The organism is Streptomyces sp. NPDC048415, from assembly GCF_040651675.1.
Taxonomy (GTDB): Bacteria; Actinomycetota; Actinomycetes; order Streptomycetales; family Streptomycetaceae; genus Streptomyces.
This window is the reverse complement of the sequence record NZ_JBEZKJ010000016.1, coordinates 57672-114720: the sequence shown is the minus strand read 5'-3', so window position 1 is coordinate 114720 and position 57049 is coordinate 57672. Positions and strand designations below refer to the sequence as shown.

56 protein-coding genes and 2 pseudogenes (2 of these 58 only partly in view) are annotated in these 57049 nt (G+C 68.2%); 34 read left to right on the top strand and 24 right to left on the bottom strand.

Annotated features, from left to right (window positions below):
• Positions 1-114, top strand: a pseudogene (locus AB0D27_RS14190) (serine/threonine-protein kinase); its annotated part reaches 543 nt to the left of the window's first position; the annotation flags it as partial.
• Here AB0D27_RS14190 and AB0D27_RS14185 read toward each other — a convergent pair.
• Entirely contained in the window at positions 51-260 is a 210-nt protein-coding gene (locus AB0D27_RS14185; protein ID WP_362507013.1) for a hypothetical protein, read from the bottom strand. The pseudogene AB0D27_RS14190 and the gene AB0D27_RS14185 sit on opposite strands and share 64 nt — an antisense overlap.
• A gap of 275 nt (positions 261-535) precedes the next feature.
• Here AB0D27_RS14185 and AB0D27_RS14180 point away from each other — a divergent pair, with 275 nt between their 5' ends.
• On the top strand, positions 536-1228 hold the full coding sequence (locus tag AB0D27_RS14180; protein ID WP_362507010.1) for a PQQ-binding-like beta-propeller repeat protein: 693 nt from the start codon (positions 536-538) through the stop codon (positions 1226-1228).
• Between the two features lie 77 nt (positions 1229-1305).
• Here the strand turns inward: AB0D27_RS14180 and AB0D27_RS14175 are convergent, their stop codons facing one another.
• The gene (locus AB0D27_RS14175; protein WP_362507007.1) at positions 1306-5868 is read right to left on the bottom strand and encodes an FtsK/SpoIIIE domain-containing protein; all 4563 of its coding nucleotides are present in this window, start codon (positions 5866-5868) and stop codon (positions 1306-1308) included.
• A gap of 365 nt (positions 5869-6233) precedes the next feature.
• Here AB0D27_RS14175 and AB0D27_RS14170 point away from each other — a divergent pair, with 365 nt between their 5' ends.
• Positions 6234-6545 (top strand): WXG100 family type VII secretion target, encoded by a 312-nt coding sequence (locus tag AB0D27_RS14170; protein ID WP_362507004.1) that lies wholly within the window; start codon positions 6234-6236, stop codon positions 6543-6545.
• Between the two features lie 65 nt (positions 6546-6610).
• Here AB0D27_RS14170 and AB0D27_RS14165 read toward each other — a convergent pair whose 3' ends face one another.
• Entirely contained in the window at positions 6611-7303 is a 693-nt protein-coding gene (locus AB0D27_RS14165) for a hypothetical protein (protein WP_362507001.1), read from the bottom strand.
• 76 nt (positions 7304-7379) lie between these two features.
• On the opposite strand from AB0D27_RS14165, the gene AB0D27_RS14160 reads away from it, so the two are divergent.
• From AB0D27_RS14160 to AB0D27_RS14140, 5 genes are all read left to right on the top strand, one after another.
• On the top strand, positions 7380-7685 hold the full coding sequence (locus tag AB0D27_RS14160) for a hypothetical protein (protein WP_362506999.1): 306 nt from the start codon (positions 7380-7382) through the stop codon (positions 7683-7685).
• Complete coding sequence (locus AB0D27_RS14155; RefSeq protein WP_362506996.1) at positions 7682-8959, top strand: putative T7SS-secreted protein; 1278 nt, start codon at positions 7682-7684, stop codon at positions 8957-8959. Before AB0D27_RS14160 ends, AB0D27_RS14155 begins: the two co-directional genes overlap by 4 nt.
• 51 nt (positions 8960-9010) lie before the next feature.
• Positions 9011-9589 (top strand): hypothetical protein, encoded by a 579-nt coding sequence (locus AB0D27_RS14150; protein ID WP_362506993.1) that lies wholly within the window; start codon positions 9011-9013, stop codon positions 9587-9589.
• 95 nt (positions 9590-9684) lie between these two features.
• On the top strand, positions 9685-10254 hold the full coding sequence (locus tag AB0D27_RS14145; RefSeq protein WP_362506990.1) for a hypothetical protein: 570 nt from the start codon (positions 9685-9687) through the stop codon (positions 10252-10254).
• Positions 10251-10817, top strand: coding sequence for a hypothetical protein (locus AB0D27_RS14140; protein ID WP_362506987.1), 567 nt, complete (start codon positions 10251-10253; stop codon positions 10815-10817). The genes AB0D27_RS14145 and AB0D27_RS14140 overlap by 4 nt, the downstream gene beginning before the upstream one ends.
• A 101-nt stretch (positions 10818-10918) precedes the next feature.
• Here the strand turns inward: AB0D27_RS14140 and AB0D27_RS14135 are convergent, their stop codons facing one another.
• From AB0D27_RS14135 to AB0D27_RS14120, 4 genes are all read right to left on the bottom strand, one after another.
• Positions 10919-11596 (bottom strand): hypothetical protein, encoded by a 678-nt coding sequence (locus AB0D27_RS14135; RefSeq protein ID WP_362506985.1) that lies wholly within the window; start codon positions 11594-11596, stop codon positions 10919-10921.
• A 98-nt stretch (positions 11597-11694) separates the two neighbouring features.
• Positions 11695-11937 (bottom strand): hypothetical protein, encoded by a 243-nt coding sequence (locus tag AB0D27_RS14130; RefSeq protein WP_362506982.1) that lies wholly within the window; start codon positions 11935-11937, stop codon positions 11695-11697.
• A 110-nt stretch (positions 11938-12047) separates the two neighbouring features.
• A complete protein-coding gene (locus tag AB0D27_RS14125; protein ID WP_362506979.1) occupies positions 12048-13064 on the bottom strand; it encodes a hypothetical protein in 1017 nt (338 codons plus the stop codon).
• Between the two features lie 29 nt (positions 13065-13093).
• The gene (locus AB0D27_RS14120) at positions 13094-13768 is read right to left on the bottom strand and encodes a hypothetical protein (protein ID WP_362506976.1); all 675 of its coding nucleotides are present in this window, start codon (positions 13766-13768) and stop codon (positions 13094-13096) included.
• Between the two features lie 456 nt (positions 13769-14224).
• Between AB0D27_RS14120 and AB0D27_RS14115 the strand changes: the two genes are divergently transcribed.
• The 14 genes from AB0D27_RS14115 to AB0D27_RS14050 all read left to right on the top strand — a co-directional run bounded on the left by AB0D27_RS14115 (position 14225) and on the right by AB0D27_RS14050 (position 28916).
• Positions 14225-14827, top strand: a complete 603-nt coding sequence (locus tag AB0D27_RS14115) for a hypothetical protein (RefSeq protein WP_362506973.1) — start codon at positions 14225-14227, stop codon at positions 14825-14827.
• Between the two features lie 471 nt (positions 14828-15298).
• Entirely contained in the window at positions 15299-15946 is a 648-nt protein-coding gene (locus tag AB0D27_RS14110) for a hypothetical protein (protein ID WP_362506970.1), read from the top strand.
• 93 nt (positions 15947-16039) lie between these two features.
• On the top strand, positions 16040-20680 hold the full coding sequence (locus tag AB0D27_RS14105) for a DUF6531 domain-containing protein (protein WP_362506967.1): 4641 nt from the start codon (positions 16040-16042) through the stop codon (positions 20678-20680).
• Positions 20681-20692: 12 nt separating this feature from the next.
• A complete protein-coding gene (locus tag AB0D27_RS14100) occupies positions 20693-21433 on the top strand; it encodes a hypothetical protein (RefSeq protein ID WP_362506964.1) in 741 nt (246 codons plus the stop codon).
• Positions 21426-21812 carry a hypothetical protein gene (locus tag AB0D27_RS14095; RefSeq protein ID WP_362506961.1) on the top strand — a complete coding sequence of 129 codons (387 nt, stop codon included), beginning with the start codon at positions 21426-21428 and terminating at the stop codon, positions 21810-21812. The genes AB0D27_RS14100 and AB0D27_RS14095 overlap by 8 nt, the downstream gene beginning before the upstream one ends.
• A gap of 529 nt (positions 21813-22341) precedes the next feature.
• The gene (locus AB0D27_RS14090; protein ID WP_362506959.1) at positions 22342-23058 is read left to right on the top strand and encodes a hypothetical protein; all 717 of its coding nucleotides are present in this window, start codon (positions 22342-22344) and stop codon (positions 23056-23058) included.
• A gap of 20 nt (positions 23059-23078) precedes the next feature.
• A complete protein-coding gene (locus AB0D27_RS14085) occupies positions 23079-23930 on the top strand; it encodes a hypothetical protein (protein WP_362506956.1) in 852 nt (283 codons plus the stop codon).
• Positions 23927-25240: an ATPase, T2SS/T4P/T4SS family gene (locus tag AB0D27_RS14080; RefSeq protein WP_362506953.1), complete on the top strand. Its 1314-nt coding sequence runs from the start codon at positions 23927-23929 to the stop codon at positions 25238-25240. Before AB0D27_RS14085 ends, AB0D27_RS14080 begins: the two co-directional genes overlap by 4 nt.
• An 86-nt stretch (positions 25241-25326) precedes the next feature.
• Positions 25327-26307, top strand: a complete 981-nt coding sequence (locus tag AB0D27_RS14075; RefSeq protein ID WP_362507046.1) for a type II secretion system F family protein — start codon at positions 25327-25329, stop codon at positions 26305-26307.
• Positions 26304-27227, top strand: a complete 924-nt coding sequence (locus AB0D27_RS14070; protein ID WP_362506950.1) for a type II secretion system F family protein — start codon at positions 26304-26306, stop codon at positions 27225-27227. The genes AB0D27_RS14075 and AB0D27_RS14070 overlap by 4 nt, the downstream gene beginning before the upstream one ends.
• Positions 27228-27270: 43 nt before the next feature.
• Positions 27271-27522 carry a hypothetical protein gene (locus AB0D27_RS14065; protein WP_362506947.1) on the top strand — a complete coding sequence of 84 codons (252 nt, stop codon included), beginning with the start codon at positions 27271-27273 and terminating at the stop codon, positions 27520-27522.
• Between the two features lie 97 nt (positions 27523-27619).
• Positions 27620-28000, top strand: coding sequence for a TadE family protein (locus AB0D27_RS14060; protein WP_362507043.1), 381 nt, complete (start codon positions 27620-27622; stop codon positions 27998-28000).
• Positions 28000-28434: a TadE/TadG family type IV pilus assembly protein gene (locus AB0D27_RS14055; RefSeq protein ID WP_362506945.1), complete on the top strand. Its 435-nt coding sequence runs from the start codon at positions 28000-28002 to the stop codon at positions 28432-28434. The genes AB0D27_RS14060 and AB0D27_RS14055 overlap by 1 nt, the downstream gene beginning before the upstream one ends.
• Before the next feature lie 14 nt (positions 28435-28448).
• Entirely contained in the window at positions 28449-28916 is a 468-nt protein-coding gene (locus tag AB0D27_RS14050; RefSeq protein ID WP_362506942.1) for a pilus assembly protein TadG-related protein, read from the top strand.
• Between the two features lie 367 nt (positions 28917-29283).
• Here the strand turns inward: AB0D27_RS14050 and AB0D27_RS14045 are convergent, their stop codons facing one another.
• From AB0D27_RS14045 to AB0D27_RS13995, 11 genes are all read right to left on the bottom strand, one after another.
• Positions 29284-29883 (bottom strand): hypothetical protein, encoded by a 600-nt coding sequence (locus tag AB0D27_RS14045; protein WP_362506939.1) that lies wholly within the window; start codon positions 29881-29883, stop codon positions 29284-29286.
• A gap of 5 nt (positions 29884-29888) precedes the next feature.
• Complete coding sequence (locus tag AB0D27_RS14040; RefSeq protein WP_362506936.1) at positions 29889-30530, bottom strand: hypothetical protein; 642 nt, start codon at positions 30528-30530, stop codon at positions 29889-29891.
• On the bottom strand, positions 30527-31324 hold the full coding sequence (locus AB0D27_RS14035; RefSeq protein ID WP_362506933.1) for a hypothetical protein: 798 nt from the start codon (positions 31322-31324) through the stop codon (positions 30527-30529). Before AB0D27_RS14035 ends, AB0D27_RS14040 begins: the two co-directional genes overlap by 4 nt.
• A 72-nt stretch (positions 31325-31396) precedes the next feature.
• Positions 31397-32806, bottom strand: coding sequence for a hypothetical protein (locus AB0D27_RS14030; RefSeq protein WP_362506930.1), 1410 nt, complete (start codon positions 32804-32806; stop codon positions 31397-31399).
• Complete coding sequence (locus tag AB0D27_RS14025) at positions 32803-33126, bottom strand: hypothetical protein (protein WP_362506927.1); 324 nt, start codon at positions 33124-33126, stop codon at positions 32803-32805. Before AB0D27_RS14025 ends, AB0D27_RS14030 begins: the two co-directional genes overlap by 4 nt.
• Positions 33127-33257: 131 nt before the next feature.
• Positions 33258-33605, bottom strand: coding sequence for a hypothetical protein (locus tag AB0D27_RS14020; RefSeq protein WP_362506924.1), 348 nt, complete (start codon positions 33603-33605; stop codon positions 33258-33260).
• 19 nt (positions 33606-33624) lie between these two features.
• Positions 33625-34272 carry a hypothetical protein gene (locus AB0D27_RS14015; protein ID WP_362506921.1) on the bottom strand — a complete coding sequence of 216 codons (648 nt, stop codon included), beginning with the start codon at positions 34270-34272 and terminating at the stop codon, positions 33625-33627.
• 50 nt (positions 34273-34322) lie between these two features.
• Complete coding sequence (locus AB0D27_RS14010; RefSeq protein WP_362506918.1) at positions 34323-34697, bottom strand: hypothetical protein; 375 nt, start codon at positions 34695-34697, stop codon at positions 34323-34325.
• 6 nt (positions 34698-34703) lie between these two features.
• Positions 34704-36263 (bottom strand): putative T7SS-secreted protein, encoded by a 1560-nt coding sequence (locus AB0D27_RS14005; protein WP_362506915.1) that lies wholly within the window; start codon positions 36261-36263, stop codon positions 34704-34706.
• Positions 36264-36357: 94 nt separating this feature from the next.
• A complete protein-coding gene (locus AB0D27_RS14000) occupies positions 36358-37440 on the bottom strand; it encodes a hypothetical protein (protein ID WP_362506912.1) in 1083 nt (360 codons plus the stop codon).
• Positions 37437-38087: a hypothetical protein gene (locus AB0D27_RS13995; RefSeq protein WP_362506909.1), complete on the bottom strand. Its 651-nt coding sequence runs from the start codon at positions 38085-38087 to the stop codon at positions 37437-37439. Before AB0D27_RS13995 ends, AB0D27_RS14000 begins: the two co-directional genes overlap by 4 nt.
• 321 nt (positions 38088-38408) lie before the next feature.
• Between AB0D27_RS13995 and AB0D27_RS13990 the strand changes: the two genes are divergently transcribed.
• The 5 genes and pseudogenes from AB0D27_RS13990 (at position 38409) to AB0D27_RS13970 (ending at position 44765) form a co-directional block, all read left to right on the top strand.
• On the top strand, positions 38409-41423 hold the full coding sequence (locus AB0D27_RS13990) for a BTAD domain-containing putative transcriptional regulator (RefSeq protein WP_362506906.1): 3015 nt from the start codon (positions 38409-38411) through the stop codon (positions 41421-41423).
• Between the two features lie 100 nt (positions 41424-41523).
• Positions 41524-41709, top strand: a pseudogene (locus AB0D27_RS13985) (prepilin peptidase); the annotation flags it as partial.
• Positions 41710-42021: 312 nt separating this feature from the next.
• The gene (locus AB0D27_RS13980; RefSeq protein ID WP_362507040.1) at positions 42022-42798 is read left to right on the top strand and encodes an A24 family peptidase; all 777 of its coding nucleotides are present in this window, start codon (positions 42022-42024) and stop codon (positions 42796-42798) included.
• A gap of 310 nt (positions 42799-43108) precedes the next feature.
• Positions 43109-44308, top strand: coding sequence for a cyclic dehypoxanthinyl futalosine synthase (gene mqnC / locus AB0D27_RS13975; protein WP_362506903.1), 1200 nt, complete (start codon positions 43109-43111; stop codon positions 44306-44308).
• Positions 44309-44315: 7 nt separating this feature from the next.
• Positions 44316-44765 carry a hypothetical protein gene (locus AB0D27_RS13970; RefSeq protein ID WP_362506900.1) on the top strand — a complete coding sequence of 150 codons (450 nt, stop codon included), beginning with the start codon at positions 44316-44318 and terminating at the stop codon, positions 44763-44765.
• Position 44766: 1 nt separating this feature from the next.
• Here AB0D27_RS13970 and AB0D27_RS13965 read toward each other — a convergent pair whose 3' ends face one another.
• Positions 44767-45816 (bottom strand): chitinase, encoded by a 1050-nt coding sequence (locus AB0D27_RS13965; protein ID WP_362506897.1) that lies wholly within the window; start codon positions 45814-45816, stop codon positions 44767-44769.
• A gap of 307 nt (positions 45817-46123) precedes the next feature.
• Here AB0D27_RS13965 and AB0D27_RS13960 point away from each other — a divergent pair, with 307 nt between their 5' ends.
• Genes AB0D27_RS13960 through AB0D27_RS13950 form a run of 3 tightly spaced genes read left to right on the top strand, consistent with a single transcriptional unit; the run spans position 46124 to position 50231 of the window.
• Positions 46124-46519 (top strand): hypothetical protein, encoded by a 396-nt coding sequence (locus AB0D27_RS13960; protein ID WP_362506895.1) that lies wholly within the window; start codon positions 46124-46126, stop codon positions 46517-46519.
• A gap of 19 nt (positions 46520-46538) precedes the next feature.
• Positions 46539-48842 carry a glycosyltransferase gene (locus tag AB0D27_RS13955; protein ID WP_362506892.1) on the top strand — a complete coding sequence of 768 codons (2304 nt, stop codon included), beginning with the start codon at positions 46539-46541 and terminating at the stop codon, positions 48840-48842.
• The gene (locus AB0D27_RS13950; RefSeq protein ID WP_362506890.1) at positions 48843-50231 is read left to right on the top strand and encodes an acyltransferase family protein; all 1389 of its coding nucleotides are present in this window, start codon (positions 48843-48845) and stop codon (positions 50229-50231) included.
• Positions 50232-50503: 272 nt separating this feature from the next.
• On the opposite strand, the gene AB0D27_RS13945 is transcribed toward AB0D27_RS13950, so the two are convergent.
• Together AB0D27_RS13945 and AB0D27_RS13940 are read right to left on the bottom strand one after the other, a co-directional pair.
• Entirely contained in the window at positions 50504-50758 is a 255-nt protein-coding gene (locus AB0D27_RS13945) for a hypothetical protein (protein ID WP_362506887.1), read from the bottom strand.
• Positions 50759-50886: 128 nt separating this feature from the next.
• Positions 50887-51075: a hypothetical protein gene (locus AB0D27_RS13940; RefSeq protein ID WP_362506884.1), complete on the bottom strand. Its 189-nt coding sequence runs from the start codon at positions 51073-51075 to the stop codon at positions 50887-50889.
• Positions 51076-51212: 137 nt separating this feature from the next.
• Between AB0D27_RS13940 and AB0D27_RS13935 the strand changes: the two genes are divergently transcribed.
• The gene (locus tag AB0D27_RS13935) at positions 51213-51548 is read left to right on the top strand and encodes a hypothetical protein (protein WP_362506882.1); all 336 of its coding nucleotides are present in this window, start codon (positions 51213-51215) and stop codon (positions 51546-51548) included.
• Positions 51549-51886: 338 nt separating this feature from the next.
• Positions 51887-52582 (top strand): demethylmenaquinone methyltransferase, encoded by a 696-nt coding sequence (locus AB0D27_RS13930; RefSeq protein WP_362506879.1) that lies wholly within the window; start codon positions 51887-51889, stop codon positions 52580-52582.
• 48 nt (positions 52583-52630) lie between these two features.
• Here the strand turns inward: AB0D27_RS13930 and AB0D27_RS13925 are convergent, their stop codons facing one another.
• Both AB0D27_RS13925 and AB0D27_RS13920 read right to left on the bottom strand, forming a co-directional pair.
• Positions 52631-52963 carry a PASTA domain-containing protein gene (locus AB0D27_RS13925; RefSeq protein WP_362506876.1) on the bottom strand — a complete coding sequence of 111 codons (333 nt, stop codon included), beginning with the start codon at positions 52961-52963 and terminating at the stop codon, positions 52631-52633.
• An 80-nt stretch (positions 52964-53043) separates the two neighbouring features.
• Positions 53044-53550, bottom strand: coding sequence for a GNAT family N-acetyltransferase (locus AB0D27_RS13920; RefSeq protein WP_362506873.1), 507 nt, complete (start codon positions 53548-53550; stop codon positions 53044-53046).
• Between the two features lie 100 nt (positions 53551-53650).
• Here AB0D27_RS13920 and AB0D27_RS13915 point away from each other — a divergent pair, with 100 nt between their 5' ends.
• Positions 53651-54946, top strand: a complete 1296-nt coding sequence (locus AB0D27_RS13915; RefSeq protein ID WP_362506870.1) for a geranylgeranyl reductase family protein — start codon at positions 53651-53653, stop codon at positions 54944-54946.
• Positions 54947-55081: 135 nt separating this feature from the next.
• Complete coding sequence (locus tag AB0D27_RS13910) at positions 55082-56890, top strand: FAD-dependent oxidoreductase (RefSeq protein WP_362506867.1); 1809 nt, start codon at positions 55082-55084, stop codon at positions 56888-56890.
• Positions 56891-56948: 58 nt separating this feature from the next.
• Here AB0D27_RS13910 and AB0D27_RS13905 read toward each other — a convergent pair whose 3' ends face one another.
• On the bottom strand, positions 56949-57049 hold the end of the coding sequence (locus tag AB0D27_RS13905) for a C40 family peptidase (protein WP_362506864.1). 709 nt of this gene lie beyond the right edge of the window; the window shows 101 of its 810 coding nt (coding positions 710-810); its start codon lies beyond the right edge, outside the window; it ends in the stop codon at positions 56949-56951.

The following is a 57049-nucleotide window of genomic DNA, read 5'->3' as shown; positions in this document are numbered from 1 at the left end:
ACCGGGCGCAACGCGTTCGGCGACGACGCGGCCTCCCACGCGGCCATGCTCTACCAGATCGTCCACGGCGAACCCGACGTCAGCGGCGTACCGCAGTCCCTGCTCGGCCTGATCCGGGCCTGTCTGCTGAAGGACCCGGCCCAGCGGCCCGCCCCGGCGGAGATCGTGGCGGCGCTGGCGCCGGGCGGCGTCGGGACCGTACTGACGAACTGGCTCCCCTCGGCGGTGGCTTCGACGATCGCGACGCACGCGGCGAGCATTCTGGACCTGGACGCACCGGCCGATCCGGCCCCGACCCCGGCTCCTGGTCCTGCTCCTGGTCCGGGTCCTGCTCCTGGTCCGGGTCCTGCTCTGGGTCCGGCTCCTGCTCCTGCCCCGGTCTTCGGACCGCCGCCTTCGATGCCGGCAGGCTGCACGCCCGCGCCCGCATACGGCACCCCGATCCCCGGCACCTTCCAGCTCGGCACGGCGGCGGCCCCCGCCCCCTCCCGTCGCCGCTTCCTCGGCCATCGACGACCAGCACGTCTATGTCTCGGTGACGGACCTGAACGACGCGAAGAGCGCCACCAATTACCGCAAGGGTGTCGCCGCGATCAGCCACACCACCCGCAAGACGGTGTGGGTCCGGATGCGCGACTGGGGTACCGAGAACTGGGACGTCGAGGCGTCGGTCTCGGGAAAGCACCTGGTGTACGCCGACTCCAAGTACAACCTCACCGTGCGCGACACCGCCACCGGCAACCAGCTGTGGACCAAGAAGATCGGCGACGACTGGAGCTGGACGCCCACCGTGGCCGCCGGACTCGTGTTCCTGCCGGGCGAGCAGCTCACGGCGGTCGACGTGGAGACCGGCAGGACCGCCTGGACCCTGTCGCCCAACGGCCGCCGCGGCTTCGACAATCCGACGGTCATCGACGATGTTCTCTACGCCCACGACTACGACCGCGGTGTGTGGGCCGTCCATGTGAGGACGGGCAAGAGGATCTGGCTCAACGAGGACCCCGGGGACGGTGACGCGCCCACGACGTTCCTGCGCGCCGGAAAGACGCTGTACGGCGCGTCCTACATGGACAGCGGCGGCATCTTCGCCATGGAGGCGAAGACCGGCGAAACGCGCTGGGTGTACAACGACAGCAAGACGCCGGGCGAACCCTGGCTGGTCGCCATCTCCGGCAACCGCCTGCTGGTGACGCACGGATACGAGATCTACGCGCTGCCCGCGGTCTGAACACGGCCGTGCGGCCCCGGCCACGGAGTTGCCGGGGCCGCACGGGTCCTCCGCGTACTACGGCGGTCTACCTCGGTCTACATCGGTGTCGTGACGGTCAGCGGTTCCCCGTCGCCGAGGTGCAACAGCCCCTTGCCGGGTGCGACCGGCCCACCGACCATGCTCCGTGTCGTACGGATGCCGATCAGCTCGCCCGCCGAGGAGTCCTGCGGGGAGAGCAGGATGCCGCGGCGGCCCTTCTTCATCTCGACCTGCCAGCCGGAGAAGCCGCTGCACACGTCTTCCTCGTCGCCGGCGATGACGAGGCCGAGCCCGCGCTCGCCGCCGCGCTGCACGATCCGCTTGAAGACGGTCTCGGCGTCGCAGTCCTCAAGGACCTCGCCGTCGTCCACCAGGACCACGATCGGCTCCTCGGGCGTGGCCGAGTCGATGGCCTCCCTGAGGTCGTCGCTCTCGATGTCGTCCTCGTCGAAGACCTTCAACACGCCTTCTTGGCCGTCCAGTTCGCGGAGCGGTGACGGTCGGGGCGCGGCGATGACGAGACGTACGCCCTGTGCCAGATAGGAGCGGGCCATGTTCATCAGCGTCGTACTGCGGCCGGACTTGGCCGGTCCCGCGACGACGAACGTCGGCACACCCTGCGCGAGGTCGGGCCCGAAGCCCATGATGTCGTCGCCGCCGATGCCGACCAGGCTCCACAGCTTGGAGCGCGACGCCTCCACGTCGCGCATCTCCCAGGCGTCGGTGAAGCCGATCCGGGTGGGCAGCACGTCGACGCGGAACGGGCGTCGGCTACGCGGCAGTTGCGCGTCGCGGGCCGTCGCGGCCTCGCCGATCGCCCCGATCGCCGCCGCCTGGCCCTGACCCGTGGCATCCTCGGTCAGCAGGGCGAACTGGGTCTCGGTGCCGTGTTCGTTGCGATAGCCGCGGCCCGGCGGGATCTCCTCGGGGACCTTGCGGGCGTTGATGCCGATGAGGGAGAAGTCCGAACGGTCGGCGAGCCGCAGCGCGTACTTGTCCTCGGTGAGCGAGCCGATGCGGGAGGAGAGGATCTGGCGGTCACCGGTCATCACCATGTGCAGGCCGGCACTCGCGCCCTCCCGCATCATGGCGGTCAGCTGGTCGGTCAGATCACCGTGGTCGTACTCGCCGAGGGTCGGCAGCCAGCCCTCCCACCGGTCGAGCAGTACGACGATGTGCGGCAGCCGCTCGTCCTCCGGTACGGCGGCCCGCTGCTCGCCGATGTCGGCGAAGCCCTTGTCGGCCAACAGGTCCTGGCGGCGGGTGAGTTCACCCTTGAGGCGGGCGATGAGGCGGACGACGCGCTCGGTCTGGTTGCGGCTGACGACCGCGCCGCAGTGCGGCAGCCGGGTCAGCGCGTTCAGGGCGCCGTTGCCGCAGTCGATGCCGTAGAGGTGCACGTCCGCCGCGGAGTGCGTACGGGCCAGCGAGCCCGCGAGGGTCCGCAGGACCTGCGAGCGGCCACTGCGTGGCGCACCGCCGATGAGGAGGTGCCCGAAGGAGGCGAAGTCCACGACGACCGGGCGGCGCGCCTGGTCGGCGGGCAGGTCCTCGACCCCGTACGGCGCGGGCGGCAGCTTGCCCGGGCCGCCCGCGAAGGCGGGCAGCTGGATCTCGTCGAGCAGCAGCGTTTCGGAGAGCGCGGGCAGCCAGGGGCTGTGCTGGGCGGGGATGCCGAGGACCTGGTTGGCCTCGCGTACGGCGTCCACCAGCACCTTCAGGTCGGTGATCTCCTCCTGCTCGCGCGCCTCGGCCTTCGGCTTCTCCAGCGCGGCCCGCCCGAGGTCCTCCCACCCGAGCGGCCCCGCCCAGGGGGCGAGCGCCGCCGGATCGGCGGCACCAGGGCGGCGGCCACCGACGCGGCCCGACTGGAACGGCACCAGCGAGGCGTGCCCGAGACGGACGTACGCCCGGCCCGGCGTGCTCTTGGAGATGTGCCCGGCCTCGGGGGAGTCGATGACGTCGGTGGACTCGCCGCCGTCGGTGACGCGCAGGGCGATACGGAGGTTGGTGTTGGCGCGGATCTCCGGGGACACGACGCCGCTCGGGCGCTGGGTGGCCAGCAGCAGGTGGATGCCGAGGGAACGGCCTCGCTGGGCGATGTTGACCAGACCGCTCACGAAGTCGGGCAGGTCGCGCACCATCGAGGCGAACTCGTCGATGACGATGAGGAGTCGGGGTACGGGAGCGTGCGAGGGATCACGGCGTACGAGGTCCTGGTAGTCCTCGATGTCCTTGGCGTCGGCGGCGGCGAGGATGTGCTCGCGTCGCTTGAGCTCGGCGCCCAGCGATTCGAGAGCCCGCTCCACGAGATGCGCGTCGAGGTCGGTGACCATGCCGACGGTGTGCGGGAGCTTCACACAGTCCTTGAACGCCGAGCCGCCCTTGTAGTCGACGAGGACGAAGGTCATGTTCTCCGGCGTGTTGGCCACGGCCAGCGACGCCACGATGGTCTGCAGCAGCTCCGACTTACCGGAACCCGTCGTACCGGCGATCAGACCGTGCGGCCCGTCACGGCGCATGTCGATGCCGAACGGCCCGTCGTACGACTCACCGATGACCGCCATCGTCGACTGCCCGCCCATCCGCCAGCGCGCGGTGATCGCGTCGCTGCTCGGCGGCTCCAGCTGCAGCACGTCCAGCAGTCGGCTCGACCCGGGCAGCGCCGAGTCCTCGGTCTCGCCGCTGATGTCGCGGAGGGGGGACAGGGCGCGTGAGAGCCGGGCGCACCAGGCCGCGGACACGAAGTCCGGCCGTACGTTCCGTACCCGCGCGATGCCCGTCTGCTGGACCCGCAGCCGCAGTTCGAGCGCTTTCTGTACGCCGGAGTGCGCGTCGTCGGCCTCCGCGGCATGCCAGGCGTGGAAGGAGGGGAAGCCACCGGGGGCGGCCGGGGCGGCCTGGGTGAACTGCTGCGCGGTCGGGTGCTCCTCGGGCTTGGGTTCCGCGATGACGATGGCCTGGCACTCGCCGGGCAGGAACCGCTCCTCCGCGTCCAGACAGATCGCGTACATGCACATCGCCGGGCCCTCGCGCAGCAGCCGCACCACACCCGGCATGGAGCGCAGCCGACGCGAACCGTCCCATACGACGATGATGTCCGGGTCGCTGAAGGAGGCCTTGTTGCCGTTCTGCTTGGCGGACTTCTGGCGGGCGTCGAGCAGTTGGGTCAGCTCGCCGATGCGGGCGCCGACGGTCTCGGCGTCCGTGCCGATGAGGACGTTGGCGTCCTGGGCGCCGGCGGGCCGGCTGTGCGGCAGCCAGCGCACCCAGTCCCAGCTCTCCCGGCCGCTGTTCTCGGTCAGCACGTAGAACTGGACGTCGAGCGGGCTGTGCAGTACGGCGGTCTGCGCGACGGCCCAACGCCCCAGCGCCTGCGCCGAGTCGCCGGGCCCCGCGATGCCGATGACCCCGCGCTCGCTCAACGGAAGGGCGACCGGAGCGTCCTCGATGGTCCAGGTGACCTCGCGCTTGTGGTCGTCCCGCTCCGGGTCGTCGAGGACGACCTCGGAGGGCAACTGCCCGCTGCCGACCCGCAGCAGCAGATGGTCGGCGTCGGTCCGGCGCCGCTCCCACAGCCGCGTACGGGGCCCGGTGCCCAGCGACAGCACGGTCGCCGGGTCGGGTACGGCCTGACGCCGGTCGAGCCGCTCGGCGACCAGCGCGTCCTGGGCGTCCTTCTCGATCCGCTCCTTGTGCTCCTTGTACTCCTTGACCTGCTTCGCATGGGACTTGCGCCCCTGCTTCTTGTCCATGAAGAAGTTGGCGAACATGATGAGCGGGCTCATCAGCGCCATGATCAGGTAGTACCAGCGCCCGAAGATCATCACCGAGACGACGGCGCCGACCAGCGGCGTCAGGGCCATCAGCCAGGGCAGCGGCCGGGCTTCGTAATCCCGTACGGGGCTGGGCAGCCGGAACTTCGTCTCCCGCTCCGGCGGGTGCAGCCGCGGCGGCCGGTTGTAGTCGAGTCCCGCCCCGTCGTCCGACCACTTGAGCGCGGCGTTGGGAGGCGAGTACCGGTCGAGCTCAAGGAGGGTGTTGCCAACGGCGACCTGACTGCCGAGGGGCCACTCGTCGTCGTCGCGCGTCGCGATGGCTTCGCCGTCGAGCGCGACACCTTCCTTGTCCCCGTGCACGGCGACCCGGCAGGTCCCGTCCGTTGCAACTGACAACGTCAGGGCCCTTTGCGCAAGCTCGGGGTCCTCGATCCGTATGTACGAGGAGGTCCCGCCGCCGATGTCGTACCGCCCGATCCCGAGCCGGTGCACGGCACCCGCGGCCGGACCGCCGGCGACCCTCAGCTCGACGAGCCCCGTCGGTTCGCCGGGCAGACAGCCGGCGGGGTCATGCAGGCTAACGACGGCACCCTCACGCAGCGGCGAGGTGCCGATCGTGGCCGCGGGATCGACGGGATACCCGTCGACGTAGACGACGGGCGCGCCGCTCTGCGCCGCCTGGTGCTGCCCGATCGGAATGATCTGCGCGCCGCCGCTGTACCCGACGTGCGCCGCCAGTTCCTTGGCGATGTCCCCCACCGAGGACTCAGGATCCGCATCAAGAACCACGTCGGCGGTGGCGCCGCCGAGCGGGTCGACGACGGTCAGAGTCAGGCGCACGCTCGTCCTCCCCAGGCACCTGAGGCCGCTTCCGGAACGCGGGCCACAGTGACCTCGACGATAGCCGCTTACCCCTTCCCGCAGGCAACGGCCGGTGTGAGGGGACCTTGGAGGCTCCCGGCGGATCCGGGGCACGCCGGCCCGGACCCCGGGACGCCGTCCTCCGCCGTGTCCGCCCTGTCCGCCCTGTCCGCGGCGTCCGCCCTGTCCGCCCCGGACGGGACCGGGGCCCGCTCGTGACAGAACCGGGGTGTGCTGCTGCAAGCGTCGTAAGTAAGCTGCTGGCTCAATGCGGACGATCACATCATCCGCATCAGGAGCCACGGGGGTTGGCCCTGCGGCGAGTTGAGTATGGAGGACGCCACATGGCCGGCGGCAAAGACGCGGATATCACATACGACAAGATGCGGCACGCTGCCAAGCGACTGGGCCACGAGAAGGAGAAGATGGAGGACAAGCTCCACGGCCTCGACACCTACATCGACGGCCTGATCGCTGACGGCTACACGACCAGCAAGGGCTCCCAGGCCTTCGACGACTCCTTCAAGGAGTTCACCAAGGGCATGAAGGACACCCTCGAGGGCCTCAAGGGCATGGCCAAGTTCCTTGAGGACGCGGCCAAGGCGTACGAGGACTTGGATGACCAGTTGGCTCGGGGTGTGAAGGGCAAGGGCTAAGGCCCGCGGTCACCGCAGTGCCTGAGTGCGATGGGGCACCTCTCGTGTCCCATCGCACCGCCGTTTCAGGCGTCGGCGCCGCTGACTCCCTCGGTCCGCGCATGGCGCATCAGGTACATGTGGAGCTCACTGCGCTGCTCCTCCGTGGTGAGGATCAGCCAGGAGCCGTCCGTGAAGCGGATACGCAGCTTTCGATTGTCGTACGAGGGCAGGGGGTCCTCAATGGTCGCCTCGCCGACGGGAATCTCCGCCACGACGCGCATGCGGTCCTCCCTGCGGACGGACACCCGTTTGGGCGGTGCCGCCAGCACGATGCGGCCCTCCGTCAGCAGAACGAACCGTTGGTGGTGGGAGGAATGGCTGTACCAGTGCAGCAGGAACTGGCCGGCTGCCTTGTTCCAGTCGCCGTCGAAGGTCTGGTCGAGGCGCTGCTCGACGATGGCCTTGTCGCGCCGCTCGGCGTCGACGTCCTCGGCGCGGGCACGCTCACGTTCCTCCTTCGTCGACAGAAGGCGCTTGAGTGCTTCCTCGCCGGAGGCAAGGAGGCTGAACAGCATGGCAATAGGCATCAGCGGCGCGACAAGTACGGCACCGACCATGCCGAGCGGCCTCAGGAACGCCGGGCGCAGACGCCCTCCACCAGCAGCTCGGTGCACGTCCGCGGGAGGTTCGGGAATCCTGCCGATCGTGCACCAGGCACCGGCGTCCGGGGTGACGCCGAGGCGGTTGCGTGTGGTGCGGTCGGTGCTCCTGGACAACCCGTCTCACCTTCCTCGCTGCTTGCGGGGCGAATTTTGCAGCAGTGTCTCATGTTCACTATGGGGGAATTCATCAATGGGTGACAGAACCGCTTACGACCTGGACTTGATCAAGGACTGTTCGCGGTCGCTGGGCAAGATCCACCGTGAGTTCGAGCATCATGGAAATCCGGCTGACGGATACAACGACGCACTGGGACACGGGGGTCTGAAGGATGCCTTCGACGACTTCGGCAGCACGTGGAAGAAGACACGCAAGAAGCTCATGAAGGAAATCAAGAAGCTGGCCGAAGCGACCTCTGTCGCGGCCGAGAAGTACGAAGAGATCGATCACGAGCTGGCGAAGGCCATCTCAGGGGCCAAGGGAAAGGGGGGGAAGTGAGCAGGCGATCCGGCGACTGGCCGCCCCTGTGGGACGAGGACCCGACTCCTGGCGATCCGCACGAAGTTGCCGAACTCGGACGTAAATTGCGCAAGATGGCCGAGATGATTGACGAACAGGCCAAGGTCATCAAAGCGCTGTCGTCGGTGGAGGGCTGGGACAGCGACGCCGGGCGTGCCTTCAACGAGGTGGCTGACGGCGCCGGTGACCGGCTGAAGAAGGCGTTCGAGAGGTACGACGAGGCGGCCAACGCGCTGGGCGAGAAGGTGGCCGACGGCGAGTCCAAGGAGTTCGCCGGGGAACTGCACCGGGCCCAGCAGAAGGCCGACAAGGCGCTGGCGGACTACCGCGAGGCCAAGGACGATCATGACTTCGCCGAGCGCGAGGTGAAGAAGTACACGGACAAGTACCTCGTCACCGAGATCCCGGAAGCAGACAGGCCCGAATATGAGCGCTGGAAGAAGAAGCAGAACGAGGCGTTGCACAGGATCGGTCAGGCTCGCAAGGACGTGAAGGGCGCCCGGGATATCTTCGATGATGCCGGGGACCGGGCGGCCCGGCACATCAAGAACATCGTCCACCACGATGCCGTCCGGGATCCCGGCGGATTCATGAACTGGCTTGCCGACTGGGCGGATACGTTCTCGAATCTCTCGGCGATCCTCTCAGTGCTGGCGGTCATCTGCGCGTTTGTCCCGCCGCTGCAGTTCCTGGTGCCCATCTTCGCCACGCTCGCGGTCCTCTCCAGCGCGGCGGCGCTGGCCGGCCACGCGTACGACATGTCCGTACGGGGCGGGAAGGTCGATTGGCTGAAACTGGGCACCGACGCGCTCGGTATTCTTCCCGGCCTGGGGTCGCTCAAGGGCTTCCGAGCGCTGGTCGGGCTCAAGGGAGTGGCGAAGCTCAGGGCGCTCGGGAAGCTCGGGACCTGGGGGTCTTTCAGGGGCATCGCTGCCGTGGACGGGATCGGTCACAACTTCCTCAACGGCCTGAGCGTGGGCCTGACGAACAAGACTTTGGCCGGGGGGCTCAAGCTGGGCCAGAAACTAGGTATCTCCGGACTTCCGGAGAAGCTCGTCCCCCTGGGCGGCAAGCAGATCACGGCCGCCATCAAGGGAACGGGTCTCGCGAGCGCCCTACATCGGATGTTCAGCGGCGAGAACGGTGGGACGACCGGATATCAGCCTCCGGCGGAGGAGCCCGCGCCGACGCCCACTCCGAGCCCCTCTCCCGGAGCGTCGCCCAAGCCCTTCCACGCTGCTCTGGCCGCATAGCCATGGCGCGTGGCGAGCTCGTAGAAACGACATCACGGGAGGAAACGGCACGTGAGTGAACCAGCCGAACTCGACGAGTGGGAATTCATCGGCCGCAGGGGAGGGGAGCCCGCTCGGCTGGTGCCCGGTGAGGTGCTCGCCGCGGTTCCCGACGCCCGCAAGCTGGCCGACGAAGCGCGTCGCGACGTTCACTTCGACTTTCTGGACGACAGGGCCGTTCTCGCGATGCTGAGGCTTCGGCATCTCGACGAACAGCAGATGTTCAACGCCGGGTTCAGGACCGGGGTCCCCCTTGCAGTCATCGGTTTTGGCGCCGCGGTGTACTGGGGAGGCGCGGCCCAGTACTGGGAATCGAGCGGGGCTCGGACGATCTACGTCGCGGTGGCGGGAGCGGCCGTCCTGATACTGCTGGCCCTCTGGGTTCGCGCTGCCGTGGCGCACTGGGGAGATCCAGCTCGGCAGAGCCTCCGGGCCAGGGCCAAGAAATACCGAGAGGTGGCGCATGCTGCCCGTAAGGGTGGAGCGGACATTCCCGCACACTATCCGCACTACGGCCCTTATCCCTTTGCCGCCACATTCCATCCCGAGGCAGAGGAAGTGACATTTCCTGATGGTGGAGGCCGGTCATGACCGCAATGTCGACTGAGGAAGAACTCCGGGGCTCGGCCGGAGGGAGTGGCGTCGACGTCCGGTGGATCATGCCCGAGGGATTCTTCGAGATCCCGATGGACGCGGAGGATCTCGACACGACAGCCGAGCAGCTGATGGAACTCGCCCTCGGCGCATTGCCGGAAGCCGACTTCGAAGTTCAGCTGCAGTGGGCCGTCATGTGTGCCGCCCATTACGACTCCTTCGTGGAAGCCGGAGTTCAGTACGCGGGGTTCGTACTGACCGAGGTGGATGGCGCGCGGTGCACCGCCACGGTGACAGTGAGCATGATCGACCTCGACAGCAGGGCGGGATCCAACGCTGTGGGGTTCATCGGCTCTTCGATGCGGCACCTGGGCATTGGCCAGGTCAGTGAGATCCAACTGCCATGCGGTCCTGCTGTGTCCTGCATCGGAAACCGGAAGGGAAGTCTGGACGGCAGCCTCACTGCGTCGGGCAAGGACGAGACGGTCTGGACGTCCTTCATCCAAGTCCAGGTACCGCTGACCAACGGGACCGCTTTGGTTCTGGAGATGGGTACACCGACCCCCGACGGATGGGATGTGTTCTCGGCCATGTTCGCCGGTGTCGTGAAGAGCCTTCGCCTGTTCGACGCCGACGGCGAGCCGCTGGTGATGCCGGGATGACCACCGGCCCGGAGGCGTCGGGGCCGCCGCCCAAGGACTACCGGCTGCTCGTGCCGCGCGACTGGTTCCGGATCGACCTCACCCAAGACCGCTGGCGTGGGCAGCTGAAAACCTTCGTCGACCTTCAGGCGGACGGCAAGAGCGTACCGGCAGAGGTGAAGCAGGATGCCTGGGCCACCCTGCGCAACACTGCTGAGGCCGCTGTGGCGAGCGGCGCGCTGGAGTTCTTCCTGCGGCCGGAGCTGGACGACGGCAGCATCATGCCAGCCTCTCTCCTCGTATCCCTGCTCCCCCAACTCGGTTCTTTGACACCGCAAGACCTCGTGGCGTCCTTCGAGGCGAAGGAACGGCGGACCGGGCGTGACGCGGAGGTGTCGGCCTTCGACCTTCCGGCCGGCACGGCGGTCCAGATCCTGACGTCGGCATCCATGGACGTGTACGTCCACATGCCGGGCTCCGTCGGCTATCTGGCCCTCTCCTTCGCCGTACCGCTCACCGGGATCACGGGCCCCATGCAACGGCTGTGCACGTCGATCGCGGGATCCCTGCGCTGGATTGTCTGACGCCCGACAGGCCCGTAGTGGAAAGCCTTGTCGCAAGGAAGAACCAACGGCAGGATCAGCACCGGTACGCCGACGAGCAGGGCCCCGTGAGGAACCGACTGTTACTGCGAATTCATCTCACCAGGCGTGGATTCGGCTGACAGAGCCGACAGTTGGTCGATCAGCTCACCACCGTCGGCCGATGTGAGTCGGCACCAGGAACCGTCCACGAAAACGATCTGGAAGTCACGCTCTCCGCGGCTGAACGCTTTGCGCTCCACGGAAGCCAGGTAGCCCAGCTCCGTTTCCCAGAGCACCTCTTCCCAGGGGTCTCGGGGATCGTCCAAAGAGCCGATGACCAGCAGCCGCCGGTCGGTCACCACGGCGTGCGTACGATCGGTGTCCGGACGCCGGGCAGGGTCCAACTCCCAGGGGAGAGTGCGGGCGAGGGTACCTGGGGCCGCCCACATCACTGGGAAGTCCTCGACCTCGTTCTCAGGGTCGTCCGAGCTGCCAAGGGTGTCGACGTTGCCCACCCCTGTGCCCCCGAGCGCGGCGGCGACCGCGACGACCAGCACGGCGAGGACAACACCTCCCGCGATGCGCGCACCTGCGTGAGCCTTCGAACGAATCCTGTCCGGCGGTCGCTCTGGCCAGCCTTCCAGCCGGCTCTGGACGTCGCGCCGATCGGGGTCACGGAACCAGCGCTTCCCGGCGACGCGCGTGGCAGCTCCGGTCGCGAAGGACACGGGGGCGCGGGCGACGACGCGTTCGCCGGGGTCGGGCTTCCAACGTTGCATGGACTAACCTCCTGGACGTTGCCGCGCGAGCGGGGCCAATTCGGGCCTTGGACCCGCGGTCCCATCGGCGAACGACACCGTTTGCGGAATCGCCGTTGTCATGTCACAAAACCGTCGGCGAAGTCGTCCACGCCGTCCACGAGGTCCTTGCTCCCGACGACCGAGCCGTCGGTGCCGCGCAGGGTGCGGCGGGCAGCGTCCATGCGGTCGTTTGCGGTGGAGAACGTCTTCCTCGGGTTCTCGAAGAGCGTGCCCTCGAGCCGTAGATCACTCACGATGTCTTCCGGTTGCGTGGCGTGGTGGACGGTGCGGACGGATCCCTGGGCAGGGCCCTGATTCACAGCAGCGAATGGTGTGCCATGAGAGGGTCGAGTGGCTGCTACCGGTGCCCTCAGCTGTCACGATCAGCCGAGTAGTCCTGTGCAGTAGACGGGGACATTGGATGGTGCCGTCATCGATTGACGGACTGGATTTCCTGGACGGTGACGTCCTGGTCACTGCCGAATGTGCCGTCGGGAAGTCTTCCGCCCGCATCGCCGGTTCCGGCCCAAGTGATTTCCCAGGTGATGGTGGCCCGGAGCTTGTACGTCCCGTCGCCGGACGAGCGCAGGTACGTGATGCCGCACGGCGGCGTCTCGTCCGCTTTGCCCTTGGCGTACGCCTCACCGATAGAGCCGTCGTCGTTGATCCGGCACTCGCCGGAGGCCGGGAAGGTGGTGGCGTCGTCGGTGCCGGGCTCGAGCTTGAGGGAGACGGGCTTGGCCGTGGTCGTGGCCTGGATGTTCAGCCCCGGTGTGTTGAGCGACGCCGTCACCGAGACGGGCTTGAACTCGCCTTCATCCAGCCAGGTCCAGGTGGGGAGATTGACCTTGGTAGTGCCCTCGGGGGCCAAAGTAACCTTCGTGCCGGGCACCTTGATCTGTTCATAGGCGAGACCGGCGAGGATTTCCGGCGTGATGGCGTTTTTGACGTCAGGCGTCTCGCCGTTCTTGACCCAGAACGGCAACGTCGAGTTACACGCGGTTCGCTCAAGGATGGGCGCGTTCGGGTTCTCGACGGGCCCCCACCACATTCCCTCGTCCTGCTTGTCGAGGTTGTAGTTTTTGTACTCGCCGTCCTTGTACATCTGTCGAAATTCGTTGGTGGCCGCCCTGGCATGCGGGGGCTGCTTGGGGTCACTGGAAATTTCCTTGTACCCCTCCTCAGTTTCCTTGGCGAACTGCTTCGCCGTCCACTGCGGGGCGAGCCAGCAAGCCGGCGGCGACCAGCTGCTACCGCTGACCGTGACGGGACCAACGGAAGAACCGGAACCGTTCTTCGAGGTGTCATACGAGATCGCTGTGGCCTTGGCGTAGAGATCGTCGTCCTTGAGGCCGCTGTCAGTGGCCGTGTCTGAGCCTGAACTCTTGTCCGTCGGGCCGCCGGCGAACGCGTTCTGCCCGGGTACGAGGAGCAGTGCGGCAGCCACCAGGCCTACGACAGTGAGTCCCGGTCGCTTCACGCCTTGCACTGCGTCGCCTCCTTCGTCACCTGGACGGCCTCGGCCGTCCACAGGCCCTTGGCATCCTTGGACGTCGTCATGACGATCTCGAAGAAGTAGTAGTCGTTGTCGCTCGGCGTGGTCTTGAGCACCTTCTTGGACTTGACTTCTTTGCCGTAGAACTTCGAGTCGTCGTCGCAGAAGGAGACGGAAGCGCGGCTGCCTCCGCTCGCCATGTCGACCTTGCCCCGGGTGTAACGCTGGGTCCCGGTGACGGTCCATCCGCCGTCGATGTACTGCTGGATCTGCTTCTTGGCGTACGCCTGGGCGGTTCCCCGGGGATCCGAGTAGAACTTGTACGCGGCGTTCCCCGCGTCCTGTTGAACGATGCCGTAGTTGATGGCGCGCATGAAGTTCTCGGCGTCGTTGAGCGCGGCGGCCTCTTTGGCTTCGGACGGCTCGGTGCGATCGAACACCATCTTGAAGTCCGCCGGGAAGGTCATCTTCGGACGGTTGATGCCGTCCGCCTCGGCCGACGAGCTCGGCGAAGCCGGTGTCTTCGTGTCGCCGGTATCGGCCCCCGCGATCTTGTCGCTGTCCTTCGAGCTGTCGTTGCCGCTGCCGCATGCCGTCAGCAGCAGGGCTGCGGTCGCGGCGAACGCGGCAGCAACGGGCAAAGAGCGGCGCTTCACAGTGGACTCCCCGTGAGACATGAGTGCAGTCAAGAGCCATGACGGTATCGGTGGGGTCGGCGGTTTCGCCAGATTGAACTTGCCGCGGGGTAGGGCTAATTGTTCATCTATCGGCGCAAAATGGTCGCCTGCTGGACTCTGGTCGGGTTCGGTCTGGATGCCGTCTGGCCCGGATGGCCTGAGTGGTGTTCGCGAGCGGTGTGCCCGGGCGCGTCTTCGCGGGAGCTATCAGGCCGGCCCGTGTCTTGAGTAGCGCAAGGGGAGAGAAGGCCGAGAGGTCGGCGGCTGCCGGTGTCAACCAACCCGGTCGGTTGGGGAGGTTAGGTGGCTACGGCATGCGGATGGTGTGAAGTACCGCTGGTGAAACGTCACTTGCTTCGCTGCACGACCATGCGGGCCTTAACTTTCCTTTACTCTTGCTCACCGCTCGGGGGAACACATCGACCAGGAGTTGTTTTGCTGCACAGGAAGACCGCGCTGCGCGTCGCCGCGCCCGTTGCCGTACTCGCTCTTTCGCTGACCGCGTGCGGCGGCGGGGACGACGCCCCGGATGCGAAGGCGAAGCAGTCGACGGCCCAGGCGGCGCCGTCACCGACCAAGGCGGCCTCCGGTGGCAAGCTCGCCACCGGCGAGAGCGCCACGGGGAAGGTCAAGGAGGGCGACGCCGAGATCACGTACGACATCACGGCGCAGAAGGTCGACATCGGTACGGAGGCCGAGGCCCAGGCGCTGGTGCAGGACAAGTCCGAGGCCAAGGGGATGGTCCTCGTCGTCTCGCACGTGAAGTACACGCACAAGGCCGGCGCGACCCTCGCGGATCGCTCGGACGCGGACGACGGCACCACCATCTGGGCCGACGGAGAGCGCGGAGCGGTGCTGATCGGCGCGGCCAACGACGCGGCCGGCTGTGAGGACCCGTACGACGTCCCGAGCTGGAAGCAGGGCGAGAGCCATGTCTTCTGCGACTCCTACCTGATCCCCGCGAACGCGAAGTCCGTGGAGGTCCACTGGTCGGAGGAGGACGGCGAGCCGTACATCTGGTCGTTCCCCAACAAGTAGGCGGCCGACGCGAGTTGAGAGCCCCCGCCCTTGCCACGCGCACCCGGCCCGGACACCCTCCGACGTGTCCGGGCCGGGTGCGTCTGTGCAGCGACCGGTTACGGCACTTTCCTGCAGCGCGGGCAGGCGCAGGGCGGGAAGGCCGAGGTCTGCGGGAGGGGATCGATGCGGCTGGGTGTCCAGTCGTAGACCGCCTGAGCGAAGTCCATCCGACGTCCCGCGGCACGGCGCATGCCGGGTCGTCGCGGTGCTCCGGCGGGACCTTCCAGCTGGTGCCGTACCCGCTGTTCATCGGACTTCCTCGCCCCGACGGTAGACGTCGTGCCCGCCGGCTGGAGGGTGCTCGGCCTCGCCCTTCCGCGCTCGCTGTGCCGCGACAGTCCTCGTACAGGGCCGATGCCAGAGACCGCCCACGCTTCTCACCTCGTAGGCTGACCCGAGCCGAACAGAGGAACGAACGGGGGGTACGCCATGGCCCGCTACATGGAGACGCTCACCATCGAGCGCGGTGGTTTTCGGATCAAGGTGCCGGAGTCCTGGTGGGAGTTCGACGTACGGCCCGAGTCGCGTGACGATTCCATACGGCGGATGGTGAGCGAACGGGTGCAACAGAATCCGGAGTTGGCCAAGTACCGCGACACGTACGCCGCGTTCCTGCAGAAGTCCGCGGCCGACGCCTGGAAGTCCGGCGCCCTGTACTGCGGCTGCATGGCGGAGTCCTTCGGTGGCGACACCCCGATCACCGGCTCGGTCACCGTCTCGATCGTGGGCGGCCGTACGCAGTCAGGCGAGGCCCTCTCGACCGACCCGCAGACGATCGCGAGCCAGCTCGCCGTGCGCGAGGCCAAGAAGGAGGGCGACGCCTGGCGCAAGGTGACCACCGTCGACATCCCGGGCGTCGGTCCCGCCGCGCGGACGTACGGCATCGAGGACATCGTCGTACCCGACGACACCCTCAAGCGGACCATCCGTGCCGTACTCATGCAAACGTTCATCCCCGTGCCGGGGCAGGAGGGCAAGGTCGCGCTCGTCGCCGGGAGCAGCCAAGTCCTCGACCTCGCCGACTCCTTCTTCGACATCTTCGACGCGATCACGTCGACGTTCCGCTTCGTGGCGTGACCCAAGCCACCTCCTTTCCCTGACTCGCACAAATCCAGTAACTTCGCTCATGCGTACGGTTATTGGTGAGGCAGACGTGACGGGGGTTGCGGTGTGGCGGGGAACCGACCGGGGGATTGGCATGTCCTGGACCTGGACAAGGACCCCACCCCAGGCGATCCGGACCGGGTGCGGCATCTGGCCAAGAACCTGCACGACTTCGCCGATGACGTCGGGGACGCGCTCCGCCTGATCAAGGGGATGGCGGATGAGGACGCCGTCCTGCAGTGGGCGGGGAAGTCCGCGAAGGCGTTTCAGGACGAGTTCTCGGGTGTGCCGAAGCAGCTGAAGAAGCTGAAGAAGTCCTACGAAATGGCGGGGGACGCGCTGGCGGCGTACTGGCCGAAGCTGGAGCGCGCCCAGGCGCTGGCAGACAAGGCGCTCGCCAAGGGCCGGGAGGCCCAGTCCGACCTGTCGTCAGCCAAGTCGCGTCTCTCTTCGGCCGATTCGTGGGTGACCAAGGCCAACAAAGAGGCCGACAAGTACAAGGACGATCCGACCGGCAGCAAGGACGCCGAGAAGCCGGACGAGGCCAAGGTCCGCGCGGCTACGCGGGACGCTCAGCACGCCAAGTCCGCCCACACGAAGGCCCAGTCGGACGTGACCAACGCGAACAGCGCGCTGGACGCGGCGAAGAAGATGGCCGAGGACGCCCGCAAGATGCGTGAGGAGGCGGCGAAGGAGGCGAAGCAGAAGATTGACGACGCCTCGGATGCCGGGATCCACAACCGCAAGTGGTGGGAGGAGGTCGGCGACTGGTTCTCCGACAACTGGGACACCATTGTCGCGGTCTGCAAGGTCGTCGTCGCGGTGGTGGGCGTGATCGCGATGATCATTGGCGGGCCGATCCTGGCGGCGATCGTCGTGGTGGCGGCGTTGGTCGTGCTGGCTGACACCCTCAACAAATACCGCAAAGGTCAAGCCAGTCTGCTGGACGTTGCCTTTGCCGCCATGGATTGCATACCCGGAGGCAAAGGCATCACCAGCCTTGGCAAACTCGCCAAGGGCATGAAAGGCCTGGGCAAGATGGGCCTCAAGGGCATGGCCAAAGGTCTGGGGAAGGGGCTGCGCCGGGAAGCACGGCAAGCGGACGAAGCCGTTGCCAAGAGCAAGCCTGCCAAGGGGCGCTGCGAGGGCGGCGACCCGATCGACATGGTGTCAGGCGAAATGTTCATGGAGCAGACCGATGTGGCACTGCCCGGCCTCCTCGCACTGATACTCCGCAGGACCCACCTGTCGACGTACGCTTCGGGCCAGTGGTTCGGTCCCTCTTGGGCATCGACCCTCGACGAACGACTCGAACTCGACAGCGAGGGCGCTCTCTTCGCTACCGAAGACGGGATGATCCTGGCTTATCCCGTTCCCGCACCGGGGACATCGGTGCTGCCGGTCGAAGGGCCACGCTGGCCGCTGGACTGGGATGGGTCTCCCGGCGCCCCCATACGCGTCACGGATCCGCAGACCGGTCACACTCGGCACTTTGCACCGGTATCCGAACCGCTCTCTGCAGACCAGCCGTTCATGCTTCCGCTCGCGGCGGTGTCCGACCGGAACGGCCACCGCATCGACATAGACCGCGACGAGTACGGTGCCCCCACCGCCGTACGCCATTCCGGTGGGTACCACGTTCACGTCGACACCCGGAGCGGCCGTGTCATCAGGCTGCGTCTGCGTGATCCGCAAGCGGGCTCTGAAGGCACCACGCTTATCGACTACGGCTACACGGACGGCAATCTCACGGAGATCTACAACTCCAGCGGCCTTCCGTACCGGCTTACCTACGACGATCGGGCGCGTATCACTTCGTGGACCGATCGGAACGGGTTCTGGTATCGCTACACCTACGACAGTCACGACCGCTGCATACGCGGCGAGGGAGCCGACGGCGTCCTCAACTGCACGGTCGCGTATGACACGGATGTCAGGGAGACGCGCTTCACCAACTCGCTCGGCCACACCACGCTGCACCGCTACAACGAGCTTCTCCAGCGCACCGAGATCACCGACGCTCTCGGCCGTACGGTCCGCACGGAATGGGATCCCTACAACCGACAGATCTCCCGCACCGACGCACTGGGCCAGCGCACCTCGTTCGAGCATGACGCTCGCGGCAACCTCGCCGCCATCACGCGGCCGGACGGACGCCGGACCACGATGGAGTACGACGAGCTGGATCTGCCCATCCAGGTCGTGGAGGCCGACGGCGCTGTATGGCAACAGACCTTCGACGCACGGGGCAACCGGCGCAGCATCACCGACCCGACCGGGAACACGAGACACTGCGCCTACGACGAGCAGGGACGCCCGACGAGCATGGTCGACGCCCTGGGGCATGTCACCAGAACGGTGTGCGACCCCGCGGGCTTGTCGATCGCTGAAACGGATGCCCTCGGACACACGACCCGGGCCGAGCGTGATGCCTTTGGTCGGATCGTCCGTGTGATCGATGCCGAGGGCAACGTCGAGCACATGGGGTGGACCGTCGAAGGCGCTCCTGCCTGGCGCATGGCGGCCGATGGCAGCCGTGAGAGCTGGGAGTGGGACGGCGAGGGTCACCTGACCGCGCACACCGACAGGGCCGGAAACCGGTCCACAACGAAGACGGGGCACTTCCATCAGCCCGCAGCTCGGACCGACCGTACGGGCGCCGAGCACCGGTTCACCTACGACACGGAGGTGAACCTGACCAAGGTGACGAGTCCGCAGGGCCTTACCTGGGACTACGTCTACGACGAGACGAACCGGCTCATCTGCGAAACGGACTTCGAAGGCCGCACGCTCACGTATGCCTACGACGGGGCCGGGCGGCTGACCTCTCGCACCAACGGCGCCGGCGAGGAAGTTGCTCTCACCCGGAACGAACTGGGCCGTGTGGTCGAAGAACGCAGTGCCCACGGTGTTGCTGTCTTCGCGCATGACCCGATGGGACGCCTCCTCCGGGCCGTCAACGAAGAGAGTCTGCTGGAGCGCGCATACGACGCCGCAGGGCGTCTGCTGAGGGAGTCGATCGACGGAGCCGAGACCTCGTACACGTACGACGCTCTGGGCCGCCGCACCGAACGCCGTACCCCTAGCGGGATCGTCTCCACTTGGACTTACGACGCGGTAGGCCGGCCTGAGACCCTGAGCGCGGCTGGACACCGGATGGCGTTCACCTATGACGCTCTGGGCCGGGAACTCAGCCGCGGGCTCGGGGCCGCAGCCAGCCTCACCCAGACGTGGGATGCGATGGGGCGTCTTGCCGGTCAGTCCATCCACGGTGGGGGACCGCGTGCGGACATACCGGTTCAGCAGCGGGAGTTCAGCTATCGCGCGGACGGACTGCTGTCCGGCATTGACGAACTCACCACAGGCCGACGTGTATTCGACATGGACCGTGACGGACGTGTCACGGCCGTGCGCGGGCGGGACTGGACCGAAACCTACGCGTATGACGGCCTCGGCAACCTCCTGGAGTCGTCGGTGCCCGCGGTCGGCCAGGACTCGGGGATCAAGGAGTACAGAGGCAACAGACTGCTGCGGTCGGGCCGTACGACCTACGAGTACGACCGGCAGGGACGGCCTGTCCGGACGGTGAAGCGGCTCCTCAATGGACAGAGGCGAGTCGCTACCTTCAGCTGGGACGCGGAGGACAGGCTCACGGTGATCGGTACACCGGAGGGCGCCAAGTGGCGGTACCGCTACGACCCTGCCGGGCGACGCTGCGGCAAGGCACGCCTGGCCAGCGACGGCTCGGTGGTCGAGGAGATCCGGTTCACCTGGGATGGCACCAGGGTCGCCGAGCAGGTCGACCATGACGGACACGCGACGACGTGGGACTACTTCTCCGGCACGCATCGCCCCCTGACCCAGCTCGACCACCGGATGTCCGCCGGGGCTGCGGCGGAAGACCCACAGAACCGGGGTACGGCAGTCCGCTTTCACGCGGTGGTCACGGACACGGTGGGAACGCCGACCGAACTCGTCAACGACCAAGGCGAATTGGCTTGGCATCAGCGGACAGAACTGTGGGGTACGGCGCTGCAATCCGTGCCGCCCGCTGTCGACTCCACCGCGGCCGTGGACTGTCCGCTGCGGTTCCCAGGACAGTACGCCGATCCGGAGACCGGTTGGAACTACAACTACGCGCGCTACTACGACCCGGAGAACGCGCGCTACCTCACCCCGGATCCGCTGGGCCTTTCCCCGAGTCCCAACCACTACGGATATGTTTCCCACCCCTTCTTCTTCACGGACCCCCTTGGCCTGATCCGCAACCCGGCGACCGGTCGCTACGCCGTGGATCCGAACGCACCTGCAACCCGTCGCAATCGTTCGTCGGAATATCCACACGGCTACTGGGACTCCACACACGAGGACATGGTCACGCGATTCACAGACGAAGGGCGTGCGGCCGGGGGCTGGCCTGTGGACAGAAACGGAGCTCGAATTCCCAGGGATCAGCTCACCTGGCGCAACAATGCCGGTGAAATCATCCCCGGCGACTCGACCATTCTCACGTATGACCACAATCCGCGAGTCGTGGAACACTATAACCAAACGGGGTACAACAGCAGTTATGCGGATCGCGAGACTTGGTATAATGACACAACCGATATGGAACCGATGACGCGTGCGGACAATGGCCGCGACGGTCAGCGGGCACCGCAGTATCGGCAGGATATCGGACCGAATTATTCGTGTAGGGGTGCTTAAAGGGAGGGTTATATGGATCCGGCTGACGTCGTGTCGGGTTTTCCGGGTGTCGAGGAGTTTGCGGGAATGTCGGACGCCTGGCACTGGTCGCCTGTGCCCGGGCTCGATTTTGCCGCGGCGCTCAGTGAGGACCGTCGACACCTCTTCCAAGTGAACGCACGTGACTCTTATGACGAGGGGCTGGTGCGTGCGCTCCTCGCCGAGGCCCGCAAGAACGGCACCCGCCTCCTCTCCGGCGATGCGTTGCTGACTGCCATTCCCGGATTCCAGCATCCGGGCCGCGACTTTGACGTGCTCGCCGCCGCGCGTCCGGGAGTGCACCGTTATCACGAAGTGCAGCAGCCGGAGCTGCAGGAGGTCACCTGGGCAGTATTCCCCGGATATGAGTGCGAATTCACTCGGGCCAACCGGTATTCAGTGGACGATGCCCGAGAGAGCTTTATCAGGTTCCTCACGCCGGCCAACCTCGACCGGGCACCGGTTCCGTTCCTCAGGGTGCGGTACTTCAACACCGTGACCAAGGGAGAGACAGGCGGCGACTGCATTCTGGTTAAGCCGGAGATTCTGTACCATGAACTCAAACTGCTCGACGGCGCTCAGGGAAGCTTTGTCGAGTTCGAGAATTTCCGCGGACAGGTATTCAGGGTGGAGTGGGACCTGGACTGGATTCTCTCCGGGGCAGGGGGCGACGAGGTGCGCCGTATGCGGCTTGATGACCTGCTGGCGTTCGCGGCGAAGTCCCTGCATGTCTGAGGCGCGGCTGCGGGTCACGGATGAAGTCGGTGAAATCTGGGACGACCCCGGCGAGGTGCAGATTCAGCGGCTCTTCGCCGGGCTGAATCTGAGGTGCCGGTTTCTCGTCCTGGAGCGGCCCGACGCGTTGGATGACGGTCAGAGCTACCTGCAGATCCGCCTCAACCACGACCTGACCATGGTGTTCGAGTACAGAGAAGGCGGCCCCGACTGGCACTATCGGGCAGAGGTGCCGTTGCCGGCCGAACGTGGTGGCGATGAGGTCGTCATGCCTGTGCTGCTCGGGTGGTCCTCTCGCCGCGAGGGATGGCGTGGCGCTCTTCCCTGGGTGCGATGGGATGTTGAGCGGGAACGGGCCTGGGAGGAGAACCCGGACTGACGTGGACGAGAGACGCCCGGCGGCAGCGGCACGGGCGACAGCCGCGGCTGCGACGCCGTGGTCGGTCTCGGGCCCGAAGTTGCACCGTTTCTCTCAGGTACAGCATCCGAGCTGCGCCCAGTCACCCAGTCGCCAGCCACCCTTGTGACTGAAAGATCACCACGACCGACCCTCCACCCGTGAGCACCTCGTGCAGGCATCGTGCACACTCCGTGATGCCTCCCTGGCCTCGGACGGGCAACGGATTCGCGTGCGCACAGCGCGCCGGGCCTCCGTATCCCTGCTCCAACAGGGAACCGCCCACCCCCCGTTGCGCGTGGAGAACGACGAGCCCCCCGAGGTTCGCGATCCATAACGCGCCTTGAGGGGCTTATGTGCGGCTGATACGGTGCCATGGCTTGACACTCGCTTCAGCGCTGGCTATTTGGCCAGGTCGGGCGGTACGTCCGGCTCAGCCGGACTGGGGTGAAGTATCCCAATTGGCATGTGAATTGGCAGAAATCTTCTTGGGTGTACGGGGAGCGGTTGCGTGAAGATCCAAGAGCGTCCGGGGGCGGGCAACCACCGTTCCGCCACGTCGGTCCAGCCGGCGATGGGTGAGCGCCTTCCCGCGCCGCCTCGCGAGCGCAAACCCGCGCTCGCCGCTCTCGCGGTGCTCCTGATCCTCGTCGGCGCGCTGGGTGCGACGATGCTCGTGCTGCGCGCCGGGGACCGTGTCGAGGTCGTCAAGGTGACCAAGGACATCGAGGCCGGGGAGTCAGTCAACAAGAGCAACGCGACCTCTGTCATGGTCGCGGACGACGCCGGCATCAACTACGTCCGGTGGAACCAGCTCGACGCCCTCTCGAAGCTCAAGGCGAAGTCCACCATCTACTCGGGGACCGTCGTCATCGGCGACATGTTCGCCGGTAAGAGCACCCTCCCCGCCGGCAAGGCCTCCGTAGGCCTCGCCCTCAAGGAAGGCCAGTACCCGGCCACCATCAAGTCGGGTGACATCGTCGCCGCCTACCGCGTCGGCAGTGACAGCGGCAGCTCCGGCAAGAGCGGTTCGTCCGATACGTCGTCCAGCGGCAACTCGCTGATCGTGAGCAACGCGCGCGTCAGCAGCAGAAGCGAAGCCAGCAACGCGACCGTGAGCACCGGCAACCTCTCCATCACCCTGCTCGTCGACCAGAGCGACGCCCCCGCCCTCACCGCGGCCGCGGCCGCGGGCGAGGTCTCCGTCGTTCTCGTCCCCGGCAACTAAAGGCGAGTGAGTAAAGACAAATGGCGCTCATCGCCCTCGCCGCGGACAAGGGTTCGCCCGGCGTCACCACCGCCGCGGTGGCGCTGTCCGCCGTCTGGCCCCGCAGGGTCCTGCTCGCCGAGACGGACCCCGCCGGCGGCGACCTCGTGTACCGGAGTGCGGCGGCGCACGGCGGTCCGCTGAACCCCAACACCGGAATGCTGTCGATAGCGGCGACCGCGCGACGCGGACTCGTGCCCGATCAACTCTGGGACCACGTACAGCCGTTGAGCGGTGGCCTTGAGGTGCTCGTCGGGCTCGGTGTCGCCGAGCAGGCCGCCGGGCTCGCCGGGCTGTGGCCCACCCTCGGCCGTGCCTTCGCCCAGCTCGCCGACTCCCCGCACGCGCCCGCCGACGTCATCGCCGACTGCGGGCGGATCAGCGGGGACACCCCGGCCGTCGAGATGTTCTCCCAGGCCGCCCTCGTGCTGCTGATCGCCCGCACCGAGCCGGAGTCCATCGCTCGCGTACGCGATCGCGCCGCCGCCCTCTCCGCCAAGCTGCACGGCGGTCACCGCGGAGCCGCCACCCTCGCCACGCCCCTCATCGGCGTCATCCTCATCGCCGACCCGAGCGACTCCGCCAAGCTCGTCCACCAGGTCAACGACATGCTCGTAGCGGCGCAGACCGGTGCGCGGGTCGTGGGCACCCTTGCCGACGACCCCTCCGGGGCCGACCAGTTGGCCGGGCGCAAGCGCGGGCGGCTCGACAAGTCGCTGCTCATCCGCTCGGCGCGGAAGGTCACCGCCGACCTGTATCAGCAGTACGGCGCCGCCTGGGCCGTACCCGCCCACGGCCAGGTCAACGGGCCTACCGCAGGGGCCGGCCGATGACCGCCGTCGACCACCAGTTGGTCAAGCGGTTCCGGCAGGACGCCGGTGACCGTATCGCCGAGCAGCGCCGCGAGGACCAGGTCCGCAATGTCACGCCGATGTCCAACGAGGACGAACGGCACTACGCGCGCGCCGTCATCGCCCAGATACTCGAGGACTACGCGCGCACCGAGATCAACCTCGGCCGCACCCCCCTCGACGCCGAGACCGAGGAGCAGTACGCGGCCGCCGTGCACGCCGCACTCTTCGGCGTGGGGCGCCTGCAGCCACTGCTCGACAACCCGGAAGTCGAGAACATCGACATCAACGGGTACGACCAGGTCTTCATCGGATACGCCGACGGGCGGGAGGAGAAGGGTGATCCCGTCGCCGAGACCGACGAAGAGCTCGTCGAGCTGATCCAGATCCTCGGTGCGTACTCCGGTCTCTCCTCCCGGCCCTTCGACTCCGCGAACCCGCAGCTCGACCTGCGGCTGCCGGACGGGTCGCGTCTTTCCGCCGTCATGGACGTGACGCGCAGGCCCGCCCTGTCCATCCGTCGTGCCCGCATGGGCAAGGTCTTCGTCTCCGACCTGGTGGGCAACGGAACGATCTCGCCCGAGGTCGCGCACTTCCTCGCCTGCGCCGTCCGCGCGCGCAAGAACATCATGATCGCCGGTGCCACCAACGCCGGTAAGACGACCCTCCTGCGCGCCCTCGCCAACGAGATCCCGCCGCACGAGCGCCTCATCACCGTCGAACGCGCCCTGGAGCTCGGGCTCGACACCTTCGAAGACCTCCACCCCAATGTGGTGGCGTTCGAGGAGCGCCTGCCCAACTCCGAGGGCCAAGGCACCATCAGCATGGCCGAGTTGGTGCGACGGTCCCTCCGTATGAACCCCTCCCGCGTCATCGTCGGTGAGGTCCTCGGCGACGAGATCGTGACGATGCTCAACGCGATGTCGCAGGGCAACGACGGCTCGCTGTCCACGATCCACGCGAACAGCTCCGCCGAGGTCTTCAACCGTATTTCCACGTACGCGCTCCAGGCGACCGAGCGACTGCCCATCGAGGCCAGCCAGATGCTCATCGCGGGCGCCGTGAACTTCGTCGTCTTCATCCAGCGGCGCAACAACTACGAGACGGGCGGCCGCCTGCAGCGCATGGTCACCTCCGTCCGCGAGGTCAACGGCGTCGACGGACGCGTGCTGTCCAGCGAGGTGTTCGCCGAGGCCCCGGACGGCCGGATCGTCCCGCACGCGCCCATCGCCTGCCTCGACGACCTCGTCGCGCAGGGCTACCGGCTGCCCGGCAGCGGGAATTGGGGATGACCATGACCCATGAGATGGCCATGAGCCATGCGATGACCACGACCCACGACATGACCTCTCTCGCGGCTCTCGACTCGCTCGGTTCCATGGGCGGACTGTTCTCCACGACCGTCCTGTACGCGCTCGCGTCCGGTGTCGCCGTCGGCGGCGGCCTCGCGCTGTTCGCCGTCGCCGTACGCGGACTGCCGGCCAAGCCCGAGCACGAGAAGCAGAAGGCCAGCGAACGGGCCAATGAGCTGATCCGTTTCGCCGGGCAGCGCGGCTCGATCGCCGCCCTCGCCGGTCTCGTCGTCCTCCTGCTCACCCGCTGGGCCGTGGCCGGTATCGCCACCGGCATCCTCGTCTTCTTCTGGGACAAGCTGTTCGGCGGCGCCACGGAGGAGCGGGCCGCCATGCGCCGGGTGGAGGCGCTGGCCTCCTGGACCGAGTCGCTGCGCGACACCATCGCGGGCGCGGTCGGCCTGGAGCAGGCCATCCCCGCCTCCGCGCGCGCCTCCGCCCCCGTACTGCGGCCGCACCTGGACGCGCTGGTGGACCGGCTACGCTCCCGCACCCCTCTCCCCGAGGCCCTGCAGCACCTGGCCGACGAGATCAACGACGCGTCGGCGGACATCATCGTGGCAGCGCTCATCCTCAACGCGCGGCTGCGCGGCCCGGGTCTGCGCCAGGTGCTCGGCGCCCTCGCCAAGTCGGCCCGCGAAGAGGTCGACATGCGCCAGCGCGTGATGGCCCAGCGCGCCTCGACCCGCCGCTCGGTCCAGATCGTCATCGCGGTGACCATCGCCTTCGTCCTCGGCCTGTCGATCTTCAACCGCGACTTCGTCCAGCCGTACAGCACGGCGGTCGGACAGGTCGTACTCGCCGGTGTCTGCGGCCTGTTCGCGCTCGGCTTCCTGTGGCTGCGCAAGCTGTCCACCATCGAGACGCCGGAACGGTTCCTGGTGCGCGACGAGTCGTCGGTCCAGTTCGTACGTCCCCGTACGCCTGGTACGCCTGGTACGCCTGGTACGCCTGGTACGCCTGGTACGCCTGCCCAGTCCCTGCCGGATGAGGGGGTACGCCGATGAACCTGACCATGCCGATCCTGATCGGTGCCGTCCTGGGCCTTGGCGTCTACGCCCTCGTACGCGCCCTCATGCCGTCCAAGCGCAGCGCGGTCGCGCAGGTCGCGCGGATCGACGCCATGCGGGCGCGGGGGGCGGCGTACGAGTCCGCGCACCATGCCCGGCAGGAGGCCGGCCGGCTCGGCAGCCTGCGGGGCCAGGTGGGTGCCCGCGTCGCCGAGCTCTATCTGCAGCAGGGCTGGGAACAGCGGTCGCTGCGGGCCGACCTTGCGGTGCTGGACCGGAGTTGGGAGAAGTTCCTCGCCACGAAGGTGCTGCTGGCGGCGGCGGGTGTGTTCTTCGGCCCGTTCCTTTTCGCCATCGTCTGGACGCTCGGCTTCGGCAGCAGCCCCATCATCCCGGTCTGGCTGGCCCTGCTGTTCGCGCTCATCTTCTTCTTCCTCCCGGACGTGGAGGTACGGCGGGACGCGGCCGACAAGCGGCGTGACCTGCGGCGCGTGATCGGCGCGTATCTGGACCTGGTGTCGATGAGCCTGGCCGGCGGCCGGGGTCTTCCCGAGGCGCTGATGGCCGCCGCGGAGGTCTCCGACGGCTGGGCCACGCAACGCATCCGCAACGCCCTCGCCGACGCCCGGATCACCGGCATCAGCCAGTGGCAGGCACTCGGCTCCCTCGGCGAGGAACTGGGCGTCGAGGAACTGAAGGACCTCTCCGCCTCCCTGGCGCTGGTCGCGGACGACGGCGCGAAGGTGCGCGAGTCGCTCGCCTCGCGCGCCGAGACGATGCGGCACCGCGAACTCTCGGAGATCGAGGGCAGCGCGGGTGAGAAGTCACAGTCGATGCTGGTCGCGCAACTGCTGCTGTGCGCGGGCTTCTTGGTCTTCCTGATCTTCCCGGCAGCGATGCGCGTGTTCCAGGTCTGAAGCCGACCCCTTCTTCCACTTCTTCTCGAGAGGACAACTCACCATGAACGGACGGAACTTCAGCACCGGGGTCCCGGGGGTGGACTTCCTGATCACCTTCCTCCAGGGCCGGGTGCAGCGTGCCCGCTCCGGTGAGCTCGACCGGGGCGCGTCCGCGGTCGAGTGGGTCATCATCTCCGCCGTCGTCGTCGCGATCGTCGGCGTGGTCGCCGCGATCATCAACGCCGCGCTGAGCGACGGCGCCAACAAGGTCGGCGACTGCATCAAGGGCGCCAATCAGAGCGGTACTTGCTGAAAACCCTCCGACACCGAAAGAGCAAGGATCGCTCGTGAGCGTACGCCGCTGGGTACGCCGCCGGGTGGAGGCCGCCTCCGCCCGCGGCGACTCCGGCATGACCGCGATCGAGTTCGTGCTGCTCACGCCGGTGCTCTTCTTCATGATCTTCGCGACGGTGCAGTTCGCGCTGTACTTCTTCGCGGATCACGTGGCCCAGGCGGCGGCCCAGGCGGGCGCCCGCAAGGCCCGTGCCACGGCCGACGAGCAGCCAGGAGCGTGGCGCGGCGAGGCCCGGGACGTGGTCGACAGCTACATCCGCCAGCTCGGCCCGCAGCTCGTGCTGTCCCCGGACGTGACGATGCTCCAGCCGGAACAGAACACGGTCGGCGTGGAGATCACGGCGAAGGTGCCCAACGTCTTCCCGGGATTGGACCTGAAGGTGCACGCACGGTCGTCGGGGCCGGTGGAGAGGTTCGTGAAGGAGGGGGAGAACTGATGCGGCGTCCGCTCTCTCCCGGATGGGACCGGGTGGCCCGTGACACCGACCGGGGGCTGTCGACGATCGAGGTGGTGATTCTCGCTCCGGTGATGATCCTCTTCATCCTCGTGCTGGTGGCCTTCGGTCAACTGGTGGACGGGCGCGGCGCGTTGGACGGCGCCGCTCGCGACGCCGCTCGCGCCGGCTCGATCCAGAAGGAGGAGGGCGTCGCCATGTCGGAAGCCCGCAAGGCGGCCGACGCCGACCTGGCAGACGTCTGCTCCGGTCCGGTGACCGTGACCAAGACCAGCCCCGGGTGGGCGGACGCCGACCTCTTCACGGTCGAGGTGAGCTGCGAGGTGCGCGGCCTCGCCATGCTGGGCCTGGACGTCCCGACCCACTTGACGTCGTCGTTCACGTCGCCACTCGATCCCTTCAAGAGGAAGGCGTGAGGGGGGAGATGAGGGTGAGGACCGGGGCAGCCGTGCGCGCCTGGGTGCGGGCACGCCGAGGCCGCCTCGACGACCGCGGCTCCGGGGCCGGCGCCGTCATCATCTTCGCGATCGTCTTCCTCTCCCTCTCGGCCTTCGTCATCGACGGCGGAATGTCCATCTCCAAGCGGGAACGCGCCGCCGACATCGCCGAACAGGCAGCGCGCTACGCCGCCCAGGACATAGACAAAGAGAAGTTGTACGAGAACCAGAGCGGCCCCGCCCCCATCCGGTACGAGAACTGCGGCGCCCGCGTGAAGGCCTTCGCCCGCGAGATGGGCATGTCCGGCGGGGACATCGCGGCGACCCACTGCGTCGCCGCCGACGCCGAGCAGGTCGAGGTCGAGGTCCAACTCACGTACTCCCCGATCTTCACCGGCATGTTCTACGACGGCGACGTCGTCGTCCACGGCCGGGCGGTGGCGAAGAACGAGGTCGGCTGAGCCTGACGGGCCCCGGGTGGAGCGACGGCGTTGTCCGGTCGCAGGAAGAGAGCCGGCGATCGAGCCGGCGCGGTGGGACCACGCGGGCTGGTCACGGTCGGCGACCGCGGGCCGCCACCCTCCGCCGCAAGACCCCGGGACCGAGCAGGGAAGCCCGCTGTGCGCTCTCGCCCGGCGAAGGGCGGCGCGCGCCACCGCGTGACTGATGTACAGGGCCACTTGGCCTGGTCTATCGCACCGCGGCTGCCCAGCGCGCCATCCACCACGGCTGGTGGCTCCAGCAGCCTGGGCACCGGACGTCGTGGCCCGCCATCACGGGGGCGAAGGGCACCGCGAAGGAGATACGGCGGGCCGGTTGAGGGCTGCCTCAGCTGTGCGAGGTCACCGTGAGCGTCCGGGCCAGGCTGTCCGTCAGGGCGCACAGGGCGTCGGTGTGGGCGAGGGCGCGCCACGAGGTGAGCAGGACCAGGCCCCATTTCTCGTCCGGGCAGATCCCATAGGCACAGGTCTCCATGACGGCGCCCGTGCCGTCCCGGTCGGCGTCCTGGACGTACGCGTGCCGTACCCGGACCGCGGGGCCGACGGCCAGCGTCCGCCGCTCGGCCTCGGGCGGCCGGAAGGAGATGTCCGTCGGCGTGGCCAGGTAGCGGTGCAGCAGATCGACGGTCACCGTGGGATACGTCGCGTCGGCGACCAGCGCCGACAGCTCGACGCGGGCCAGCTCCCCGAGCCGCGGCTCAGGGACGTACGAGAGCGCGGTGACCGGCCCCCGGCCGCGGGAGTCCGCGGCGGCCTCGCGCAGTTCGGTGGCGAGCGCCTCGATCAGGCGTCCGTCCGCGCCGGGGCCCACGCGCAGGCGGGCCGCGTCCGTGGACCACGCGTCCAGGTCGACCGGTTCGCGTACCGGAAGGGAGACGGCGTCGTCCGGCGCCTGTATGCGCACCGTGGACGCGGAGAACTCTGGCATGGGGATCAGGCCATCCATTGCAGGGTGCGGGCGATCGAGTCGAAGAGGGTGACCAGCGCTTCCGCCAGCGGTTCCATCGGGGTGGAGAAGGAGAGCAACAGGCGCTGGTCGCTGTGCGGTACCGCGAGGCAGACGTCCAGGTGCGTGACGAGCAGCTTGTTGCCGTCCGGGTCGTCGGGCGCGGGGCGTCGGCGGTAGAAGTGGCGTACGGCCGGGCCGGCGGGCAGGTCGACCATGGTCACGTCGGAGTCCGCGTCGGCGCCGCGTGTACCGAGGGAGAGGGCGATGTCGGACAGGTCTCCGACCGCCCTGCCCGACGGGGGCCGCAGGACCGTGACGACCAGGCCGGCGGAGACCGGGACCTGGCCCATCACCTGGTTGACGAGGTACATCTCCACCCCGCCGTTCGCATGCGCGGCCTCGGCCTGCGCCTTGATCCGGTCTCCGAGCGCGGCCTTCAGCTGCGGGGTGGCCTTCGTCCGGCGCAGGCCGCGGTTGACCAGCTTGTCGATGCGGTGCGGCCAGCGGTCGGGGTCGAGCACGACTCGCTCCCAGCCTTCGGGTACGGCCAGGCGGTAGTCGGACGGTGGTGCGGGCGGTGCCTCGGTGCCGTCGGTGGCCATGTCCGCGTGGGAGGGGTTCGTCACGCCGCCGTTCCGTCCGTCCTGCGGGCCCGCCCCAGCGCTACGGAGCCCGCCGGGGCCAGGACCAACACGGCGGCCGCGCCCAGGGACACGGCGGTTTCGACGGTGTCGCCGATGTCGGACTTCGAGCCGAGGAAGGGACCGTAGCGGCCCGAGGGATCGACCACGGCCGTGGTCTTGTCTCCTGCCCGGTCGGCGCAGTCGTCCCTGTTGCTGAACACCTGGTGGACGGAACCGTCCGCCAACCGGACCCGGCAGTACGTCTGACGGGCCCCGTGGGCCCACTGGTGGCTCGGCGCGGCGATGGTGACCGTCTGCTCCACTCCGCGCAGGTGCAGGTACCACTCCTGGGAGGTGTAGGACGCGACGAAGATCAGGACGTAGTACGCCCCCACCGTGATCCACCGCAGGACCAGGCCCCCGCGCGACTCCCGGGTCCCAAGCGCCGCGAAGATGACGCCCACTCCGCAGAGGGCCCCCACCAGCAGGGAGAGCCCGCCCAGCACGAGGGTGGACAGCTCGCATACGACGAATCCCGCGACGGCTGCCAGGAACAACCGCAGCCACGGCCACACGGCAGTCCGCCGGGCGGCCCCCTCGTCGTCACCGGGCCGTCGCGGATCGGCCTTGGCGGTGAACTCGGACAGGATGCCGCGCACCTGCCGCATACCGCCCTCGCCGGCGGCTATGCGGCGCAGTTCCGGCAGCCCCATGCCGATCTCCTCCAGCGTCCGCCGCCCGTCCTCAGGCAGCTCCGCGAACAGATCGTCGACGGCTCGCTCGTCCTCACTCGCCACGTGGTCCTTGCTTTCCTTGCTGGGATTGCTTCCCTGCTCGAATTGTTCGGCTTGTCCGGCAGCCGATCCGGATCAGCCGTCGGCGGGCACGTTCCAGCTCCAGTTGTAGAACGGTATTCCGCTCGATCCGAGCCCGGGGATCTCCTTGACCCCGCTGAACGCGTTCGGCCCGGTGATCCACGGCTCCCCGGGGCTGACATGCGCCAGGTTCAGCCAGCCGGCCGCCAGCGGCAGGGTCTGGCTGCCGAGATAGAGGGCCTGGCCGGAGCGCGCCATGCTCTTGAACGACGAGTCCGCGATCTGCGACAGCTTCGGGGCACCGTCGGCGAGGAGGCTTTCCGCCGTGGGGAGTTTGCCCGCGGCGATCCGGATGTCGTTCACGTACGCCTTGGCGTTCACCGACTCCTTGACCACCGACCGCATCCGCGGCAGGAGTTTGGCGGGTCCCTCGGCCAGCGCCTTCCCGATCTGCCCGGGCTTGACCCCGTTGAGCGTCTCGGCGAGTTCGCGGGCGGCCGTCGGGTTCAGCCCCAAGTCCCGCGCCAGCTGGAAGTCCTTGAGGGCGGAGGCTCCGCGTGCGGCCACGGACGCTTCCTTCGCTGCGGTGCCGAGCACCCGTCCGGCGCCGAAGGACAGCACGCCGATCGCGTCGATGGCGACGTCCAGCCAGGTGCCCTTGCCGTCCAGGGCGGAAATGGTGTCGCAGACCAGAGCGACCACCGACGCCACCAGGGCCAGCGCGGCGAGGACCTCACCCAGAACCGGTACCCAGCTCAGGACGAGGGCCAGCACGCCGAGGAAGGCCGCGGCCACCCCCGCCCAGTGGCCGATATCCGCGACCCAGTCCTGCCAGTTGTCCCACCAGTGGTGCTTGGGGTCCTTCAGCCCGTCGTGGTCGACGGCGTCGTGGATGGCGGACTTGGCGTAACCGGCCTGGGTGTCCCGGTAGGACAGCGCGTGCCGGAGATCCTTCTTGGCGGCCTCCAGGTCTCCGTCGGCGGACTCCTTCTGTTTCTTCAGCTTCTGCTTGTCGGGGTGGTCGTCGGGGCCTGGATGCCGGTCGATCTGGTGCTGGGCGTGGCTGCCGTCGGCATCGGCGGCCTTGGCCTTCGTCAGCGCGGTCCGGACCAGGTTCTGCGCGTGTTCGAGGGCGGTGGCCCAGGCCACCCGCGCCTCGTCGGAGACGGGTTCGCGGCCCACCGAGGAGCCGAGGGCGTCGGCGGCGGCCGCGTACCGCTTGTGTGACTTGGTGAGCAGTCCGACCGTGTCCTCGGTCTTCTTCGTGAATTCACGCCCGGCGTCGGAGTCCCAGCCGTTGCCGTCGACCAAGTTGTGCAGCTTGGTGGCCTGCTCCTGGATCAGGGTGGCCGTATCGGCGATGCGTTTGCCGAGCTGGGCCACCTCATAGGGGTCGCCCGGGGTGAATTCCTTGTCGTCGTAGCGGGCGGTCTGCCAGTCGACGCCCGAGAAGTCGTCGCTCACTCGCCCTGGCCGCTCTTCTTCGGCTGATCCGGCTGAGACTTCAGCAGGGCCTGGGCGAGGTGCTGGTCGAGGTCGTCGTAGGCCTTGGCCGCCGTACCCGCCGTCTTGCCCAGGAACTCCAGACCGTCACAGAGCTGCTTGCGCTTCTTCTTCCAGTCGTCCGCGAAGTCGTCGAGGGCGCCCGCCACATCGCCGGATCCCATGTCCGCGTCGTAGGAGTCGACGAGGTCCTTCGCACCCTCGAAGTGCGACTTCAGCTTCGCCAACGACCGGCTGATGTCCTTCAGTTCCGTCGTGGACACCTTGGTGTGATCCGCCACTGCGACCCCCGTGCGCATGCTTCCCAACCGGCCGCCCCATCCGTCCCACGGCGGCCACGCTCACTCTCCTGGACCGGTTTTCACTCCAGCAACCAACGGAACGCAAAGGGAAGGCATGCTCTCTGGCGCTCTTACTCCCCGCCGCCCTTGCTGCCCTTCCCGCCCTTGCCGCCCTCCTGCTTCACGCCGTCCTTGACGTCCTTGGCGAGCTTGTCGTCGAGTTTCTTGAACTCGCGGACGACGGCGTCGGACATGTCGGCCAGCGCGTCCAGGGCCTGGGTGATGTCCTCACGGCCGTCCTCCCACCCGGACTCGAAGTCGTCGAGGGCGTCGTAGACGGTGTGGTCGCCGAGGTCGTCCTTGTAGGACTCGAAGAGCTTCTTGGTGTGGTTCAGCCGGGTCTTGATGTCCCGCAGTCGCCCGCCGTAGTCCTCCAGCTCGCTGAGCGGGAGCGCGAGGTCGCTTTTGCCGTTGCCCATGAGATCTCCCCTGGGGTCGTCAGACGAAGCGGAACGTACCGGTCACCGCGTCGAAGATGTCGTGGAACGCCTCGGCCAGGTCCAGTACCGGGCTGGCCCCGGAGACGAGCACGACCTGCTCGGCGGTTCCCAGGACGGGAACGTACGTCTGGGTCAGCACCATACGGAGGGTACGCGTGTCGCCCTGCGCGACGGGGACGTCCTCGACCCCGAACGTCCGGGCGGCGGGGCCGACTTCGGGGATGTCGACGGTCGTCACCGTGCGCCAGGCGTCACCCTCGCGGCGGGGCGTGATGGTGCGCAGGCTCTCGGCGATGGCACGGGGGTCGGTGGACAGGGCCACGCCTTGCTTGTTCTTCGCGCCGAGGACAGAGACCGTGACGGTGGCTGACAGGGGAACGCCCTCGAAGTTCTCGGCCATGCAGCCCATGTAAATGGCGCCGGAGTCGTAGGCGTCCTTCGCCATTTTGCGGAGCATGTTGGTCAAGTCGGCGCGGTACGGGACGAGTTCGGGGACATCGCGAGTCCGCTCGTCGACGAGGGCGCGGATGGTCGAGTCCCGGCCCTCGCGGCGGATGTCGAACTCCCACCAGGATTCCGGTACAGAAACTGAGATACCCATGGGCAGGGTCTCGGTGGTTCCTCGGTCTTCCGGGATCTCGCTCATTCGCTCTGCAGGTCCTCTTTTAGGTGGAATATTGATCAATGGATTCGACTTCAGTCGGGCATGGGAATTCCTTCCGCTTCGGCGATTTCCATGGCGCGTTCCATCGAAATCTCGGCGGCGGTGTAGTTGAGAGCCTGGATGTGCTGGATGAAGGCATCGGGAGGCGATACCCGGTGGTACTGGACATAGTCGGCCCAAGCCAGGTGCCAGACCCATTCACCATCGGTCATGATCCCGATGCGTACCCGCATCTCGGATGATTCGGAAAACGCGTCGGGAATTGTTCCTGGCGAAAAGAGCAAGGGTTCGCCGCTCTCCAGGAAGCTGGAGAGCCTGTCTACGAGTTCGGCGGGAAGCGAGTCGACCACGCCCTCGACGTCTCCCTCAGGCTCGCCGATGCGATGGGGTGCGGGAATTCTGACCATTGCCTATTAACCTCCGTTGGGAAGAAATGTTTCGAACGCACCCCTGACGCTGGGGTGGATCGACGTGCCAGAGCTGTTGAACGGCGCCACCGCGGTCCTTCCGTTTGGCCATACCCACAGAAAGTCGTTGGGAGCCTCGACGTTCACTCCGAGTGTGTTGGCAAGGTTCTGCGCGAACCCGTCAGATTTCATTCCGGTTTGGCAGGAGAGAAGTCTAACAGGCTCGCCATTCCAGCCGTGGGCGCGCATGAGTGAGGCGATTTCACGGTGGTTGAAGTTGTGCCAGTTTTCCGCCAGGTGGGCTGCCCCGTCCTTGATCTGATACCCGACGGATGTTGGTGCACCATGAACTGCGATGTCAAAAGTTCCGCTGTTCTTGATGCGCTGCATGCTCTTCAGTAGGGGGTCGCCGGGGCGAAAGATGAGCATTCCAGCGCGGCCGTCCTTGAATGCTTGCACCTTGAATGAAAGGGGGCTCTTTCCGCGTGCGGCGAGACCCTTTACGGCCGAGACCACGTTGACGGATCCATTGCGGATTCCGTTCGCGAGGTTCTTCAGGCCGCCCCCGATACCGCCCAACAGGCCGCCGCCCAGCGCGCGCAGGCCGCCTGCCTTCCAGAGCTTGCCGATCTTGGCGAGGCTGGTGAAGCCCTTTGTGGCGGGTATGCAATCCAGGGCGGCGAAGAGTAGATCTCCCCAGCCCGCCTGGCCGTTGGCCATCTTTCTTATCGTGTCGGCGAGTACGACGAGGGCGGCGGCGAACACCAGCCATCCCAGCGGCCCGCCCACGATCATCACGATGATGCCGACGATGGTCACGACCCATTTGCAGACCGTGACGATCTCGTCCCAGTGGTCGGAGACCCAGTCGACGGCCTCTTCCCACCAGTGCCGGTTGTGGATGCCGGCGTCCGAGGCCTCGTGGAGCTTCTTCACCGTGCGGCGGGCGGCGTCCTCGCGCAGCCCCTTCGCCTGCGCGGCCAGTTTCTTCGCCGCGTTCAGCGCGCCCTGGGCGTCGTCGACGTCTTTCTGGGCGGAGGTCTGCTGCTCCTTGGCGTGCTGGGCGTTGCGGGTGGCCCGGCGGACCTCGGCCTCGTCGGGCTTCGGGATGTCTTTCCCGTGGTTCTTGTCCGGGGCGTACGCGTCCGCCTTCGCGGTGGCCGTACGCACCCAGTCGTTCGCTCCGGTCAAGGCCGTCTGCGCGGTGGACAGTTCCGTGCGGGCCTTGCGGCCGTCGCGCAGCGCCTGGTCCGCCTTCGTCTGGGCGTCCTCCAGGTCCGGCCAGTACGAGGCCAGCGCGTCACCGGCGATGTCGTAGGACTTCTTGAGCTTCTTCAGCTTGCCGGGGACGTCTTCGAATTCGGCGGTGAAGGCATCCGCCGTCTTGCCGGCCCACTTCAGGACGGCGTCCTCTTTCGCCATGCCCTTGATGTCCCGCAGGACTTGGGAGACGTCGTCGGCGAAGTCGTGCAACGAGCCCGCGAGTTTGCGTACGCGGTGCGGGTCTCCCGGTGTCGGGTCGTGGTCGAGATCGAGTATGTGCCAGTCGGTTGGGCGGTGCGACACGTGTTTCCCCGTAAACACCTGCAACGTATAACCATGCCTGCAATAGAACGTGCATGCGAAAATATCGCACGGTCTTTTGCAGATGCGAGGCCGGTCAGCGGTTGACCGACTGGATCTCCTGGACGTTCATGTCCTGGGTCGTCTCGAAGGTGCCGTTGGGGAGGTTGTTGCCGCCGGTGCCGCCGCTTCCCTTCCAGGTGATCTGCCAGGTGACCGAGGCCTTCAGCCGGTACGGCTCTCCGCTCGTGGCACGGAGGTAAGTGATCCCGCAGGGCGGGGTCTTGTCGGCGTCGCCCGTCTTGTACGGCGTGCCGATGGAGCCGTCGTCCTTGAAGGTGCAGTCGCCGGAGGCGGGGTAGGTCTCGGCGTCGTCCGTGCCCGGCTCGAGGTGGAGGGCGACCGGCTTGGCGGTGGTCTCCGCCCACAGGCCAGTGTTCGGGAGCTCGGCGCGGACCGTGACGTCCTGGAAGGTTCCCTTGTCCAGCCATACCCAAGTCGGCAGATTCACCGTGGACTTGCCCTGCGGTTTCAGCTCGATCTTGGTGTCGGGGATCTTGACCTTGTCGTACGCGTACTCGGCCAGGGTCTTCGTCGTCGGGGCGTGCGGGATCTTCGGTACCGTGTTGTCGTCCTGCCAGAACATGATGCGGCCGCAGTCCCAGGACGCGGGATCGGTGTCGTCCGGCGCGACGCTGCGCCAGAAGTACCCCTTCTTGCCGATGTTGTAGTTCTTGTAGCCGGGGGCCGTCGACTGGGTGTCGTCGAAGTTGGTCTCGGGCTTGCCGTCGTCGTAGTGGTCGGTCCACAGACGCTTGCCGTACCAGCTCTCGTGGACACCGACGTCGCCGTTGCCGTCCTCCTTGTCCACGAACTCCTTGAGGCCCTCGGCTGTGAACACGGGCTCGTACCAGCAGGCCGGCGGCTTCCAGTTGGAGTCGACGGGCGCGAGGCTGCCGCGCTTGCCGCTGGTGGGGCCTTTGATCTGGCGGACCTTGATCTGGGAGTGGGTGGCGGAGGCGTAGATGTTCTGGTTGGCGGAGCCGCCGCTCGGCTTGTCCGCGGGCGGCTTCGTGGTGCCGCCGGGGACGTCATCGGCGTACGCGGTGCCCGTCGACCACAGGACGGCTGCCGCGGTGACAGCGGTGGCCCAGCGTCGCGCGTGGCGTATGGACGTCATCCCTGGCACTCCTTTACCCGCCCCTGCACCTCGATCTGCTGTGCCTTCCAGGCCTGCGCGGAGTCGGACAGGGGCCGCATCAGGATGCTGAACTTCTGGTAGCTGTCCAGGGATTCCTTCGTGTAATGAGTCTTCCCTGTTTTGATCTTCTTGCTGAACGACTTGGCCTGGTTTCTGCAGAACGTGACGAGAACGCCCGTGGAGCCGACCTTCGCCGTCTCGGCGTCGTAGTACTTGTCCGTGCCGGTGGGGGTCCAGCCGCCGTCCACCCATGCCTGGATTTGTGACTTGGCGTATTTGGCTGCGGCGCCCACCGAGTAGTACTGGTACGCCGGGTCGTCCGGGTTCTGCTTCACGATTCCGTGCTTCAGCGCCCGGATGTAGTCGGTGGCGGTGTCGAGAGCCGCCGCGTGCTGGGAGTCGGAGGGCTTGGCGAAGTCGAAGACAAGGTGCAGGTCGTCCGGCAGCGAGAGGTCGGGTGCGTCGGAGTCCGCCTTCGAGGCCGATGCCGACGGCGTACCCGACCCCGTATCGGCGCCCTTGATGCCCTTTGACGAGTCGTCGCCGCCCCCGCCGCAGGCGGTGAGCAGCAGGGTCGCTGTCGCGGTGAACGCAACGGCGGCGGTGGTCACGGTGCGGCGGGCCACGGTCGGATCTCCCCCTGTGTAAGGCATGTGTGCAGCAGAGAACGAAGCTATCAGGGGCACGTAAAGGGGAGCGGGGCACCAATGGGGGATTGTGTGGGGACCGTGAGAACTGTGACGTGACGGTTGCGAATGGCGTGCGGTCCAGACATCAAGGGGGTTGAGGCCGGGGAGTCAACTTGGGCGTAGGGGGCGCGAGGTGAGGAATCGGGCAGGCGGCGTGTCCCTGCCCCCTGTCTGGGCTTCGACACCCTCCTTAAGATCTCAGTAGGCTCAGTTCACCCCCATCTCACTCCCTCCCCACACGACCCCAGGACATCCGCCATGGCGCGACGCACCACTTCCAGCTCGACGGGCAGCTCGCCGGGTCCGAGGAATCGGACGCCGCAGCCCCTGCCCCGGCGTCGTCGGACGTTCGGGGACATCGTGAAGGCGTTCCTGGCCTTCTTGGCGCTCGTCGTGCTGTTGGTCGGGGTGCCGGGCGCGCTGGTCGTCAGTGTGGGGTGGCCGTTGCCGCACGGGGCGCCCTCGCTGGAGTGGCTGCAGCAGGAGATCACCGTCGGGACGTTCATCAACGTGCTCACGGTCATCGTATGGTTCGCCTGGGCCCAGTTCACCGCCTGTGTGCTCATCGAGGTGAAGGCCGCGCTGTCGGGGGTCGGGCTGCCGGGCCGGGTGCCCGGTGCCGGGCCGAGTCAGTTGCTCGCGCGGCAGCTCGTCGCCGCGCTGCTGCTCGTCGGCGCCGCCGCGGCCAGCTTCACGCCGGGGCTGTCGCAGCTGGGGCAGAGCCTGGACGGCAATCAGCGGGGCACGGTCGCCGCCGCGCAGCAGACCCCGGGCGGGCTGTTCGGGCAACAGCAGGAGCAGGCCGCCTCCAGCGCGGCCGCCGCCATCGCCGAGCAGGCCGCCAACGCGGCGTCCCATGCCGACAGCGGCGGCAGCCACGCCGCCAAGGACGGCGACACCAAGTACTACCGGATCCAGCCTCCCGAGGGCCGTCACCACGACTCCCTCTGGGAGGTCGCCCAACGGCATCTCGGCGACGGGCGGCGGTACAAGGAGATCTACGAGCTCAACAAGGACCGTACGCAGCCCGACGGGTCCAAGCTGTCGGAAGCCAGTCTGATCCGGCCGGGCTGGATCCTGGAGATGCCCGGCGACGCCCACGGCGGCGAGCTCGTCGAGATGCCCGACGAGGCGCCCCAGGTCTCGGAGCAGGTCCAGCAGCAGATCCACGACTACGCCAAGACCGGTGACCAGCAGCAGGGCGGGGCCGGTCAGCAGGGCGGGGGCGCAGGCGACCGGGACACCGCTCACATTCACGTGCCGCAGCAGCGGCACAGCAGTGAGCGGGGCGGCGCCGACCAGCAGCGGGAGCAGGCCGATTCCGAGTCCGGGTCCAACTCCGGCTCCGCGGCCGAGTCCGCGTCCGGTTCCCACGACAGCGGATTCTCCTTCGGGCTTCCCGAAGCCCTCGTCGGCGCGCCCCTCCTCGCCGCCGGTCTCCTCGGCGCCCTCGGCCGCCGGCGCCGCCAGGCGCTGTGGCAGTCGGCGCTCGGGGCGGTCGGCGGGCGGCGCGGCATGGAGCCGCCGGTTCCGACCGGGTCCGCCGCGGATGCGCAGGACGCGCTGCTGGTGGGCGCCGACCCCGAGGGCGTACGCCTGCTCGACCTGTCACTGCGTGGGCTCGCCGCCGCACTCGCCGCCGAGTCGCGCCCGCTGCCGACCGTCTACGCGGCCTGGCTCAGCGGCAACGGCGATCTGCATCTGCAGCTCGCCCAGCCCGCCGGGAAGCCGCCGGCGCCGTGGCAGCTCGGGCAGGACCAGACGTTCTGGATGCTCGCGCGGACGGACGCGGAGCGGTACGAGGACGTCGACACCGCCGCTCCCTACCCGGGGCTGGTCAGCCTCGGCACCATGGACGACTCGCGGCTGCTCCTCAACCTCGAGTCCGTCCCCGGCATCGTGTCGCTCAGCGGCAGCGCGAGCGACCGTGCGGGCGTCTTCGCGTCCGTGGCCGCCGAGTTGGCCACCAACGGCTGGTCGGACCGCATGACGATCACGCTGGTCGGCTTCGGGCAGGACCTGACGCCGCTCGCGCCCAACCGGCTGCGCCACCTCGACGACGTCGAGGCGCTGGTGGAGACCATGGAGGCGGAGACGCGGCAGCGGCGCGGAGCGCTCGGGGCCGCCGGGCACGACTCCGTTCTCACCGGACGCACCGGGCCCGCCCAGCACACCCGTTGGGCCCCGCACCTCGTGCTGCTCGCCGCCGAGCCGTCCGCCGAGGATGCCGTCAAGCTCGCCGAACTCGCCGCCGACGCGAGCCGTTTGGGCATCGGCTACCTCGTCGGCACCGAGAGCGGCGATCTGCCGGGCGCCGCCTGGGAGATGGAGATCACCAGCCAGGGCAAGCTGCTCGCGCCGCTGCTCGGGCTCGAACTCGACGCGCAGCTGCTGCCGGTGGCGCAGCAGCGGGCGGTCGTCGAGCTGTTCGTCGAGGCGGATCCTGAGCGCGAGAGCACCAATTCCTCCGCACCGCCGTTCCTTGTCGACATCAGCGAGCAGGGACGGCCGGCCGTGTACGCGCGGCTGGTGGGCCCGTACGAGATCATCGGCCTGGAGACGCCCGACGGCGAGCGCAGTCCGCTGATGCACGAGGCGCTCGCGCTGCTGCTCCTGCACCGCGAAGGCGTGCACCCGCGGGTGCTGTCCTCCGCGCTGTGGCCGCGCGGTGTCACGGACGACGTGCGGGACGCGCTGGTCGAGCGGCTGCGCGGCTGGCTTGGCAACGACCCCGACGGCACGGGCCGTCTCGGCACTGACGCGAGCGGGCGGCTCACGCTCGCCAAGTCGGTCGTGTCCGACCTGGACGTGCTGCGGTCGCTGTACCACGAGGCGACGCAGGGCAAGGGCGTCAACAGCCGTGTGGTGCGGGGACGGTTGCTCACGGACGCGCTCGTGCTCGTACGCGGTCCGCTGCTCGCCGACCGTCCGTCGGGGCGTTACGGCTGGCTCACCCACGAGATCATCGACGCCCAACTCCCGCTGCTGGTCGCGGACATCGGGCTCGCGCTGTCCGCGTTCCATCTGGAGAAGGACCGGGCGGAGAAGGCCATCGAGGCGCTGAACGCCGCGTTGGGTTCCGCTCCGGAGGACGAGCGGCTGTGGAACGAGCTGCTGCGCGCGACGCACGCCACCGGTGACGGAGACCGTCTGAAGCGGCTCGCGGCGGATCTGGTCGCCCGCAGCGGGGCGCGCGGACTGCCGCCGCGGACGGAGGCGCTGCTGGACGAGCTGCTGCCCACCTGGCGCAGTGGTGTGGCCGCCGCCGGCTGACGGGGCGCCGGGGCCGGACCTTGCCGTCCAGCCCCCGGCGCCGCAGGCTGGGCAGGCGCACAGCAGTACGCATCGGTAACGGACTCTCTCGGGGGAGCGCGTGGATCTCGACCTCTGGCCGGCCGCCGCCGCCCTCTGGGGCGCCGCGGCGGGGCTGCTGGTACCCCGGGCGGCGTACCGCTTCTCCGTCGATCCGGACCAGCCGTGGCGCGACCACTGCCCTGACGGGCATGCGATCAGCGGCATCGCGCGCGGCTGGCTCGGTCTGGCCCGCTGCGGGGCGTGCGGGGCTTCCGGCTCTCTTTCTCGTACGTCGTCGGCGGCGCCCGGGGACGGGGGGAGCGTGGCGTCCGGGGACGGGGGGAGCGTGGCGCTCGGCGACGGGGGAAGCGTGGCGCTCGGCGGCGGGGGCGACGTGCCGGTTCTCGACCTTGCCGGTGACGTGGGGGAGCCTGCGGCCGGTGTCGTGAGTGAGGTTGCGGGCGGTGGCTCGGGGGGAGCCGTGCCCGGCGGTGTCGGGCGCGGGCTGTCCGGTGAGGTGGGGGAGCCTGCGGCTGGTGTCGTGAGTGGGGTTGCGGGCGGTGGCTCGGGGGGAGCCATGCCCGGCGGTGTGGAGCGTGGGCTGTCCGGTGATGTGGGGGAGCCTGCGGCCGGTGTCATGGGCGTAGTCGTGTCCGGTGACTCGGCGGGAGCTGTGCCCGGTGAGGCGGCCACGGCGGGGGCCGTGCGCGGTGAGTCGGTCACGGCGGGGGCCGTGCGCGGTGAGGCGGTCGCGGCGGGGGCCGTGCCCGGTGAGGCGGGCCGTCTGGTCACGCGCCGCGTATCGGCCTGGTACGGCCGCTCCACCCTCCTTGTCTCCCCCGCCACCGCCCTCGTCTGTGCCGGGATCGCCCTCGCCACCGGGACACGGCCCGAGCTCGCGGTCTGGTTGGTGCTCGCGCCGCTCGGCGTGCTGCTCGCCGTCGTGGACTTCTCGGTGCAGCGGCTGCCCGATGTACTGACGCTGCCGCTCGCGGGGGCCGCGCTCGCGCTGCTCGGGGCGGTCGCGGCCGTGCCCGAACATGCGGGGGACTGGCTGACGGCGCTGCTTGGGGCGCTCGCACTCGGGGGCGCGTACTTCCTGCTCTTCCTCATCAACCCGAACGGCATGGGGTTCGGCGACGTGAAACTCGCGCTGGGACTCGGGGCCGTGCTCGGCTGGTACGGGTGGAGCGTGGTGTTCCTGGGGACCTTCGCCGGGTTCCTGTTCGGCGGCCTGTACGGGACGGCGCTCGTCGTCGTGCGGCGCGCGGGCCGGAAGACGTCGATCCCCTTCGGGCCGTTCCTGATCGCGGGAGCGTACGTCGGACTCCTGATGGGGGCGTACGCGGCCTGAGGCCATACGCGCGCCACAGCACCGCACCGCACCGCGCCGCGTCGAAGCCGGAGGCCGGACACGCGACCCGCACCGCACCAAAGCCCGACGTCGCACGCGCGCCACCGCCCCCGGCACCACACCGAAGCCGGAGGCCGCACACGCGCCACCGGCACCGCACCGAAGCCCGACGTCGCACGGCCACCGCCATCACACCGAAGCCGGAGGCCGCACGCGCCCCACCCGCACCGCACCGAAGCCTGACGCCCGGGGACCGAAGTGGCTGGCGTAGGCTGGATCGGTCCGTCCACACCCTGCCGAAAGGGACCCGGTGACCGAGAAGGCCGACCTTCAGTCCGTCCTCGACCGCGCCGCCGCCGGTGGGCGGATCACCCCCGAAGAGGCGCTCGACCTCTACCGCGAAGCCCCGCTGCACGCGCTGGGCGCCGCCGCCGACGCCGTACGCAAGCGGCGGTACGCCGGTACCGAGCACATCGCCACGTACATCATCGAGCGCAACATCAACTACACGAACGTGTGCGTCACGGCGTGCAAGTTCTGCGCCTTCTACGCGGCCCCGAAGGACACCGAGAAGGGCTGGACGCGCGACCTCGACGACATCCTGCGCCGGTGCGCGGAGACCGTCGAACTCGGCGGTACGCAGATCATGTTCCAGGGCGGCCACCACCCGGACTACGGCGTCGAGTACTACGAGAAGCACTTCGCCGCGATCAAGGAAGCCTTCCCCCAGCTGGTCATTCACTCCCTCGGCGCGTCCGAGGTCGAGCACATGGCCCGTATCTCCAAGGTGAGTGTGGAGGAGGCCATCCAGCGGATCCACGCGGCCGGCCTCGACTCCTTCGCCGGCGCCGGTGCCGAACTCCTCCCCGAGCGGCCGCGCAAGGCGATCGCCCCGCTGAAGGAGAGCGGCGAGCGCTGGCTGGAGATCATGGAGACCGCGCACCGGCTGGGCGTCGAGTCGACGTCCACCATGCTCATGGGCACCGGCGAGACCAACGCCGAGCGCATCGAGCACCTGCGGATGATCCGTGACGTACAGGACCGGACGGGTGGCTTCCGCGCCTTCATCCCGTACACCTACCAGCCCGAGAACAACCACCTCAAGGGCCGCACGCAGGCCACGCTCTTCGAGTACCTGCGGATGATCGCCATCGCCCGGCTGTTCATGGACAACATCGCCCACATCCAGGGCTCCTGGCTCACCACCGGCAAGGAGGTCGGCCAGCTCTCCCTGCACTACGGGGCGGACGACCTCGGGTCGATCATGCTGGAGGAGAACGTGGTCTCCTCGGCGGGCGCCAGGCACCGTTCCAACCGCATGGAGATCATCGACCTGATCCGCAAGGCCGGTCGCGTACCCGCCCAGCGGACCACCACCTACGAGCACATCGTGGTGCACGACGACCCGGCGAACGACCCCGTCGACGAGCGGGTCATGTCCCACATCTCGTCGACCGCGATCGAGGGTGGGACCGCCCATCCCGAGCTGAAGCTGCTCGCCTCCAACTAGCGGCGCCGTGCTGACGATTCACGCCGCCGACGAGCTGCGGTACGGCTGGGACGACTCCGCGCCGGTCAAGGACGGCGCCGTCGCGGTGGAGGGCGTCCGGGTCGCCGCCGCGGGAACGCTGGCCGAGGTCCAACAGCGGTTCCCGGGGGCCCGGGTGCGCCGCTGGCCCGGTGTCCTCGGGCCCGCCCTCCTCCACGAGGGGCCGCTCCCCGACGCGCCGACACCGCGTGAACGGATTCACGCGCTGTTGAAGCGGGGGGCGGTCGCGGTCCTCGAGCAGTACGCCGACACGCCCGAACTCCGGGCCGCCGCCGAGCGGAACGACGTCGTCGTCCTGCCGCGCGCCCGGCCCACGGCGATCACCGTCATGGGCCGAGCCGACCTCGCGGTCCTGGACGAGAGCGGCGCCTGCATCGCCACGGTCTGCGCCGGCCGCCTGGTGCACCGCAGGCGCTAGCTCAGCCCGCCAGCGCCTGAGCGAACGCCCCCGAACTCTGCGTCACTCCACTGCAGTTGGTGGCCGCGTCGCCCGACGCGGAGCCGTCCGCACACTGCTGGTCGCGGAACGTCGACCACAGCGACACCCACGCCACCTTCTTCTCCTCGGCGAAGGTGCGGAGCTGGGCGGCGTCGGAGAGGGTGAACGTCTCGTTGTCGACGTCGTTGACGCCGATCATCGAGGTGAGCGCGAGGCCCTGCCAGGCGCCCGCGCTGGACAGCCCGAAGACGTCCTCGAGCTGGTCGTGGGCCGCCTTGGCGGACGTGATCGCGTAGTCGCCCATGTCCCCGGCGTACGAACTGCCGTAGTTCATCGTCATGATGTTAACGGTGGAGACCTTCACGGAGTGGTCGTTGGCGGACTCGAGCAGCGCCAGGCTGTCGTCGTCGAGGCCGGACGGCATCACGGGCAGCGTGAAGGAGACCTTCAGATCGGTGCGCTCCTTCTGGAGCAGGGCGATCGCCTTCGAGCGCAACGTGACCGAGTCGGAGTCGGTCAGTTCGTCGCCCTCGATGTCGAAGTCCGCCTGCGTCGAACCGGCGGCGTCGAGCGCCGCGCCGTAGGCCGCCGCGAGTTCGCTCGCACTGTCGCAGGTCGAGGCGAGTTCCTTGCCGGAGGCGCCGCCGAAGGAGACGCGCACACCCGCGCCGGACTCCTTGAGCGCCGATATCCGGGACTTCACGGCCGAATCGCCGATGGCGTACGTCCCGTTCCACTTCGGCGTGCAGTCGCTGCCGTCGGAGATGACGAAGGCGAGGTTGTACGTCGTCGGCGACCCGGTGGCGTCCGTGTCGGCGGCGGTGGTGGCGCTCACGTAGGGGGCGTACGAGGTGGCCGTCGTCCCGGTCTCGCTCTCGGCCGCGCTCTCGCTCGGCGACGGCGCCGCGTTCGTCCGCCGGGCCTGCGCGGACGCCGCGTCCGACGCGTCGTGATCGCCCGAGGAGCACCCCGCACAGGCCAGGGCCACCAGGCAGACGAGCCCGGCGGCCGGCTTCAGGAAACTCCTCATTGCGCATGCACCCGCTCTCGTGATTTCTGTCTCAGGATGGAAACAAACCCCTGTTTCCGCACTGGAAATGTGTCACATCCGGCCGGGAATCCCGAATGAAGATCGTGCATGGAAAGCGCATAGGAGAGGGGGATAAAAGGGGTGATCCGGGCCTGGAAATCAGACATATCCGTCATTCGCACCGGGTTTGAGCTGCGCCGGTATTCAAGGATTCTCATAGAGAAAATACAGGTTGGGACCTCTCTCATGGGCGCCTCACATGGGAAGCAGAGTTTTTGGCACATAAAGGCGTCCTAATGTTCGGGGAATGCAAACCGAGTCCGCCATCGAAAACCGCGCCGCCGGACGCGGCCGCCGCCGCAAACGCGGCAACGGGTCCGTCGAGGGTCCCGTGTTCGTTGACAACTCTGGGCGCCGCGCCCGCCTGCTGCGCAGAATCGGCACGCTCGTCGGCGTCGTCTGCCTCGGCTACGCGGTCGTGCTCGGCATGGCCTTCATGGGCTGGGGCACCTCGCTGACGCCGTCCTCGCTCTTCCCCTTCAACGGCGGCCGGGCCGGCTCCGCTCCCGGCGGCGGCAACCTGCGGCCGCAGGGCGGCATCGCCCCCACGGGCACTCCGCCCTCGGGCGTGCCCACCGGATCCGCGCCCTCGTCCGCTGCGACCACGACTGCCGGGGCGTTCGCCTCCACCGGCGTCAACTGACGAAGACGCGGTCACCCTTATGACTACGACGCCCTCGCGCGGCCGGCGGCGCGCCCCCTCCAAGATCGAGCGGGCCGCAGGCAAGGCCGTGGCGCTGCAGAAACCGCGCGTCATCCTCGCCCTGCTGCTCCTGCTGGGGCTGTGCAGCGTGATGCTCCTCGACGGCTATCTGCGCTCCGAGATCGGCAACGACGCGCGGGTGCGCGACGGGGCCGCCTACGACAAGGTGCCGCAGAAGATCCTCGACGGCGGTCCGCTGCTGACCTTCGACAACGGCACGGCGAAGACCGAGTCCGTACCGAAGAAGACCATCGTGCTCACCTTCGACGACGGTCCGACCCCGACCTGGACCCCGCAGATCCTCAAGGTCCTCGAGGACAACGACGTGGAAGCCACGTTCTTCATGGTCGGCTCGATGGTCTCCCGCTACCCCGGTGTGGTGAAGGACCTCGTCGACCAGGGCAACGAGGTCGGCATCCACACCTTCACGCACGTCGACCTCTCCTACCAGAGCACGGCGCGGCTCCAGCGTGAGCTGCAGCAGACCCAGTTGGCCCTCGCGGGTGCGGCGGGGATCCAGACCACGCTCTTCCGGGCGCCGTACTCGTCGGAGATCAACGCCGTCGACAACTACAGCTGGCCCGTCTACCAGAAGATCGGCAACCTCGGCTACACCAGCGTCTTCGTCGACACCGACAGCGACGACTGGAAGAGGCCGGGCGTCTCGAAGATCGTCCAGTGGGCCACGCCGAAGAAGAACAAGGGCGCCGTAGTCCTCATGCACGACGCGGGCGGCGACCGTGCGCAGACGGTCAAGGCGCTGAACACGTACATCAAGAAGATGAAGGCCAAGGGCTACACGTTCACGACCGTGAGCGGCGCGGAGGCCAAGCTCGCCCGGCAGAACGCCCCGGGCAACGCTCGTCAGGCGGCTGGCGCGGGCACCGGACGGCTCGGCGGCCAGGCGAACGGCCGACAGCCCACCGGTACCGCCGTCTCCTCGACGACCGTCGAGCAGGCGGCCCACAGCAAGGCCACCGGCGCGACCCTCTATGAGGGCAAGGCCCTCATCTGGGCGGTCGCCGTCGCCGAATGGGTCGTCCCGGCCCTGTCCTGGTTCCTTGTCGTCGTCGGCGTCGCCGTCATGGGCCGCTTCGGGATGATGCTGATCCTCGCCCGCCACCATTACCGAAAGCGCAACAGAAAACGCGGCAGGGGCGGGAAGTTCAGCTGGGGGCCGACGGTCACCCGGCCGGTGACCGTGATCGTGCCCGCGTACAACGAGAAGGAGTGCATCGCCAACACCCTCAGGTCGCTCGCGAAGAGCACTCACCCGATCGAGATCATCGTGGTCGACGACGGGTCCGAGGACAACACGTCCGAGATCGCCGAGTCGCTCGGCATGCCGAACGTCCGTGTCATCCGGCAGGAGAACGCGGGCAAGCCGGCCGCGCTCAACAACGGTGTCCGCAATGCGAGTTACGACATCGTCGTGATGATGGACGGAGACACCGTCTTCGAGCCGGACGCCGTGCACCAGCTCGTGCAGCCCTTCGCCGAGCCGGAGATCGGCGCGGTCGCGGGCAACGCCAAGGTCGGCAACCGCAACACCATGATCGGCGCCTGGCAGCACATCGAGTACGTCATGGGCTTCAACCTCGACCGCCGCATGTACGACCTGCTGCGCTGCATGCCAACCATCCCGGGCGCGATCGGCGCCTTCCGCCGCGACGCGGTGCTCGAGGTCGGCGGCATGAGCGAGGACACGCTCGCCGAGGACACCGACATCACCATCGCCATGCACCGCGCGGGCCGACGGGTCGTCTACCAGGAGCACGCCAAGGCCTGGACGGAGGCTCCGGGCTCCCTGAAGCAGCTGTGGTCGCAGCGCTACCGCTGGTCCTACGGCACCATGCAGGCGCTGTGGAAGCACCGCAAGTCCCTGACGGACAAGGGGCCTTCGGGCCGCTTCGGCCGGGTGGGCATGCCCTTGGTCGTGCTCTTCCAGATCATCACGCCGGTCTTCGCGCCGCTCATCGACGTGTTCACCATCTACTCGATGATCTTCGTGGACTTCCAGGCGGCGCTGCTCGCGTGGCTGGCCGTCCTCGCCGTCCAACTCATCTGCGCGGCCTACGCGTTCCGACTCGACCGGGAGAAGTACCGCTACCTCGCGATGCTGCCGCTGCAGCAACTCGCGTACCGCCAGATGATGTACCTGGTTCTGATCCACTCCTGCGTCACAGCCCTGACCGGCGGCCGCCTCCGCTGGCAGAAGCTCAAGCGGACGGGCGAGGTCGGAACCCCGGCAGGAGTGAGCTAGATGAGCTGGGGCTCGGAACAACAGGGCTACGGGTACGGGCAGCAGCCCGATCCGTACGGGTACGGCCAGCAACCTCAGCAGTACACCGAGTACGGCCAGGCGTACCCGCAGCAGTACGCCCAGCCGTATCCCGAGTACGGCGAGGGGTACGCGGCGGAGACGGCGTCCCCGCCGGAGGCCGCTACCGCTGTGGGCCATCGTTCCGCAGGGCGATCGGGGTTCCCCAGCTCGAGCGAAGCCGAGAGTGGGGAAGGGTGGGCACAGCCGACAGCGCCGGGCGCCGTGGAAGCGGAGTCCAGCCCCGACCCCGGGGGCAAGGAGGCCTCCCCCGCCGACCCAGCGCCGAAGGCGAATGAGGGAGGCCGAGACCGGTACTTCGACGCCCTGCGCGCGGTGGCCCTGGTCCGCGTAGTCACGTACCACACCTTCGGCTGGGCCTGGGCCGGCATGCTCTTCCCCTCCATGGGCGTGATGTTCGCGCTCGCCGGCACCCTGATGGCCAAGTCCCTGGAGCGCCCCGCGTTCAAGGTCGTCAAGAGCCGCATGCGCAGGCTGCTGCCCCCGTTCTGGTTCTGGGGCTTCTTCGTCGTGGTGGCGATGCTGATCCACGACTGGATGCCGGGCTGGCAGATCGTCTTCTGGATCGTGCCGGTCGGTGACCCGCCGGGCAACCAATGGGGCGTCCAGGCCTGGGAAATCCTCTGGTACCTGCGGACGTACCTCTGGTTCGTGCTGCTCTCCCCGCTGCTTCTGAAGATCTTCCGCAAGGCCCCGATTCCGGTCCTGCTCCTGTCCCTCGTCCCGATCGTCGTCTTCCAGTACGGCTGGCAGCCGCCGCACGACCGCTTCGGCAGCGCCCTCACCGACCTCGCCACCTACCTCTTCTGCTGGCTCGTCGGCTTCGCGCACCGCGAGGGCGTGCTCCAGCGGCTGAAGCCGGCCCCGGCGGTCCTGGTGTCGCTGGCCGCGCTCGTCTACGGCGGCTGGTACGCCTTCGCTCACCAGGCGGACTTCGGCACCTACGACCTGGACGAGATCCCCCTCGCGCAGGCCTTCTGGTCGGCCGGCTTCGTCACGCTGCTGATGTACTTCAAGGCGTACTACGACGTCGACTTCGCCTGGCTCGCCCGCTTCAAGCGGCTCGACCGGACCGTGACGATCTTCAACGGGCGGGCGGTGACGATCTATCTCTGGCACGAGATCGCGCTGGTGCTCGCGGTCCCGCTGATCGACCAGTTCTGGAAGGTCCCCGCCTTCGAGAAGTGGCTGCCGCTGGAGAGCCAGTGGTTCATGTTCGGCATCGGCTGGGTGCTGATCTGGATCGCGATCCCGCTGTTCGGCTGGGTCGAGGACGTGGCCGCCAAGAAGAAGCCGAAACTGCTCCCCTGACCGGGTGTGCGAGACCGGCATACGGGCCGGGCGCGGGAGAGAGACGCGGACGATCACGACGGGTTGGTGACCTGACCTGCAAGTTCCCTGTCTGCGTGCCCCTGGGGGCACCAGCGCAAAGGCCCCGGATCGGTCACGGTCCGGGGCCTTTGACATCCACTTTTGACATCCACTTTTGACATGACATGACACAAGCGGCCACTGATGGCCAGGCGGGCGCCGGGCCCATGGCCCGGGCGCCGAGACCCAATTCGGTGAGCTACGTGACGCTGCTACCGACCGTCGTGATCGCAGCCCATATCGGAACCGACGTGGGTGAACTGCGCGCCTGGGCTGCCCTCGTCGTTCACCCCGATCACGCCGTTGAGGAGCCCGACGTTGCCGAGGAGGTCGAGGTTCAGGTCGTGGGACTTGCACCCGCCGCCACGCATGCTTTCCGCGCCTTGGGCGGTGGCGGTGCCGGTGCCTATGAAGCCGATGCTGGCGATGATGGCGGCCGCAACAGCGGCCTTGTGAAGCTTGCGCATTTCTCCTCCTTGGGTCGAGTGGAGCGCACCATTAAAAGATCCATTTTGCGCTCATTTCGGAGGCTAATCTGACATCTCCCCGCAGCGCTCATCGGGGGCGCCATCCGGGGGGTCTGAGGCTCAACCGGTCACGGTGACTTCTTCCGGGGCCGGCACAGGTCGGGGGCCGCGTTCACCGTCTTCGGCATCGTCTCTCCCGGCCGCGTGACAGGCATCAGCTTGGTACGCACGTACTCGCCGACGACGAAGACGGACTCGCCGATGAACGGCATCACGGACTTGTCGTCGATGCAGTGGAGCAGGCCCTGGGCATACACGTGGCCACCCGCCTGAGCAGGGGACCACCGTGGAACTCTTCGCCGCCGGTGGTGGGCTTCGAACCAGACGACCAGGAGGCGAGGCGTTCAGCCTCACCACGGGGCGCCCGGTCTCCCATCAGTCCGGAGCGAGCGCGGTGAACTGGTACGACTTCGCTGTCCAGTTCGCTGATGCGCAATGGCGGCAGACTGCGGGCAACAGCCGTAAGAACACCGCGAAGGCGCTGACGATGGCGACCGTCGCGTTGCTGCGCACACCACCCACCGGCTTCAGGCCGGTCGACGTGCGCACCGCTCTGCGGGAGTTCGCGTTCAACACGAGGCGGAGGGAGGAAGCCCCACCCGAGGTGGTGACCATCCTGAAGTGGGTGGAACGCAACACTCTGTCTATGGCCGCTCGGGAGGACCCGGGCAAACTCGATGAAGTCCTGGCGTGCGCCGGGGCACCCTTCGCTGACGCGGATCCTCCGTGAGCACATCGAGGCGGAGAACCTCAAGCCGGGCGACGTCCTGTTCAAGGGCGAGAAGGGGGAGATGCTCGCGAGCCGCGTCATCCGCCGAGCGTGGCGGAGCGCCCGTCAAGCAGTTCTCGCCCCGCATGAGTGCGAGTCCCCGACAGGAAAGCGTGCGTACGACCTGCGCCACACCCGTCTGACACGGGTCCGGCGCTTTTCTGCGTACGCAGCAAACTGGCTCTGACCAGCACAAAGAATTGCCTGAAGGGAGGGCTCTGCATGAGTGCCCTCGCTAGTGCCCGAATCTGCGGCCGGGTGCTGGAGAGTCGCCCGGCTCGTACTGCCACAATGGATTCGTGACCCGCGCATCTCTGGACAAGCAGCCGCACGAAGTCGCCTCGATGTTCGACAACGTGGCGGAACGGTACGACCTGACGAATGACGTGCTGTCCCTCGGCCAGGACCGGCGGTGGCGCAAGGAGGTCGCGAAGGCGGTCGACGCGCGGCCGGCGCAGAAGATCCTGGACCTGGCGGCGGGGACGGCAACGTCCTCCCTCCCGTTCGCCCGCACGGGCGCGTACGTCGTGCCCTGCGACTTCTCCCTCGGCATGCTCCGGGTCGGCAAGAGGAACCACCCCTGGCTGCCGCTGACCGCGGGCGACGCGACCAGGCTGCCCTTCAAGGACGACACCTTCGACGCGGTCACGATCTCCTTCGGGCTGCGCAACGTGCAGGACACCGATGCCGCGCTGAACGAGCTGTACCGGGTGACCAAGCCGGGCGGGCGGGTCGTGATCTGCGAGTTCTCGCACCCCACCTGGGCGCCGTTTCGTACCGTGTACACCGAGTATCTGATGCGCGCGCTGCCGCCGGTCGCCCGCGCGGTCTCCTCCAACCCCGAGGCGTACGTCTATCTCGCCGAGTCCATCCGCGCCTGGCCGAACCAGCCCGAACTCGCCGAGAAGTTGCGCAAGGCGGACTGGTCGAAGGTGGCCTGGCGGAACCTGACGGGCGGCGTCGTGGCCCTGCACCGGGGCTTCAAGCAGGGCTGAACGCGGTCATCCGAGGCTGCCTCAGCAACCGGAGGAAGCCTCGGGAACTCACCTGAGAACCTCGAACGGATCGCCAGGCTCGTCGAGTTCACGGCGCATCCCGCCCGACGGCGGCCGTGGCAGCCGCGGCTCACGCACCCCCGCACCGCCCTCGGCGTCACCGAGCTCGAACCACACGGTGACGACGGCGCCGCGCGGCACCTCGGCGCCGGGCGGGGGATATTGGCGTACGACGTAGTCGACGACCGTCAGATGGAATTCGGGCCGGTCGGGCGCGGCGAGCAGCACACCTCGCGCCTCGGCCGTCTCCCGCGCGTCCACGGCCATCAGGCCCACGAGCCGCGGTACGCGCACTTCGGGTGTCCCGGGTGTTATGCGCACAGACGTCACCCCCAGCGGTACCGGAAGGGTAAGCCTCGCCCATGCCCTTCCGGAAGCCGTAGGAGACGTGCCGGGCACTGTCAGAGGGCCAGCCGGTAGCGGTGCCCCTCCTGCCCCGACGTCGGCAGGGTGAAGCGCTCGGCGAGCTCCATGCCGATCCGTCTCGTCACCGCGATGGAACGCTCGTTGCGCGCGTTGACCATGGCGACGATGTTGGAGACCCCCGCCGTGCGTACCCGCTCCAGGGTGGTGCGCGCCGCCGCCGTGACATACCCCTTGCCCCAGTGCGCCCGCCCCAGCCGCCAGCCGATCTCGATCTCGCCCGTCGGCCCCCAGCCGTGCGGCCACGGCTGCGCCCCGGTGAAGCCCAGCACCTCGCCGGCCGAGTCGACCATCGTCCACAGACAGAACCCGTGCTCCGCGTCGTGCCGCCGCTGCCGCGCGGTGAGCTCCTCGTACACGGACAGCTCGGCCGCCCGGCCGCCGTGGAACTCCATGACCTCCGGGTCGTCGAAGATCCGGTGCCAGGCGAAGGCGTCCTCGTCGGTGGGGACACGGAGCCGTACATCGGGGAGAGCTCGGTTCACGGGGGGCAGCCCTTCAGCCAGGTGATCAGTACCGCTGCATAGACTGCCCATGTCCAGTGCCCGTCGGCACGTTGATTTCGCATCTTGGGGAGAACCCGCCGTGACCGAGTCCCAGCCCCTCTCCGAAAACACCGCCGATGTCATCGTCGTCGGGGCCGGGCCAGCCGGTTCCACCACCGCGTACTACCTGGCGAAGGCGGGGCTGGACGTCCTGCTGCTGGAGAAGACCGCGTTCCCCCGCGAGAAGGTGTGCGGTGACGGGCTGACCCCGCGCGCCACCAAGCAGCTCGTGTCGATGGGCATCGACATCTCGGAAGAGGCCGGCTGGCTCCGGAACAAGGGCCTGCGCATCATCGGCGGCGGCTCCCGACTCCAGCTGGACTGGCCGGATCTCGCCTCCTACCCCGACTACGGCCTCGTACGAAAGCGGGACGATTTCGACGAGCAGCTGGCGCGGCAGGCGCAGAAGGCGGGCGCGCGGCTGTACGAGCGCTGCAACGTCGGTGCGCCCATCATCGACGACCGCACGGGCCGCATCACCGGCGTCCACGCCAAGCTCGGCGACACCGGTGAGAAGCGCGAGGTCACCTTTCACGCCCCGCTGGTCGTGGCCGCCGACGGCAACTCAACCCGGCTCTCCCTGGCGATGGGCCTGCACCGCCGCGAGGACCGCCCGATGGGTGTCGCGGTCCGCACGTACTTCACCTCGCCGCGCCACGAGGACGACTACCTGGAGTCCTGGCTCGAGCTGTGGGACCGGCGGGGCCCCGAGGACCGTCTCCTGCCCGGCTATGGCTGGATCTTCGGTATGGGCGACGGGACGTCGAACGTGGGCCTCGGCGTGCTCAACACCTCCGGCTCCTTCAAGGAACTGGACTGGCGCGAGGTCTTGAAGGCGTGGTGCGCCTCGATGCCGGAGGACTGGGGCTACACGCCGGAGAACATGACGGGGCCCATCCGCGGCGCCGCCCTCCCCATGGCGTTCAACCGGCAACCCCACTACACGAAGGGGCTGTTGCTGGTCGGCGACGCCGGCGGTCTGGTCAACCCCTTCAACGGCGAGGGCATCGCCTACGCCATGGAGTCCGGCCAGATCGCCGCCGACGTCATCGTCCAGGCCCACGCGCGCGCCACCCCCGGCCAGCGCGAACTGGCCCTCCAGCGCTACCCGCGCGTCCTCAAGGACACCTACGGCGGCTACTACACCCTCGGCCGCGCCTTCGTGAAGCTCATCGGCAACCCGAAGGTCATGAAGATCGCCACCCAGCGCGGCCTGACCCACCCTCTGCTGATGAAGTTCACGCTGAAGATGCTCGCCAACCTGACGGACCCGACAGGCGGCGACGCCATGGACCGCATCATCAACGGCCTGACGAAGGTGGCCCCGAAGGCGTAGCTCGCCGTGAGCCGAGAGGCCTTCCCGGTACGCACACACGAGGCATGGCTGTATCTCCGGCTCGCGTGAGGATCCTGTGGGTGGCCGGACGGCGGCCTTCCGGCCTGCGGCGCCACTCCCTACCCTCCCGTACTCATGACAACAGAACACACGGAACAGTCCCAGGAGCACAGCGGACGCTCACGCAGACGCTTCCTCGCCGGTGCCGGAGGCGCTCTCGGCGCCGTCGCGTTATGGCCCGGGAGCGCGAGTGCCGCTTCCGGCAGGCACGTCGCCGTCCTCGGCGGCGGCGTCTCCGGCCTGAGCGCCGCCCACGAACTCGCCGAGCGGGGCTACGCGGTGACCGTCTACGAGTACTACGACGTCCTCGGCGGCAAGGCTCGCTCCATGGACGTACCCGGGACGGCAAGCGGTGGCCGCAAGCCCCTCCCCGGCGAACACGGTTTCCGGTTCTTCCCCGGTTTCTACCGAAACCTCCCGGACACGATGCGTCGGATTCCCTTCCCCGGCAATGCGAACGGCGTTCACGGCAACCTCCGCGGCGGCACCGAGGCGCTCTTCGCCCGCGCCGGCGGCCGGCCCGATCTGCACTTCCCCCTGCGGCGGGCGACGACCCCGCCGGCGCCCGGCGACATCACCCCGTCCTGGATCCGCGACCAGCTCCTGTCCGTCCTGGATCTGGGCACCCGGCTGCCCGCCCACGAGGCCGGGTACTTCGCCGACCGCCTCCTCGTCCACCTGACAAGCTGCGACGCCCGCCGCGAGGACCAGTGGGAGAAGACCTCCTGGTGGGACTTCATCCGCGCCGAGGAGATGAGCACGGAGTACCGGACGCTGCTCGGCATCGGCCAGACCCGCAACCTCGTCGCCACTCGCGCCGAGGTGGCATCCACCCGCACCGTCGGCCGCGTCATCATCGAAGCTCTGCTGCTGTGGGGCCTGCTCGGCCGCGGCATGGACGGCGACGCCGACGTCGACCGCGTCCTCAACGCCCCGACGAGCGAAGCGTGGATCGACCCCTGGGCGACCCATTTGCGCTCATTGGGCGTCGACTTCGTGACGGGCGCACAGGTGCGCGAGGTCGTCTACGAGGGCGGACGCGTCACCGGTGTACGGGTCTCGGCGCCCGACGGCGGCAACGCGCGGACGATCATCGCCGACCACTACGTCTCCGCTCTCCCCGTCGAGCACGCGCGCCGCACCTGGGGCCCGGCCCTACGCGCCGCGGACCCCCAGCTCGCCAAGTGCGACGCCCTGCGGACGGACTGGATGGTGGGCATCCAGTTCTATCTGCGTACGCCCACGCCTGTGGTGCACGGCCACATCAACTGCCTCGACTCCCCGTGGTCGGTGACGGGCATCGGGCAGGCCCAATTCTGGGATGTACGAGACTTTTCGGCCGACTACGGGGACGGCGGCGCCCACGACTGCCTCTCCGCGATCGTCTCGGAGTGGGACAAGCCCGGGATCCTCTACGGCAAGACGGCCCGTGAGTGCACGAAGGAGGAGATCGTCGCCGAGACCTGGGCCCAGCTGAAGGACGGCCTCAACGACTCGGGCAAGACCACGCTCACCGACGCCGACCGTCTCGGCTGGTTCATGGACCCGGCGGTCACGGGGCTCGGCGGCCCGGACCCGCAAAACCGCGAGCCGCTTCTCATCCACCCCACGGGAACGCTCTACAACCGGCCATCCGCTCGCACCGCGGTGCCGAACTTCTTCCTCGCGGGCGACTACGTCCGCACGGATGTGGACCTGGCGACCATGGAAGGCGCCAACGAGTCCGCGCGCCGTGCGGTGAACGCGCTGCTGGACGCGGACAATTCGGACGCCGAGCGCTGCGCGATCTGGGAGCTGTACCGGCCGCCGGAGATGGAGCCCCTCAAACGCGTCGACGAGCTGCGCTACAGGCTCGGCCTGCCGAACACCTTCGACCTGGGCTGAAGCACCCGTGAGGAGCCCGCCGGCCCCGGCAGGCTCCTCACGGCACAACCATCGCGTGTCAGAGCACGCGCACCGCACCGCTCGGCGGGTCGTAGGAGAGAGGCTTCTCGACGACGCCCGAGGACGGGTTCTGCGCGCCGACGAACATGCCGTCACCGA

Coding starts and splice junctions, on each gene's coding strand:
- AB0D27_RS14000 (WP_362506912.1), bottom strand. CDS start 37,440: ATGACGTCCATACGCCACGCGCGACGCTGGGCCACCGCTGTCACCGCG.
- AB0D27_RS14110 (WP_362506970.1), top strand. CDS start 15,299: ATGGCCCGCTACATGGAGACGCTCACCATCGAGCGCGGTGGTTTTCGG.
- AB0D27_RS14080 (WP_362506953.1), top strand. CDS start 23,927: ATGACCGCCGTCGACCACCAGTTGGTCAAGCGGTTCCGGCAGGACGCC.
- AB0D27_RS14135 (WP_362506985.1), bottom strand. CDS start 11,596: ATGCAACGTTGGAAGCCCGACCCCGGCGAACGCGTCGTCGCCCGCGCC.
- AB0D27_RS14015 (WP_362506921.1), bottom strand. CDS start 34,272: ATGAGCGAGATCCCGGAAGACCGAGGAACCACCGAGACCCTGCCCATG.
- AB0D27_RS14020 (WP_362506924.1), bottom strand. CDS start 33,605: ATGGGCAACGGCAAAAGCGACCTCGCGCTCCCGCTCAGCGAGCTGGAG.
- AB0D27_RS14065 (WP_362506947.1), top strand. CDS start 27,271: ATGAACGGACGGAACTTCAGCACCGGGGTCCCGGGGGTGGACTTCCTG.
- AB0D27_RS13945 (WP_362506887.1), bottom strand. CDS start 50,758: ATGCGCAAGCTTCACAAGGCCGCTGTTGCGGCCGCCATCATCGCCAGC.
- AB0D27_RS13990 (WP_362506906.1), top strand. CDS start 38,409: ATGGCGCGACGCACCACTTCCAGCTCGACGGGCAGCTCGCCGGGTCCG.
- AB0D27_RS14100 (WP_362506964.1), top strand. CDS start 20,693: ATGGATCCGGCTGACGTCGTGTCGGGTTTTCCGGGTGTCGAGGAGTTT.
- AB0D27_RS13910 (WP_362506867.1), top strand. CDS start 55,082: ATGACAACAGAACACACGGAACAGTCCCAGGAGCACAGCGGACGCTCA.
- AB0D27_RS14010 (WP_362506918.1), bottom strand. CDS start 34,697: ATGGTCAGAATTCCCGCACCCCATCGCATCGGCGAGCCTGAGGGAGAC.
- AB0D27_RS14140 (WP_362506987.1), top strand. CDS start 10,251: ATGACCACCGGCCCGGAGGCGTCGGGGCCGCCGCCCAAGGACTACCGG.
- AB0D27_RS14170 (WP_362507004.1), top strand. CDS start 6,234: ATGGCCGGCGGCAAAGACGCGGATATCACATACGACAAGATGCGGCAC.
- AB0D27_RS14070 (WP_362506950.1), top strand. CDS start 26,304: ATGAACCTGACCATGCCGATCCTGATCGGTGCCGTCCTGGGCCTTGGC.
- AB0D27_RS13955 (WP_362506892.1), top strand. CDS start 46,539: ATGACTACGACGCCCTCGCGCGGCCGGCGGCGCGCCCCCTCCAAGATC.
- AB0D27_RS14160 (WP_362506999.1), top strand. CDS start 7,380: ATGGGTGACAGAACCGCTTACGACCTGGACTTGATCAAGGACTGTTCG.
- AB0D27_RS14075 (WP_362507046.1), top strand. CDS start 25,327: ATGGGCGGACTGTTCTCCACGACCGTCCTGTACGCGCTCGCGTCCGGT.
- AB0D27_RS14185 (WP_362507013.1), bottom strand. CDS start 260: ATGCTCGCCGCGTGCGTCGCGATCGTCGAAGCCACCGCCGAGGGGAGC.
- AB0D27_RS14145 (WP_362506990.1), top strand. CDS start 9,685: ATGGACGCGGAGGATCTCGACACGACAGCCGAGCAGCTGATGGAACTC.
- AB0D27_RS14060 (WP_362507043.1), top strand. CDS start 27,620: ATGACCGCGATCGAGTTCGTGCTGCTCACGCCGGTGCTCTTCTTCATG.
- AB0D27_RS13960 (WP_362506895.1), top strand. CDS start 46,124: ATGCAAACCGAGTCCGCCATCGAAAACCGCGCCGCCGGACGCGGCCGC.
- AB0D27_RS13950 (WP_362506890.1), top strand. CDS start 48,843: ATGAGCTGGGGCTCGGAACAACAGGGCTACGGGTACGGGCAGCAGCCC.
- AB0D27_RS13965 (WP_362506897.1), bottom strand. CDS start 45,816: ATGAGGAGTTTCCTGAAGCCGGCCGCCGGGCTCGTCTGCCTGGTGGCC.
- AB0D27_RS14045 (WP_362506939.1), bottom strand. CDS start 29,883: ATGCCAGAGTTCTCCGCGTCCACGGTGCGCATACAGGCGCCGGACGAC.
- AB0D27_RS14085 (WP_362506956.1), top strand. CDS start 23,079: ATGGCGCTCATCGCCCTCGCCGCGGACAAGGGTTCGCCCGGCGTCACC.
- AB0D27_RS13980 (WP_362507040.1), top strand. CDS start 42,022: ATGCCCGGCGGTGTGGAGCGTGGGCTGTCCGGTGATGTGGGGGAGCCT.
- AB0D27_RS14055 (WP_362506945.1), top strand. CDS start 28,000: ATGCGGCGTCCGCTCTCTCCCGGATGGGACCGGGTGGCCCGTGACACC.
- AB0D27_RS14095 (WP_362506961.1), top strand. CDS start 21,426: ATGTCTGAGGCGCGGCTGCGGGTCACGGATGAAGTCGGTGAAATCTGG.